This is a genomic window from Bacillus cereus group sp. MYBK245-2, from assembly GCF_051916145.1.
GTDB classification, from domain to species: Bacteria; Bacillota; Bacilli; order Bacillales; family Bacillaceae_G; genus Bacillus_A; species Bacillus_A pacificus.
The window spans coordinates 171936-229606 of sequence record NZ_JBQAGB010000006.1 but is presented as its reverse complement, the minus strand read 5'-3'; the positions used below and the strand labels follow the sequence as shown (position 1 = coordinate 229606).

Genomic DNA, 57671 nt, shown 5'->3' with positions numbered 1-57671 from the left:
GCGACTAATGTACCTTGAGATATGAGTAAAAATCTTTCGCAAATTCTTTCAGCTGTATCTAATACGTGCGTACAAAGTAAAATTCCTGCCCCGCGTTCTTTTTCTTTATATAAATAACTTAAAAACTCTTTCGTAGCTACCGGATCTAAACCGATAAAAGGTTCGTCAATGATATAAAAATCTGGTTCAGTTAAAAATGCTAATATAAGCATCGATTTTTGTTTCATCCCTTTTGAAAACTTTGATAAATACTCATGTTTATGCTTATCCATTCGAAACATATGTAATAACTCTTCAGCTTTCCGTTCCCAGCTTCCGGCTTCGTTCTCGCGAGCAGCCATTAATAATTCAATATGTTCCCAAAGCGTTAAATAATCATAATATGTCGGGTGTTCTGGCACATATGCATACGGATTTTTCTTCTCGCCAAATGATATTTCACCATCCACATTTACAAGTAACCCGAGCATCGTTTTAATCGTTGTACTTTTCCCGGCACCATTTGCGCCAATAAGAGCAACTAATTCGCCTTGCTCAATCGAAAAGGCAATATCATGAATTGTTTTTTCACCTATTTCATATCCAGCAGAACGGATATTTACTTCTAACATACATTCCCCTTCTTTCCATTTCCAATACAAACTAGGAAAAGAATAACATATAACTATCTATATATCATTATAAAATATTTATTTTCATAGCAGGAATAAATATTTTTTAACAGAATACTTAATGTTTGATTACATTTAATTGGAGTGGATAATATGTCTTTTCAAATTCGTGAAGCTACGATAGACGATATAGATGCACTTTGTTCTTTAACAAAAGAATTAAAAGGTTCCTCTATTTCGTATGAAGATATGAACAACCGATTGCAATTCGTACAAATGAGTCCTTTTGATTTTTTATATGTTTATGAGGAAGAAAAAACTATACTTGGATTACTTGGGTTTCGTATACGTGAAAATTTAGAAGATGTAACTCGGTATGGAGAAATTTCAATTATTAGCGTTGATTCTACAATACGACGGAAAGGCGTTGGGCAAGCATTAATGGATTATGCAGAGCAATTAGCAAAGAAGCATAATTGCATTGGCACATGGCTAGTTAGTGGAACAAAAAGAGTAGAAGCTCATCCTTTTTACAAAAAATTAGGATATGAAGTGAATGGATATCGATTTGTAAAACATTTTTAAATTACTTCTTAATAGAAAGGACTATAACTATGACAACTATTAAAGCAATTTTCATTGATCGTGACGGTACAATTGGCGGCGACACTACAATACATTACCCAGGATCATTTACATTATTTCCTTTTACAAAAGCATCACTGCAAAAATTAAAAGCTAATCATATAAAAATTTTCTCTTTCACAAATCAACCAGGTATCGCGGATGGGATAGTGACCATAGCCGATTTCTCACAAGAATTAAAAGGCTTCGGTTTTGATGATATTTACGTATGTCCTCATAAACACGGTGATGGTTGCGAATGTCGTAAACCAAATACAGGCATGCTGCTACAAGCAGCCGAAAAACACGGGCTTGATTTAACACAATGTGCTGTAATTGGTGATCGCTGGACTGATATCGTTGCAGGAGCAAAAGTGAATGCGACAACGATTTTAGTACGAACAGGTGCTGGATACGACGCTTTACATACGTACCGAGACAAGTGGGCACATATTGAACCAAACTACATTGCAGAAAACTTTGAAGATGCGACAAATTGGATTTTAAGTCAACTATAATGCGAATTAAAAGAGACGCCTTCAAAATGAAAGCGCCTCTTTTAATTTAATATTATTTAAAACGTTAATTCGTAATGGAAATAACGATTATCTCTCAAATATCCATTTTCAGCGTATAATCGCTGTGCTGATAAATTATCAATCTCTGTTTGTAATTTTACACCTTTTGCACCATTTTCTAAGGCGAATCCTTTCGCAGCTTCTAATAATTTTTTCCCTGTTCCTGCCCCGCGCTTAGCAGCTTGTACAAATAAATCATTTAAAATCCATAATTCTTTCATCGAAATAGAAGAAAATGATGGATATAATTGTGTAAATCCAATATATTCACCATCTTCAACTGCTACGAAGATAACAGATTCTTTTCTCTCCATTCGATTTCGTAAAAATACTTTTGCTCCTTCTAGATCGGAATCTTGTCTATAAAACATACGATAGTTATTAAAAACCGATGCTAGTCCATCTAAATCTGCAATTGTTGCCTCATATATTCTCATTTTACTCCATTCCCCTTCCAATACCGTTTCATTATATCCGTTGCCCATTTAGGCTGTACAATTTCTTCTTTCGGCATAAACTCTTTCATTATTGGCTTTATATCCAATACAGGGGTGCCATCAATAGCATCTAACCCCTCAACAATAATTGATTTACCTTCTCTTTTGATTACCTTTACAATGGTTGCTCCTATACGATTCGGACGATTTTTTCCACGCTGTGCAAAAATACCTACTTTAGGATAATCATGATTATTTCTAGGATATCTAGCAAAATATTGAATTTGTTCATCAGTTACTTTATGAAAATAAAAAACAACTTCAATATGTGAAAAATCTTCAATCCCTTGTATACTTTCTTCTGTATACATTTCAGTTAAAGTAATATAGGATTTTACTTCTCCCCACTCATCATCTTTTATTTCCTTTCTTTCATTATGTACAAATGCGATTGGTTGAACTGAAAACACACGCATTCCCCCTTCAATGTAACCACTTACATTATAAAATATTTTCTGAATGTTTTCCACATACACGAACTAGATTACATAATATAATTATAATCTATTTTGTAAGGCGAAATGAACTGCTTCAACTGCATGTATATAAGTTGTATCGAATATTGGAACTGATACGTCTTCCTGTTTAACTAATAATCCTATTTCTGTACAACCTAATATGATTCCTTGTGCCCCTTCTTGTACTAACTCTTCTATAACTCTCTTATAATACTCTCTAGATTGTGATACTATTTTTCCTAAACACAATTCCGTATATATTACTTCATTTATCTTATCCCTATCCGTTTTCGATGGAACTGTTACTTTTATATGATTTTCTTCAATACGTGACTTATAGAAATCTTGCTCCATTGTATATTTTGTTCCAAGTAAACCAACAGTTTGAATACCTTTTCTTTTCATTTCTTTCGCAGTTGCATCTGCGATATGTAAGACTGGAATATGAATATTCTCCTTTATTTTCTCAACTACTTTATGCATTGTATTTGTACAAATAATTATAAAATCTGCCCCTGCACTCTGTAACGAATATGCTGCATTCCCTAATACCTCTCCTGCTCCATTCCAATCTCCGTTAGATTGGAACCGTTCAATCTCTTCAAAGTCCACACTATTGATTATACATTTTGCTGAATGTAACCCTCCTAATCTCTTTTTTATTTCTTCATTTATGATTCGATAATATTCAGCAGTTGATTCCCAACTCATACCACCAATTAATCCTATTGTTTTCATAACTACTACACCTACCTCACACTATTTTTATAACCTGATTCAAACATTTTATTATGTATATTATACATAATAAAACAAGACTTTACGTTCAAAATATAAAGTCTTGTTTTAACCTATTTCCAAGGAAATTTTATAAGAATATTCTGAAATTAAAACTCTAATGTTTTTATAGAATCTTCATATCGATAATGAAAACATTCTCGATACAACTGTTTAATTTCATCATAGGATGGTACTCGTGGATTATTTGCTGGACTTCCACTTTCAATTGCATCTGATGCCATTTTAGAAATAGCTTTTTCAAATTCAACCTCACCAATTCCGTATTCTTTTAAATTTGGAATACGAAGATCAAAGCAAAGTTTTTTTATTTCCCCGAGCGTGTAATCGGCTACTTCTTCATCACAATAGGAATACATATCTTTATTTAAACAGCGTCCAATTTCTGCTAGTCTTTTTACTGCACTCACTTTTGTATACTCTAAAACTGTAGGTAATAGTATTGCATTTGATATACCATGTGGTACATGAAATAACGCTCCTACTGGTCTTGACATTCCATGAACTAATGTAACAGATGCGTTTGAAAATGCAATTCCAGCTTGTAAGGAAGCAATCATCATCGCTTCTCTTGCCTCCATATTCTCTCCATCTTCATATGCAATACGTAAATATTTCATAATACTTTCAATAGCGGAAAGAGCGAGTACATCTGTAAGTGATTGTGAAACTTTAGAAATATATGCTTCGACTGCATGACATAATGCATCTATCCCTGTTGCTGCTGTAATATGAGGTGGTACAGAACGTGTTAAAATCGGATCAATAATCGCTACTTGCGGGGTAAAACTCGGATGTTTCATCATCATTTTTACATCTGTTCGTTTATTCGTAATTACTGCTACACTTGTTACTTCTGACCCAGTACCCGAAGTTGTTGGAATTGCAATGAGCGGTAGCGGATCATTGTCTATTTCCATATCCTTTTGGACATAATCTTCTACTTCTCCGCCATTTGTATATAACACCGTAACTGCTTTTGCTACATCAATACAACTTCCACCACCAAGACCGATAATAAAATCACACTTTTCCTCTTTACAAATAGTTAACGCCTCTAACACATGTATATTTGTAGGCTCAGCATTTACTTTATTATATGTAATAACGGTAATACCTTTTGTATTTAATTGTTGTATACAACTCTCAACATATCCTAAATTCTCCATAATTGTATCAGTTACTATAAAAGCTCTTTTTCCAAACTTCTTGGATTGTTCCCCCAGTTTTTCAAGCGAATTTCTTCCATATAATACAGACTTCGGCATACGAAATTCAGCAACTTCTTGCAAGTACTCCACCTCTTCTTTCCCTAATTAATATTTTCGTCTATAAAATATCTATTTAATAAATTCCTGTTAAAGTATAGAACGCGATAACTAAAAATACAGCAAACGTTTTCAAAACTGTAATAGCAAATATATCTTTATAAGATTGTTTATGTGTTAACCCAGTTACTGTAAGAATAGTAATGATAGCTCCGTTATGTGGTAATGTATCCATTCCTCCTGATGCCATTGATACGATACGATGCATTACTTCTAACGGAATATCGAATTGATTAGCTGCTGCAATAAACTTATCACCCATTGCACTTAAAACGATTCCCATTCCTCCTGATGCAGAACCTGTAATGCCAGCTAAAATATTCGTCGTGACTGCTCCGTTCACTAGCGGATTGGTAAACGTGGCAGAAATGCCATCTCTCATAATCGCAAAACCTGGAAGTGCTGCGATAACACCACCGAATCCAAACTCAGCTCCTGTATTCATTGTTGCAAGTAGCGCTCCACCAATACTTGTATTCAATCCAGCTTGGAATCCTGTTACTACTCGTTTCCAATATAATAATAACGTTGTTACTATACCTATGATAAGTGCTAATTCTACTGACCAGATTCCAACTACTGCACTTAATTCTACTTTTCCAAATGCTTTCATACCAATTGCAGAAAAATCAAAACCATTCGGATACCACTTCGGTATCATAATAGTAAAAACTTTATTCATTACACCTACTAAAATAAGTGGTATAAAAGCAATTACTTGCTGCGCTCTTGTAATTTCAATATTTTTAACCAGCTGCATATCTTTTTGTTCTGCTTGTAAAGAAGCTGCCATTTCCGTATTCCCATCGTTAAAACCAAAATATCCTTCTCCAGCTGCTTTCGCCTTCTTACGTCTACTCTCTAAATATAGTAAACCTAACGTAAGTACAAAAATTGCCCCTACAATACCAAGTATCGGCGCAGCATAAATGTCTGTTTTAAAAAACGTTGTAGGTATAACGTTTTGAATTTGTGGTGATCCAGGTAGCGCATCCATCGTAAACGTGACCGCTCCAAGAACGATTGTTCCAGGAATTAAACGTTTTGGAATATTCGCTTGTCGAAACAACTTAGCTGCGAACGGATATACAGCAAACACTACTACATACACACTAACACCACTATACGTTAAAATAGCACCCATTAATACAATCGCTAATATTGTACGTTTTTCACCAACTAACTCTATAATTGTCTTTGCAATTGAGTCCGCAATCCCTGACATTTCTACTACTTTCCCAAATATTGCCCCGAGTAAAAATACAGGAAAATATAGTTTAATAAAACCTACCATTTTCTCCATAAAAATATTCGAAAAGAACGGTAATACAAAACTAGGCTCTGTCAAAAATACCGCAAATAAAGCAAAAATCGGTGCAAATAAAATAACAGAAAAGCCTCTATAAGCTACAAACATAAGTAAACTAAGTGCTAATAATATAATAACTAGCTCCAATTATACCCCTCCTTTAACAGAAAATTCAAACTTTTATTGATAAACTTCTACTACTAATCTTTTGATTCTGACATCCCTCCTCTTATTCATACAAATTTTTCATGCTAAAAATGTCTAATTATACATATTCGATTACATATAAAAAATCCCTTTAAACAAAAACGATTTCATCATCATACGTTATAAAGGGATTATTAGTCTCTATATTTACTTCTTTATCAAACTATTTTCTAAACAAAAATGATGTAGTTCTTTTACATCATTTACGATATGAGTCGCACCAACTTCAGTCAATTCTGTTTCACTACCATAACCGTATAAAACACCAATTGAAGCAATCTCATTATAATTCGCACCGATTATATCGTGCTTTCTATCTCCAATCATAACAATTTCTTCTTTATTAAGTTCTTCATTTGTTTGTAAAATATGAGCAATGATTTCTTCTTTTTTTATTCTTGTACCATCTAAATTACTTCCAATGATACCTTCGAAATAATTTGTTAGTTGAAAATGCTCTATAACTTGTTCAGCAAATATAGTAGGCTTTGAAGTTGCTATAAATAAACGATTTCCAGTATCTTTTAATTGTTTTAAAAGATTTGGAATACCCTCGTAAACATTATTCTCCAACAATCCACGTTGCTTTAAATATTCTCTGAAATAAAAAACAGCTCGTTCAACTTCTCCTTCATTCATATTATATCTCTCTACAAATGATTGCTGGATGGGTGGACCAATAAATGAATCTAACTCGCTTATATGTAATTCTTCAATGCCAACCTTTTTTAATGCATACAATACTGAATTGACAATCCCTTCTTTCGGATCCGTCAATGTTCCATCTAAATCAAATAAATATGTTGTGTACACGTTTCAATCCCTCACTCATTTTACTTTATAAGTAACCTATAACAGCTTTTCCTATTACCTCTTTTATTATAATACTATCATTATCTTTTTTTCTGAAAAATTACTTTTCCTATGTCACATACTTTCAGTTACAAAAAAAGATACATATGGTAAAGTGAAAAAGTTACAATTATTTTAATAGAAACTGGTGAAACAAATGTCAATTACGTTAATTTTTATAATGGCTTTCACAATTATTATCCATGCGGTTGAAACTAGCTCTTATAGTATTCGATTAGCTGGTGTACGTTTAAAAAAGATTGCCGTTGCCTTATCCGTCGTAGGAATGGTACTGCTTATTTCTAGAACATCTAACTTACTACAAGCCTTTTTAATCGGTGGTATTGTCGATGAAGCAAAACTAGATTCTTCTATTGATTTAGAGCATATTATACGTCTCGTTCTATTATCTGCTTCTATCGGTACATTACTTGCAATTATACTGTATCCAACTTTGACAAAACTATTTGGATACGTCATTCAAAATTTTGAAACAGATGGTTCATTCATTCGAATGATGAAGACGAATAACATTCAAAAGTTAAAGTACACAAAAAAATATGTACGGTTTCCAAAGTTAGAAATGATTCATAGACTACGCATTGGTGGTATTCCAAAACGTATTATGCTTATTAATATGTTTGCTACTGCTATTTATACAGCAGGTGTTCTTTCTGCCCTTTACGCTTCTTTTCTAAATCCAGATTATGCAACAAACGCAAGTACAGCTTCTGGTCTTGTAAATGGTTTTGCTACAATTTTATTAACCGTACTACTCGATCCACGCATCGCTCTTTTAACAGAACGTGCTTTACAATCAGAGAATGGTGCTGAGTCTATGAGTAAAATGTACGGTTGGCTAATGATTTCTAGACTTTTCGGTACATTATTAGCACAACTACTATTTGTACCAGGTGCTTACTGGATTTTATGGATTATTGAACTAATACATTAATTTACTAGAAAGGTGAATATATCAATGAATATCCAAACAGAGCAACATATCATTCGCTTAATAGAAAACGACGAATGGATGATGAACGTATTACAATTAGCAAAATCACTTGAGCTACCTGATTGGTGGATTTGCGCCGGGTTTGTTCGTTCTAAAATTTGGGATACTTTACATAACTACGAAATAAGAACAACTACACCAGACGTTGATGTCATTTATTTTGACCCTTTTCGTAAAGATGAGATATACGAACAATTATTAGAAAAGAAACTAATAAATTTGGATGCCTCTATACCTTGGTCAGTAAAAAATCAAGCTCGTATGCATGTAGTGAATAATATGCTACCGTACTCTTCTTCTGTTGATGCTATTTCTAAATTTCCTGAAACAGCAACGGCTTTAGGGGTTACATTAGACGAAAAAAACAATGTTATATTAACAGCTCCGTGCGGTATTGAAGATGTCCTTTCCTTACAAGTGAGACCAACAGCTCATTTTCTTGAATCAAAAGAACGATTACATATATACAAAAACAGAGTTATAAAAAAGAATTGGCAAAGTAAGTGGCCTAGCATTACAATCACATATCCAGAAATTTAGAAAGGATGCTTCTTATTTAGAGAAGCACCCTTTTCTTCATTTCAAAAAATGTATGACTGTTTCTGCAAATCTATCTGCTTCCTCATAATGAGGTGAATGACCGCTCTCTTCAAATACGATATACTTGCCGTTTCGGGCATCTTTATTAAATATTTCAATTTGTTTTTCACACGTTACTACATCATGTTTTCCTACAATTAATAGCATTGGATTTTGTACATCTTTTATTTTTCGTAATAATGAAGTATGAAATGCTCCTTCTAATTTTAATCTATCAAAATGAATCTTGGAGCGATTTGAAAATTCTTCCCACTCTTCATCACTATATAAACTCTCGTCTGTCACATCTTCCTTATAATTGTAAAGTTCCATTCTTTTTTCTTCTAATTCATCACTTATTCTTATATAAGCTTCTAACAACTCTTTTGAACAAGCATCGCTAGATGAATAAGCAAAGCACTCTTTTGCTACTTCTTCTTTTCCATACTTTTTTAATAAATGCCCTGCCTTTTGTAACAAAGCCCTACTTGTTAATGCGAAATCGAAAGTTGGTCCTTCAAATATTATTTTCTCTATTGAACTTGGATATATCGATGCATATAACAATGCTAAATATCCACCGAAAGAATGTCCAATTACAGACCACTTCTCAATTTGTAATACTTTTTTTAATTCCTCACAGTCTTCAATCAAATCATTTAATCCAAAAGCTTCGTCTTCAGTAATTTTTTCTGAGCGACAAACACCTCTTTGATCTATCATAATTACATATAAAGAATCTTTTAAACGTTCCGCTTGATGAAATGAAAAATCATAGCAACTTTCCCCTGGTCCACCATGCAAGTATAGAACTGGCTTATTTTTAGGATTTCCATGTGTTTCAACGTATAGCTTTTTCCCTCTAATATGCATGTATTCCCCTGTTTCTATCAAATTCGCCTTTATGATCATCACCTTCTTTTTTTACTGAATATTATAACATCTGCTGTTAAATAATCCCTATTACATTTAAAAAGACGATAATGATTGCGAGTGGTGCTACAAATCGAAGTAAAAACGCCCAACAAGTAAATACTTTCTTTCCATAATTACCACCTACAAAAAACTCTGCTTCTAATACCTTGTTTTCCATTTTAAATGAAACGAAAATACTAATAAATAGTGCACCAAGTGGCATTAATATATTACTAGATAAGAAGTCTACTGCATCAAAAATATTCTTTCCGAAGATCGTAATATCACTCCATATTCCAAATGATAACGCTGATGGTATACCTACTAAGAAAATGCCGAAACCGATCATCCATGATAATTTCGTTCTCTTTTCTTGTTCCCCATTTGCTAATGCTGAAACAACTGTCTCTAGTAAAGAAAATGCCGATGTTAATGTCGCAAATGTAAATAGTGCAAGGAATACTGTTAAGAAAAACCCACCAAATGGAATTTGACTAAATACAGATGGTAATACGATAAATAGTAATCCAGGCCCTTCTGTTGGTTCCATTCCTAATGAAAATACAGCTGGAAAAATAGCAAGACCCGCAAATAATGAAACAAATAAATTCAACCCAACGATTGTTATTGCTGATTTTGGTAAACTTTCTTTTTTATTTAAATAGGAACTATATGTGACCATTATCGAAATCCCGATACTAATCGCAAAGAATGATTGACCCATTGCGAACAAAATACTTTCTGAAGTAATCTTTGAAAAATCTGGTTGTAAGAAAAACTTCACACCTTTCATTGCATTATCAAGTGTTAATGAACGAATAATAAGAGCGACAAATAAAACGAACAACGCTGGCAACATATATTTACTTGCCTTTTCAATTCCATTTTGTACACCTTTTGATACAACCCAAATCGTAATAAACATAAAAGCAAAATGTCCCATGATCGCCCAAGCCGGATTTCCAATTGTTTCAGTAAATAATGCTCCGTAATTTTGTCCCGGTGTAATTAGTTGTCCAGTAATTCCTCTGAATAAATAAATTAACACCCATCCACCTACAACACTATAAAATGAAAGTAGTATAAAACACGTTCCAACACCAAGGCGTCCAATCCAGTGCCACCCTGTATTTGGTGCAATACTTTTAAATGCGCCAACTGCTTGTTTTTGCGTACTACGTCCAATCATAAATTCAGCTATAAGTAGTGGTAATCCAATTAATACAGTAAATAATATAAAAATTAAAAAGAATGCTCCTCCCCCGCTCTTCCCGGCGATATAAGGAAACTTCCATATTGCGCCAAGTCCTATTGCTGATCCTGCTGCAGCCATTATAAAACCTAATTTCGAAGTCCATTGCTCCGTTTGTTTCATCTTATTTTCCTCCCAATTAAATCTTTTTATATAAATAATTAAATTTTATGAACCTATCCAAATAAACCCTCCATTTCTTTTTCTATAAAATAAAAAATGGCTCAGCATCTCTTTATATAAAGAGACGCTAAGCCATTTACTTAACGCGGTACCACCCTTATTGATTCCATTATGAATCCACCTTAGTAGTAATCGTTTGATTACAAACCTAATATCGAAGGTTAACCGTTAAGATTTACTAAGAATGTGATTCCGTTCCACCTTACTGCTCCTAGGCGAGTTCAGGATGTCATTTGACTATGTCACACCAACCCATAGCTCTCTGTACAAATATACGACCTTACTACTCCTATTCAACACATTGTAATATTTAGAATATATTTTCTTTTGAAATTAATATGAAGTATATCGGTTATATTTGTAACTGTCAAGGGATATATTGATTTTTTTGTCGAAAAGGATTATTTCGGCCCTATTTTATTTTTTACTATCGTTATTTTAGCTGTATATATGATGTTATCTGGAATGCAAAATACATAAAAAAATGAAATAGTTCATATTGATAGCTCACTTTTACTAAGTTTTTTAGCAAAAGAAAGGATCACTATTTCCCCTTTTTAAACCAACTATAAAATAGCATTAAAAAAGAATCTTCGCGATAATCGCGAAGATTCTTTTTATGGTATAAGACGAGTACAATCTCTCGGAAAAGCACTCGCCTCTCGTACGTTTGTTAATTCTAATAGTTTGTATACAACTCTCTCTAATCCAATTCCAAACCCTCCATGTGGTGGACAACCGTATCGGAATGTATTTAAATACGATTGAAATGTATCTGGATATAATCCTTTTTCTTTAAACGAAGCGCGTAACATTTCATAATTATGAATTCGCTGTGCTCCTGAAGTTATTTCTAATCCTTTATATAGTAGGTCAAACGAATCAGTAATAGCTGGATTCTCGTTATTCGGCATCGTATACATCGGTCTCGCTTCTTTCGGATAATGTGTAATGAAAACAAATTCACTCTTATATGTTTCCTGCACATATTTCCCTAGTAGCTTTTCACCTTCTGTATCTAAATCCCCAATTGGCGATTCTTTCCTATACTTACTTTTCAAAATTTCTTGTGCTTGTAACAATGTAATTTTCGGTATTTCTGTAATAACAGGTACTTCTATTTGTAATAGTTGTAGTTCTTTTTTACAGTTTTTTGCTACTTGTTGAAACATATATCGTAAAACATCCGTTTCTAATTGCATCACTTCATGAAAATCATGAATAAAGCCAAGTTCTACGTCTAACGATATATATTCATTCAAATGACGGGAAGAATTATGATGCTCCGCTCTGTAAACAGGTGCAATTTCAAAAACACGTTCTAAGCCTCCAGCTACCATCATCTGTTTATAAAACTGTGGTGATTGTGCTAAATAAGCTTCTTTTTGAAAGTATGGCAGCTTAAAAACATTCGCTCCTCCTTCTGCCCCTTGTGAAACAATTTTCGGAGTAAATATACGTGTGAAATCGTTCTCTATAAGAAATTCACTAAAGCTCTGAACAAGTGTAGATTTCACTTTAAATATCGCCGCGATTCTCTCATGTCTTAATGATAATACCCGCTCATTCAGTAGTTGATCTAAGCCAACTTGCAATTTCTTTTTATTTATTTCAAACGGAAGTGGTTCTGCGCGATTTAATATTTTCACTTCGTGAGCGAGCACTTCAACTCCTAATTCTGTTTTCGAAGTCTCTACTATTTGGCCTACTACTTGAACGACACTTTCCACATCTACCTTATATCCAGCTAACTCATTTTCTAATACACATTGCATAACTCCTGAGCGATCTCTTATTAATAAAAAACTAACATTACCTAGATGACGAATCTTTTTTACCCATCCTTGAAGTAATACAACTTTTCCGCTTTGCTTTGTACATTCTTTTGTGAGTGAACGCTTCATTATTGACTCCATTATTTTTCCCTCCAGTAATTTTATATTTATTTACGTTATTGTTGTTGTCATCGTCATCATCCACGGTCACTCACCTCCCTTAAAAGAATACAAAAATCCGCCCCTATAAATAGGGACGGATTTTTCCGCGGTACCACCCAAATTGTCATAATGACCATCTTAGCCCTGATAACGGTAGGTACCGTTTGCTTTTACTAATTATCACGTTCAAAGCAACACTCACAGGTGTCTTTCCATCATGCGGTATCGCAATCTTCTCAGCAACCGATTGCTCTCTGTAGACCTTTGCATCATGTACTTTTCCTGATCATCACTTTTTATATTTACAGAGTATTCTATCTCTTTAACTTATAAAATGCAAGCACTTTTAAATATATTTTGATTTTTCACATCCAGTTTTGTACAATCTCCTCTAAAGCCATTCCACGTGAACCTTTCAATAAAACAACATCCTTTTTCGTTATTACTTTTAATACTTCCTCTGCTATCTCGTCTTTATTATCAAATGACTGTACTTTTCCTGTATGATAGTTCTTTCTTGCTTCTTCCGCTACGATTTCAGATAACGCTCCATACGTAAATACATATTGGATGCTCTCTTCATTTAACATTTTACCAATTTCTCTATGATATGTTTTAGCTTCCTTCCCTAACTCTAACATATCCCCAATTACGATTATTTTTTTCTCATAGGCATTTAATTTCTGTAACGTTTCAATTGCAGCCTTCATTGAGGAGGGACTTGCATTCCATGCATCGTTAATAATTGTAAAACCTGTTTTAGCGGTTAAAAACTGAAAGCGCATTTGTGTAATATTTATTTGCTGCAATGCTTCTTGTATTTTTTCTATAGGGACTTTGTAAAATTGCCCTACAGCAATTCCGACAATCGCATTTAAAATATTATGTTTTCCATGTAAGGGAACATCGTACTGTATTTTTGTATTATTTAATTTAAAATGAACACCATATTCATCTAATTGTACGTTCGTTGGAAACAAATCATTTGTATACTTTCCACCAAATGACTTACTTTCTATACCTAGCATATTAATATTTTGAGAAAGTAATGGCTCGTCGCCATTATATAGGAACAGTCCATCGTCATTTAATCCGTCTATAATTTCAAATTTAGCCTTTGCAATCTCTTCTCTTGATCCAAGCGTCTCTAGATGTGACTGTCCAATCATTGTAATAATCGCTACATCTGGCTGTGCTATTCGTGATAAATTTCGAATTTGTCCTTTTTCACTCATTCCCATTTCAAGTATTAAAAACTCTGTATCTCGTTTCATCTCTAAAATTGTTAACGGCAAACCGATTTGACTATTAAAATTACCTTTTGTTTTATGCACTCGATAAGTTGAACTTAAAATACCTCCTATTATATCTTTTACCGTAGTCTTGCCATTACTACCTGTAATTCCAATTACTTTTACATTTATCTCTCTTCTATAAAATTGTGCCAATTGTTGCAAAGCAAACAAAGTGTCATCTACAAATATAATTGGAATCCCTTTTGGCGGAGTACCGTAAGACTTTTTCCATAAGGAAGCGACAGCTCCATTATCCATTGCTTCTTTCACATACTTATGCCCATCTTTCACCCTAATGATTGGAACAAATAAATTTCCTTCTTTCATGTTTTTGGAATCTATACAGACACCATGTATTTCTAAATGATGAAACGATTCGTATAACCCTTCTCCATCTATTACCTCTTCAAGTTTTTTCAAATTCATTCGAATCAAAGTATTAATCACCTTCCATTTAATTACATATTTTCCGTTTTATTTACGCATATTAATAAAAATTTTATAGTGAGGTGTTAATATGAAAAAAGCGATTAGTTTCTTTCTTCTTTTGTTATGCCTAATTGTAGTGAATGAAACGTACGCATACTCACCAAAATCTTTACCTATCTCTCAAAACTCTGATCAATGGCAAGTGAATATTGCTGAACCGAAAAAAGTAAACAAAAAAAAGCTTCAAGCTAAAAAAGATGAATTCCAAACTTATCAATTTTCAGTAAAAAATGTTGGAAACAGTGAAGTATATAACGTACAAGTCGAAGTATTCCGTAACGAACCAAAAACAAAAACGAAATATGAACTCTTTTCTCTAAAGGAAAGTCGTTTAGCAAGTGGAAAAACTGGATTTGAACATGTTAATTTTCCAGTTGCTACAAAAGCGGATGAAGTTGATGTAATTATTACTTGGCAAGAACACCCTTTCCGCTCCATGAGAAATGGTCAAAAAGTAGAGTCTAGAAAATTTAAAGAGCATTTTGTTTTTAAAGACGAAAAAAACAAATGAAATGCGAATAAATTCACATTATCATTCGTATAGCTTACTTTACTAGTACCAGTTCTTAAGCAAATTAAAAAGTCGTGGCTTATACATGCCACGACTTTTTATATTAATTCGTACTAATTCCTCTCGCTGCCCAAATACGATCAATATCCGCAGCATGTTGTCCGCCATATAAAAGAGCATCCGCTTGTTTAATCGCTTTTGCTCCATCACTGAATTTAGAGTTTGGTGTTAATGACCAGTGCGATTGTAAAATAATTTTCGTTGCTACATCACGACCAAATGCTTGCGCCATTTCATATTGGCCTTGTGCCCAAATTTCTCCATCATCATGTACTTCATTCGTAATATCTTTCGGATACACTTTATTATTATCTAATCGGCGTAAGCACGTTGGATCTGAACTAGAATAAGCAGTCGCATCCCATTCTCCAACACATGCTTTTCCGTACCCTGTAGTTGATACTGCATCTTCATACGTAGCACCTAAGAAGTCTCCAAATCCTTCTCCCATCGCTCCGCCTTCTGCCGAACTACCAAAACCAGGAACTTGATTATCTTGAATCGAATGTCCATATTCATGTGCGATAATACCCGCATCTTCTGCATCATCTACTCCGCCAGTACCAAATGTTAAAGCTTTCGTTGTCGGAGAATAAAATGAGTTGTCCGCCGTCGTTCCATTTACATTCACTTTAATAGAGCGATTATTAATATTTTTAAAACCTAAACTTTGAATGTAACGTTGCAAAGTATCGATATGATAATACGACATGACATCTTCAAAGCTATCATTTGCGCGTGTATAGTTAAATTGTAAATTTGTAGATTTCGTTTTTGCTTTTGAAGAAATCGTTACATACTCTCCAATTAAAAATCCTGTCCCATCTAAACCTTTTAACGTAACAGTCTTTAATTGGTTCGTTAATGCTGTTGAATCTGCATCATTGTTATCTTTTAACCCTACTTTACTACCGCTAGATACGACTGGGTTAGGTAAAAATACTTTTCCTGATCCTTCTGCTTTACGGTTTATATCAACCTTTTTAATTAACTTTCCATTTTCTGCATCAACAAATGTTTCCCATGCACCAAATGGATTATTAGAATGGACTACAACTTTATATACTGGACGAGCAATTCCCTCTTCAATAATATATCCAAATTCTTTCTCTGTAGGAGCCCATAAGTTTTGTTCACTTGCTTCTCCAACATACGCCATTGATTTTTGTATTGCATCTTTTTCACTAATTTTTGTCGTAGCTTCCTTCACACCTTTAACAGATTGATAATCAGAAACAGCAAGTACTCCTTTTCCCTCACCGTTAAGAGTAACTGTAATTTGTTTTGAAAATACAGGCGCACCATTCACAACTTGTTGGAACCTAACATATGAAGCTACTGACGTTTCTGTTGTAGAAATATATTGCAAGTCTGAAAGGTCTGCTTTTAATCCATACTGCGCAGCATTTTCTTTTAAATATTCAGTTGCTTTTTTCTGCGGCGAATAAGCTTCTAGCTTTACTTGCTGTTGTTTTTCCAATGCCGAAACTGTAGTAATCGTCCCCATTACTAACGGCACAGTCATTGCCATTGCCACCATTTTTTTATTAAACATAGAACCACTCCCCCTAATAAAGTAGCTCAACCTTATCCCATTACCACTAGGCAATCATTCCCCATAAAATGGGGGGAATAAAAATTGAATCTACGAGTAATTCTCTATGAACAATTCTATTACCTTTCCATTCAGGTGGCGTGAAATTTTCTCAATATTTATGTGTAAAGCGAAAACAATACTTTAGAAAGAAATTTTCTTGAGGTCCTATCGAATCGATTATGAAAAAATTAGCCGGATAAATATCTATCATACAAAAAAGGAAGTTGGAATGATTCCAACTTCCTTTTCTTTACTTAGTCGCGCTTAATTTAATACGAACTTTCGTCTCACCTAAAGATAGTTCATCATCTTCATTCGTTAAGTGACCAAATGTAAATTGTTTAACGAGTAAGTTTTCTTCCAACAACTCTTTATGATTCGTTAACGTTTGCTGTAGTTCTTCCTCTGTATCAAGAATTACATCTACTCGTAAATTAACAGGTAAATTCAACTGCTTACGATATTCTTGAACGGCGCGAATGAATTCACGTGCTACTCCTTCTTGTAGCAATTCTTCCGTTACATTCGTATCTAACATTACTGTATATTGTCCGTTAGTTGTATTAGAGAATCCAGATTTCGCAACTTTCTCTACTAATACATCTTCAGTCGTTACAACTATTTCTTCTCCTGATGCACCTTCGTAAACCGCTCTTTCTGTAGAAACAAAGTTTTGTACCTCGTCTTGTGGTAATTGTTTTAGCCAACCATTTACTGCATTCACATTTTTACCGAACTTCGGCCCAGCCGTTTTAAAGTTCAACTTTAATTGATAGGACGTGTATTTCGTTTCATCGAGTTCAACATGGAACGCTTTTACATTTAACTCATCCATGACGATATCACGATAAAATTCCCAATCCATATCATTTTCATTATGCTCAAGTAATACAAGTTCCGCTAACGGCTGTTTTACTTTTAAAGAATGTTGATTACGGTTACTTCTTCCAAGTTCAACAACTTGTAAAACTGCATCCATCTCCGCTTCTAATTTCGGTTGAAGTAGTGATTCATTTACAATTGGATAATCCTCTAAATGAACGCTACTTCCAGTTAAATTTAAATGAATATCTTCAGCGACAAACGGTGTAAATGGTGCAATTAATTTACTAATTGTCACAAGTACTTCATGAAGTGTCTCATACGCAGCTGCTTTTTCAGCATTCATACCAGACTCCCAGAAACGATTACGCGATCGCCTTACGTACCAATTACTTACTTCATCTACAAGCGTCGCGATTTCACGAGCTGCATTCGTAAATTGATAATCATCAAGTGCAGTTCTCACTTTTTTCGTTGTACTATGCAATCTTGATAATACCCATTCATCCAATTTCGTTCGCTTTACGTCATATGTTTCATCTGGATTATACTCATCTAAATTTGCATATAAAACGTAGAAGCTATACACATTGACTAATGTATCTACAAACTTAGATTTCGCTTCCAATACTGTTCTTTCAGAAAAACGCTTCGCATTCCACGGAGCACTGTCAACGAGAAGTGCCCATCTTAAAGCATCTGCACCAAACTGATTTACTAAATCAACTGGATCTAGTGCATTCCCTTTACTTTTAGACATTTTCTGTCCTTCTTCATCTAATACATGCCCTAGTGATAGCACTCGTTTATACGGTACTTTTCCAGTATATAGTGCCGATACTGCTAATAAACTATAAAACCAGCCGCGTGTTTGATCAATGCCTTCTGCAATTACATCTGCTGGAAACTGTTCTTCAAATAACTCTTTATTTTCAAATGGATAATGATATTGCGCAAATGGCATCGAACCACTATCAAACCAAACATCAATTACTTCTGGTGTACGATTCATCGCACCTCCGCATTTTTCGCAGCTAACTTGCACTTCATCTACATACGGCTTATGCAATTCTAAATCTTCAGGTGTTTCTTTCGTACTATGCTTTCTTAAATCAGCAATGCTTTTCGGTGCGAATTGATGATCGCAACTTTCACATTCCCATACGTTTAATGGTGTTCCCCAATATCTATTTCGGCTAATATTCCAGTCCACCATATTTTCTAAAAACTTACCAAAGCGTCCATGTTTCATATGGTCTGGATACCAAGTAACAGTATCGTTATTTTGTAAAAATGTATCCTTAATTGCAGTTGTTCGGATTAACCAACTCTCTCCTGCATAATAAAGAAGTGGTGAATCACAGCGCCAGCAATGCGGGTAGCTATGTTCATACTTTTCTTTATGGTATAGTAAGCCCTCCTTCGCTAAATAACGAACGATATCTACGTCACTATCTTTAACAAATTTACCTTTCAAAAATGGTACTGCCTCTGTATACTCACCTTTCTCATCTACAACATGCAAGAATGACAATCCTTCACTTTGAACGACTCTATAATCGTCTTCCCCGTATGCCGGTGCGATATGAACGAGTCCTGTACCACTATCTGCCGTGACAAAATCGGCTGCGATAACGTGGTAACCATTTGTAACTTCCTTCATTGGAAATGGTGGCATATAAGATGTATTTACTAATTCTTCGCCTTTATGGACAGATAATACTTCATAGTCTTCTTTTAATACATCTTGTACACGTTCTTTCGCAACAATGTATACATGACCTTCTTGTTTCGCTTTCACGTATTCCATATTTGGATGTACAGCGAGCGCAACATTGGCTGGAAGTGTCCAAGGTGTTGTCGTCCAGCCTAGGAAATATTCATTTTCACTATCTTTCACTTTAAATTTAACTGTTGCACTTAAATCTTTTACTGTTTTATACCCTTGTGCAACTTCATGTGAACTTAGTGAAGTTTGACAGCTTGGGCAGTATGGTGAAACTCTATGTCCTTTATACAATAAACCTTTTTCATGAATCGTCCCTAAAATATGCCATACACTTTCGATATATGGATTCTCTAACGTAACGTATGGATCATCCATATCTACCCAGTAACCGATGCTTTCAGTGAATTCACGCCACTGCTTCTCATATGTGAATACACTCTCTTTACACTTTTTAATAAATGGTTCAATTCCATACTCTTCGATTTCATGTTTACCAGAAATACCAAGTTGTTTCTCAACACCTAATTCTACAGGTAAACCGTGTGTATCCCATCCCGCTTTTCTTAGCACTTTATAACCAGACATCGTTTTATATCTTGCTACTACATCTTTAATTGTTCGTCCAAGCGCATGACCTACATGCGGTAATCCATTCGCCGTTGGTGGTCCTTCATAAAAAACAAACGATTGTGCGCCTTCTCGATTCTGAATTGATTGCTCGAAAATACTTTGCTCGTTCCACTGCTTACGAATACGTGTTTCTCTCCCTACAGCTGACTCTTTTACATCTACTTTCTTCATCTACAATCACTCCTTTTTATGTTTTAAAGCACACAAAAAACCCGTCCCTATGAAGTAGGGACGGGTTTAACCGCGTTACCACCCTAATTCTATTAGCTCTTCGCTAATAGCACTTAGCAACGTACTATCATACGTGTTCTTTGTAACGGTAGACATCCGTCCGGGCTTACTTACTTTCAGCCTCGGCTCCTCGGAGATGATTTTCAAATAACGTCTGCACACCGGCTTTCAGCAACATACCGGCTCTCTGTGGAACAGTACACTATTTTACTCTTTCTCGTCTTCAGATTTGTATACTTTGTTAAAAGCTATTTTATGCCATTGGATAATAAATTGTCAACTAATTCAAAATATATTTTCATTTATACCCTTTTTCGTGATTGTTATACAATTACTTTTCAAATTCTCGCAATGCTGCTAAATTTTCATCATCCTCGATAAGTTCAGCGAAAAATCCCGACTCATCCTCACGAAGTACAATTTCAAGCTCTTCCTTCGCCTCTTCATTTCTGTTTAACTGCGCTAAATAACAAGCACGATCATATCTTGCTAACAAATCACTCGCATCCATTGTTAATACTTCATTTGTTATTTTTTCTGCCTTTATCGTTTGGCCGGCACCATGATAAGAAGATGCTAAAGAAAGAAGAATTGCTGTTTCATTCGGATGATGTATAGAAGCATTTTCTAATACGTGAATTGCCTCTTCAAACCGTTCTTGACTTTGATATATTTCTCCTAAAGCAAGAAACGCTCTACTTACAAACGGTGTTTGCTCCGTTAATTGTAAAGTAATCTTCTCTGCTTTTCTTTCTTCTCCCATTTTAAAGAATACTTGTGCTTGTAAAAGAAGCGTATCATAATCATCTGGTAACTCTCGAACCATTTGCTTCGTTAATTCTGCAGCATCCCGTAACCTATCTTCTTCCTCACACTCTATGAAAAGATTTACAAGTTGCTTGGCTACATCGTAATCCCATTTACTTTCTAATGATGTTTGCAATACATCTATCGCCTCTTTATACATCACCACATTCTCGTAAAATAGTGCAAATCGCTGCGCTGCCATACTATTTTTTTGATTTAACTTTAATGAGATTTCATATAAATCAATGATTGTAGTAATAATCGAAATTTCTTTCGCACGGTTTTTCATGCGATAAAAAGCTCTTGTAATTATGGATTTCTTCGGCTGTTCATTTTGTTGACGTTCAATCCATCTTTCTGTAACCGCAGATGCAGCATACATAAACGCCATACTTCTGTCTGCCTTTTTTACTTTTAATATATGAAGAAAATCTCGTATGTTAGACCATTTCTTATGTTGTTCTATCGCTTTTACATATACATCAAATATACGTTCATTATTCACATCTTTTTGTATCACTTTCATCGCAATTTCAATTGCCTTTGCATTTCTATTTTTCACTAATACTTTTGCATAATGATATAAAACTTCTGTATGCTCGCCATCTAATCGTAGTGCCTCTTCAATCTGTGCTTGTTCTTTATCTATTTCATCCATCGCTCCATACACATATGCAATCGCATCTAATCGCCATATTTCAGGTACTTCGTCCGCTAATTGTTCTAGTTCAGCCAGCAATTCTTCCTGAAGATTCATTTCTACTGAAAGCTGTGCCAAATATTCCATATTAATATGCAACGGCTCTTCTTTCATCGCCTGAACCATATGACTTTGTTCTTTAGAACGATTTTCTTCTTTTTCGTATATTTCTGCAAGCTGTAAATGTACACCAATGAAATTCCCATCAAGCTCTAAACATCTTTCATACGCTTGTTTTGCTTCCGTTAATTGTCCTAATGCCATAAGTGTTTCACCAATTCGGTAATACGGTAATGCCGTTTCTTTTTGTTCTATCGCCTTATTATATCTTTTCATCGCCTGGCCGTACTGTCCAATCGACTCATATAAAATACCTGTATAACAGCCATATTCACTTACGTCATTTCTTTCTTTTTGTAACGTTCTTAAGAATGCTATTCCTCGTTGTACAAATACCGTTCCTTTCATTCGATTCACATATTCATCTAACGCACTTGCTACATTATATTCGCTCTGCTTTATACCACTCTCTAACTTAGACAATGCTACTTTAAATCCTTCTTCACTTCCACCAAGTTCAACCTCAGCATCCCATAAAACCATTCCAGCGTTCATAAGGAAATCTTGGCTCTTTTCAATTTGTTTTTCGATACTGAGAATATATTCTTTTGCTTCCTTATATTGTTCTCTTGCCATATAAACTTGCGTAAGTCCGAAGTGAGAATATACATCATCATGATTTTCTTCTAAAGCACGAGTATACGATGTTTCCGCTTCTTCCAGACTATCCTTTTGAAAATGGTAGTCACCGAGTTTTACGTATAGAGATGCCTTATCATCACAATTCTCAATACCTTTTAATAAAACTTCTTTCGTACTTTCTTCATCCTTCAAATCAGATTCGTATATTTCTGCAAGTTTCGTATAAATGTATGGTGCATTACTATCCAAATGAATTGCTATTTTAAGCCCTTTTATCGCTAAATATAATTTCCCTAAATGATGCGCACATCTCGCTCGCTCATACCATACATGTGCTTCATTTTTATATTCTTTTAACAAATCATTAAAGATTTCATACGCTTCTTCATATCTTTCTAAATCTATTAATATTAACCCGTGATTCGTTAAAGTAAATCGTTCAGGGCTACGTTCCAAGGCGACTTGAGAAAACTGCAACGCCTTTTCAGATTGATCGATATACATATATGATAAAGCGAGAAAACTCCAAGCAATCGGCTGATCCGCGTCTAATTGTAACGAGGAACGAAAACTTGAAATCGCTTCTAAATAACTTTCCTGCTCAAAAGCATACCTTCCGTTTATGAAATGATATAAGGCACGATTATTTTTCTTCTCAACACTCGCAAGCATGTGTCCAGCTTTTTCTAACTCTTCAAGGCGAATAAAGCACTGTGCACCATGTAATTTAACAAAATCTGAGTTAGGAAATTTCTCCATTAACTTTTCTATACAATATAAAATAAATTCTTTATCTACTTCAACATCTAAATGCTTAACCGTATATAACCACGTATTCGGATTATCACTCGTCCCTTTTAAAAACTGTACTAAGTCATGAATCCCCTCTTTATCTTGTTCATCCAAATGATCTGTTAAAGAAAAAATAGATTTAAAATAATGATGTTCTTCTTCATTTAAAGATGATAGTAGTTCCTTTTTTTCTTTCGGAACAAACGTAATCGCTAAGCAGCCTGTATAACGATATTTTTCTTGCAACTTACTATATTCCACAATAACTGGTTCGATAAAATTCGGATCTTGAACATAAAAAGCTTGTAACATATCATCGTATCCAGCTAGCACTTGCACATGTGACGCATGCTCAATATCTATACTTAATAAAACGGGAATCCCCTGATCTAACAGTCTCTTATAATTTTCTACATTCCCTTTAAAATAACGATATTCATAACCTAATTCTTCTAAATAAGAAACAGTATCTGAAAACTTCGATCCCGTCATATCAAAAATAAACTCTGCTATCTCATCTTGTGTACGTTTGTCTCCCCATAACTGCAACATCATTTCTAAACTTGTCGGTACACAATAATTATCCTTTTGTACAATTGGAACGATTGGTAAGTGAACCTTTTTGCCATCTGGATTTTTTTCTAAATTATGATATAAAGACTCTTTTAAACTTTTTTCTTCTTTTAATAACTGTTGTAAATCTACAATTTTATTCATTTTGTAAAGCGCTTCTGCACGTAAATGTACAAAGTAAGTTTTATACGCATGATAAGGAAGCTGCTTATTTATGTTATCAATTACCACTAACATTTCTTCATACTTCCCTAAATCTAATAAATATTTCACCTTTTCAAAATGAAAATATGGTACTTGCGGGAACTTTACAATCGCATCATCAATTAGCTGTAATGCACGTTTTTGTTCTCCCTTATTCGCATATAACTGTGATAATAAATAGGTAGATAACTCTTCACAATCTTTATGCTGCATACCAGCTATAAATTGTTCTTCTGCTTTCTCCCATTCACCTGTATGCATATACACGTAGCCCCATTTATCAAATACTGCACGTGCACTGTACTCCTCTGCCTTTTGCATATAAAAAAGAGCTTCTTCATTTCGTTTCATTTCCAACAAACATCGTACTAATGTAAAATATGTTTTCGCTAAAAGATCAACGTCTATCTCTTCTTTGTTTACCTCTTCTAATGAGTCTTTTAACAACTGTTCTACTTCAAGTATTTTCCGCTCATCAATTAACTCATCACAATATAAAGAGAGCGTTCTCATATTTGGGAATTTTTTATAGGCATAGCGAATGAGGAATGAACTGTATTGGTGCATAAGCCCTTCATCAGTAAGACGTATTAATATATCAAACTCCTTATGTGAAGGAATATTAGCAAGCCACTTTTTCACATAAGATAAAGTATTCGTTTCTTTTATATATGAAATTTCATTATTTATTCCCTGTAATCCATCTATAAATCTCTTGTCTTTCAAACAAGCATCTAACTGCTCAAAATCTAGCATGTATTCACCTCAAATTTATATTTAAACTGCTACTTGCTTAGATTTTACACATCATATTGTAGGTATTCAACTAAAATCTCCTATAATGGATAGTATTATTTAATATTATTCGAATTTATAACAAAATATAGTAAAAATGATTGTTTTTCTCTGTATTTTGTTTGATTAACTGGAATAACGTAACATATGGATCTTATTTTTATATAGTTGAAATCAGTACATGAAATTATATCAGCGATTCTTTCGTTTTATCGGCGATTTTCAAATTATATCAGCGATTATATGTCGAATATCGACTTACCGACATTAAGCGACATTTTTCATCGTATTGCTCCTTTAACATTCTATTTCACCAAATGTAATTTTCATATTCGGAGCATATACTAAAGAGGAATGTAGATGAAACGCTCTAAAAAACTTGAGTTCAGCTTCATATTGAGCTAACGCATCATCATATGTTAATCCTCTGTCTATTAAACGTTCTACAAATTGTTGCTTATCACCGGGATTACCAGCAATCCCTTCTTCTTTTAATGATTGATACAAATCGTTTTTATCATTATGATGCATATTAGAATCTAAAAAGTTCACTTTATCACTTACTCTACATTGAATATTTTTTACGCCTAGTTCACTTAAAAACATTGGTATTTTCATACCAATATTTCCATCTTTTCCGCTTCTCTGCATGTCACTTTCAAATAAATTCTGCAAAGCTCCTAGCCTAATAATTTCCGATTGATTCTCTCCATTTAAAAAGTATGAAGACATATTTGATATCCCATGTGGTTCAAAACAGATTATTTTTCCGCCCTTTTTAATTGAATGTATCATTTTTTCTAGCATCGTTTTTGGTGAACTCATATGTAACAAAAAGGCATGACAGATTGCTATATCGTATTTATCGTTTAATTCTATTTCTGTAGCATCCCCCTCCATAAATTCTGACTCATATGGAAGTAAACGAAATAACGCTCTCGCTTCAGCTAATAAAGTTTCTCCACTATCAATGCCGGTATACTTTGATCCTTTTGGAAGTAATGGCATTAATACTAAGCCTAAATAACCATATCCACAACCGTAATCAACGATATGTACAGGCTTAGTAATCTTCCAAACTGTATTTACTAAAAAGCTTACATAATCGTCGTTGTAATATAAATCTCTCGTGTTTTTTAAATATGTTAGTTTATTGTTCCAATCATACGTTTCCAACATCTAACGCCTCCTTTTATATACAAAACTAAAGTTCTCTATAGAATAGTCGTATTCCTACACTTTTCTTAAAATTTCAAAGCAAAAAGCTAGTGTATTATTAAAAATACACTAGCTTTTTATTTGGAAGAAAAATTTAACAAGTACAATCACAATCAAAACAATCCGTACAGTCTAAATCGTCACAATCTGCTTTCCTATTTCTTTTGTTTCTTTTAAGATAATAATACAGTAGCCCAAACAATAGTATACAAATAACAAAAGCTATTATTGCTTCTGTATACTTATTTTGAGTCATAAAACCAATTCCACTTCCGCCTGAAATAAAAATTAGAATTAAATAAATCCAGAACATCTATGTAAATACCTCCATTACTATATATCTTAAGATAATATCCATATAACACCAGAGGAAATGAATAATCCCATACCATTACCGCTTAATACACCAGTAGTTATTCTTAGCAAATTTGAGCTACTTCTCCATTTCCACTTTTGGGTGAACCCATCGATAAGTAACGGAATTTGGGCGAAAAATGATAGTATGATTGCGAAAAGAAATGAAGGTGTCATATAAAAATAAATTGGAAACATTAAAATACCAATAAGCATGCCTGTACAACGCGCACATAAAGGTATGTACTTTTGTAGTTTAAAAAAACTCCTATCTAATCTTCTATGACAAGGAATTTGTAAAATAAAAGTTCGAATCAATATGAATCACCCTCTCTAAAAAGATTTTAATTGATTTTGCAAAAAAAATATATATCCAATAAAAAAACAAACCAGGTTTATACTAGACCCAGTTTGTCAGTTTACTACTATGTTACATCTCCTCAGGTGCCTCCACCCCAAGTAAACGTAATCCTTCTTTTAATACAATCGTCACAGCATAAACCAATGCGAGTCTGCTGTCTTTTTCTTTACTCTCTTCTAATATACGAACATTACCATAATATTTATTGAATGATTGTGCTACATCTAATATATATTTCGAAATAATCGATGGCTCATTTTTATTGAAAGCTGCTTCAATTATTTGCGGGAATTTATTTAGGAATTTTACGACACTCCAGCTATGATCGTCTTTTAAAGCAAATGTACATGTTTCAAATTCTACACTTTCTTTTCTTAAAATAGAGCAAGCACGTGCATGTGTGTACTGTACGTACGGTCCTGTTTCTCCTTCAAATTTCAGCATATTTTCTAATGAAAATTCGATATTGTGCATACGCTCATTTTTTAAATCGTGGAAGATAACTGCGCCAACACCGACTTGCTTCGCTAATTCTTCTTTTTGTTTTAAGTTTGGATTTTTCTCTTCAATATTTTGTTTTGCAAGTTCGATTGCTTCCTCAAGTACTTCTTCGAGTAAAATAACTCTTCCTTTACGTGTCGACATTTTCTTACCATCTTTTAAAATGAACCCAAACGGTACATGTTCCATGCCGTCAACCCAAGTGTAACCCAGCTTTTTTAATACAGTGAAAAATTGATTGAAGTGTAAACTTTGTTCTGGGCCAACTACATATAGCGCTTTATCAAAACTAAATGTGTTTTGACGATATAGTGCTGCTGTTAAGTCACGCGTTGCATAAATCGTCGCACCATCTGATTTTCTAATTAAGCAAGGCGGCATTCCCTCTTCTTCTAAATTAACGACTAATGCACCTTCTGACTCTTCAAGTAAATCATGTTCCTCTAAAATCCCAATAAAGTCTTCCATTAAATTATTATAAAAAGCTTCTCCTTGAAAATTAGTAAATTCAACACCGAGAAGTTCATAAATACGAGAAAATTCTTTTAAAGATTCGTGGCGGAACCAATTCCAAAGCTCAACAGCTTCTTCATCACCTTCTTCTAATTTCTTAAACCAAGCGCGTCCTTCTTCTTCTAATTCTTCGTTGTCTTTTACCTCTTCATGGAATTGAACATATAACTTAAATAGTTCACGGATTGGATCCTCTTTCACTACTGCTTCATTGCCCCATTTTTTATAAGCGGTAATTAACTTTCCAAACTGTGTTCCCCAGTCTCCAATATAATTAATCCCTACAACTTCATAGCCACATTTTTCAGCGATATGTTTCAGTGAATTTCCAATCATTGTAGAACGTAAATGCCCCATTGAAAAAGGTTTCGCAATATTAGGAGACGAATAATCGATAACTACAGTCTTTTCACATCCAAAATGATTTTGACCGTACTCTTCTTTCTCCGCTAAAATCGTTTTTAATACTTCATCACTTACTGTTTCACGATTAAAAAAGACATTTACGTAAGGACCAACAGCCTCTACTTTCGCAAAAAACGGATCACTTAATTTCTCTGCAACTTCCTTTGCGATAATAGCTGGTGATTTTTTATATTGCTTCGCAAGTGAAAAACATGGAAATGCAACATCTCCGAATTCATCTTGTTTCGGTGTTTCAATTAAATCTAAAATTTGCTTTTGCGTTAATTCATTCGTAAAAATATTAGATAAACTTTCTGCAAACTGCTTTTTATAATCCATGCTACAACCTCCTTCATTTTTAAAATACAAAAAACTCGTCTCTAAAAAAGAGACGAGTTTGAACCCGTGGTACCACCCTTGTTGTTCATTACGAACCACTTTCCCGTTTATAACGAGGACAGGGGGCCTCGGCTTACTCTACTATTCGTTCAAGAAGCATCTCCGAAGTGCGCTTCATCTTTTTCTTCCGCACTAGGCTCACACCATCCCTAGCTCGCTTTCCTTCTAAAAAAGACTACTCTCTTCATCACAGACAGTATATTTAATTAATTATTGCTTATTATACATCTTTTCAAACAATTAGCAAGGGTCAATTACACCAAAGTGAAACTTAGCACTTTTTCTTTTGTATACGTAAAAATTATGTTTTTCAAATCTAGAACTACGGAAATGGTCTTTCAGAACGACACGCTTTCTAGCCACACGCTTCGCTTCCGCAATTGTTTCATCAGTAATATCATGATACAAAGCGAAGTGTTTTAATCCTTTTATTCCATCTGATTCTATAACAGTTTCTTCAAACATCGGATCAAGATATACGACATCATAACTATTATCTTCACATTGTTTTAAAAATGCGTAATGCTCAGTTTGCTTTACATCAATTCGTTGCATTGCTTTATCAATTTCAGAAACGGATGAAGACCATGTTTTCAAACCATTTTCCATAATATAAGCCATATACTCATTGCCTTCAAGTCCGGTTACTTTTCCGCTTTCACCAACAATATAGCTAGCCACAATACTATCTGATGCCATACCGAGCGTACAATCTAATACTGTCATTCCGCTTTCTAATTTAGCAGCTTGTACGAACGGATCGTGTTCTCCGCGCATTAATCTCTTCACACGAAACATCGCTGAGTTTGGATGAAAGAAAAACGACTCCTCTGTTCCTTTTGGATAAATGGCTAATCGATTTTTGCCTACGACAAGTACATCTTGTTCATACTGCTCATGCAGTTTATGTACTGGTATATCATTACGTTTAACGAATGAACGATTTAATTCTGCGGCTACCTGCTTTGCATAATCTATCATTTCTTTATTCGTTCTTCCTGCTGTTGTTACTATCATTGTTTCACCTCTATATAAAGAAAAGAGGGAGATTTACTCTCCCCCTTCTTTAGCAATTCTTTTCGAAAGCTTGCTCTAAGTTCGTAATAATTTCGTCCATAGTTGCACCTTCAATTTCATGACGGTGAATGAAGTGAACAACTTCTTTTCCTTTTAATAATGCCATAGATGGTGAAGATGGAGGAATTTCTCCGAAGTATTCACGCATTTTTGCAGTAGCATCTTTATCTTGACCTGCGAATACAGTTACAAGATGATCAGGTTGTTTTTCAGCACGAACAACTGCTTGACCTGCTGATGGACGTGCTAAACCAGCTGCACAACCACAAACAGAGTTTACAACTACTAAAGTTGTACCTGTTGTGTTTTCCATAAATTCTGTTACAGCTTCTTCTGTAGTTAACTCTTCAAACCCAGAACGCACTAATTCTTGACGCATTGGGATTACCATTTGGCGCATGTATTCTTCATAAGCATTTGACATCTTGCAATCTCTCCTTCAACTTTCATTCCAAATTCATCATATCACGCTCTATTAATAGGTGCAAAAGAAAGATAACGATGATTTCATTTTTTTGTAGGGATTTCACAAACCCCACCGCGGCAATGTCCAACTGGGACAAGTTTTCTATTGTTAGCGATATAATCATATACGTTACTTCCAAATCCAAGTACGATAGATAGCTTTATAAAAGGCACCGCAAACCAATAAGATGGAATGGACTTTGCTAATACATGTATGCTATGAATGCCGTCATACCACTTATTATTTTTAAAAATATACAATCTTTGTTCCATCTTACTTTGTAGTTCTTGAGAAAGTTCATACTTCTCAACTACATCTTCATCTCGAAATGAAACAAATTTCACCTTACCCTTTTTATCTAATTTCTTCGTACGTTCTGCAACCGCCGTACACATCGGACACCAACTATCATAGAAAACAATCATACATTATTCCCCTTTACGAGACTCCGTCATTTGTTTCCATACGGAACCTTTTGCTTCTTCTCCGCCTTCAATACGCTCTAACGCTAGACGTGCTTGCATTGCTACTTCAAACTCTGGATCATCTTGCGCTGCTTTTAATGCTGGAATTGCACTTTCATCTCCAAGTTCAAATAAGAACATCGCTGCACGCCAGCGTACTAATTTACTTGGATCTTTCAGAGATTTAATCATAACGAACATCGCCGCCGGATCACCTACATCTGATAAACAATCTCCTGCAGTACGACGAACACTTACAGAGCGATCTAATAAGGCTTTATATAATAACGGTAATACTTCATCACCTTTTACCATACCTAAATATGCTGTTGCTAAACGGCGAATCGAAACTTTTTCATCATCTAACGCCATCTTCAACACTGGAATATCTTCTTCAGTAGGATCCATTTGTTCTAAAGCTGCAAAACGTTTTTTCCAGTCAGCATCTTTCATCATCTCTTCTGTTACTTTATATGGCTCACGCTTTTGAATCGTTACTTCAACAGCACCTGCCTGATTTAATAATTCTTTGACCGTTTCATTTATACGTTCTTCCGGATAAGCAGCAACAATCTCTTCTACTACTTCTTTCCCGATTTCTTCAAAATTACCGTAACGTGTACTTTGTTCCACCCATTTACGTTCTTTTACAACGTTTGGTGCAGACATTTGAACTTTCATAATTGATTCTTTAAAACGGTCAGGTAAACCAACACGTTCTTCCGTCGTTCCATCTGTTAACTTTACTTGCATTGGGATAGTAAAGAACATTTGAACAAATACTTTCACTTCTCCAAAATGAGCAAGTTGTTGTTCTTCACTTTCTTCTACTACTTCTTCGCCAAAAACAGCACGAACTTGCTGTAATAAAACTTTCCAGTCATACTTTGCATTTCGCTCCACTGCTAAAAAGTCGGCTACATGATATACACCTTTAATACCTTCAATTTTCAAAATTTCTTGCACTTGCATTGGCGCTTGTTCTTTATTTTCATTTGTATAATTATTACGTGCTCCTGATGGTAATACTTCATTCAAAATAACTTTCATTGTATTTGGACTTGGCGTCGGTTCAATTGCTTTAATCTTCACGTAAAAAACTCTCCTTTATTGCATGTTCTTAGCTGTATTGTAACATGTTATCACTCTATACTCCTACTCGGATGCTTAATTTTACTATTTACTTTTCTACATTGCTGGGAAGTTTCATTCATTCTATTTTCACCTAATCATTCCATAACTATAGTTAAAAGTATAATTGACAATTACATAAAAAGGGATTAACCTTAACTCATAAAATGACCAAGGTCATTTTATGAACAAAGTCATTCAAAGGTGGAGTGATAACAAATGAACAATGTCATAATTATTGGTGGCGGTATTGCTGGACTTTGCGCAGCAATTTCCTTACAAAAAATAGGAATAGAAGTAAAAGTATATGATAAAAACACTGAGCCTACTGTTGCTGGTACGGGTATTATCATTGCTCCGAATGCAATGCAAGCACTTGAGCCATACGGAATTTCTGAGAAAATCAAAAAATTCGGCAACGAAAGTGACGGTTTTAACCTTGTATCCGAAAAAGGAACTGTTTTCAATAAATTGATTATCCCATCTTGTTATCCAAAAATGTACTCTATTCATAGAAAAGATTTACATCAATTGCTACTTTCTGAACTACAAGAAGATACTGTCGAATGGAGAAAAGAATGTGTAAAAATAGAATGAAATGAGGAAGACGCCTTAAAAATAGTATTTCAAGATGGTAGTGAAGCATTTGGCAATATACTGATTTCTGCCGATGGTATTCATTCTGTCGTTCGAAAACAAGTAACACAAAGGGATAATTATCGTTATGCAGGATATACGTGTTGGCGTGGCATAACTCCTACTAATAATCTTTCTTTAACAAATGATTTTATTGAAACTTGGGGAACGAACGGTAGATTTGGTATCGTCCCTCTTCCCAACAACGAAGTATACTGGTATGCGCTCATAAACGCGAAAGCTAGAGATCCAAAATACAAAGCTTACACAACAGAAGATTTATATAATCATTTCAAATCTTACCACAATCCCATACCATCTATTTTGCATAATGCATCGGACGTTCATATGATTCATCGCGATATTGTAGACATTATGCCAATGAATCAGTTTTTTGAAAAACGCATCGTTTTTATTGGGGATGCTGCCCATGCACTTACTCCGAATTTAGGCCAAGGTGCTTGCCAAGCAATTGAAGATGCGATTATTTTGGCTGAATGCATCAAAAATAATGCCCATTATCGTCAAGCATTTATAGAATACGAACAAAAAAGACGAGATAGAATTGAAAAAATCTCAAACACTGCGTGGACAGTTGGAAAAATGGCGCAAATAGAAAGTAAACCTTTAACTATAGTAAGAAATGAAGTAATGAAACGTATTCCAAAATGGATTTCTGAAAGGCAAGCACATGAACTATATAACTTTCATTTATAATAATAATAAGAAACAGCATTCTCTATCCTTCTTTCAATTACATTAAACTTAATCATGAAGTAAGATTTTATTTGAGATTATCTATTAAACAGATATAATTGTTTGTGTTAGGAGTAGATTATATGCTGAGAGAAACGAGAAAAAAAGAATTAAAAGAACTTATATTCCTAAAAGCAGTACAACTCTTCCAAGAACGCGGGTACGAAAATGTAACGGTTCAAGATATTACTACTGCATGCGGGATTGCAAAAGGAACTTTCTTCAATTACTTTCCGAAAAAAGAAAACATATTATTATTTTTAGGTGATTCTCAAATTGAACTATGGAATGAAAGTTTAAAAACATATGCAAATGTAGAACATCCAAAAGAAAGAATTAAACTTGTTCTAGGAGACTTACTAGACCGTTTTACTGGACATGGTGATTTAATGAAGCATGCCGTCTTTGAGATTATAAAGTCTAATTACTTAGTAGAAAATGAAGTAAAAAGTATACAGCAGCTACAAAAAGGTTTGTCTTCAATTATTACAGAGGCGAAAGAGACAGGAAAATTAAACAGTCAATGGGATATACATATTATCACTTCTACTATTATGAGTACTTATTTTTATACATTAATGTCCCATTCACTATTACATGCTAATGAAATAAACGCGAAAAATACACTCAACCAACAATTAGATGTTGTTTGGGAAGGGATCAATCAAAAGTGATAGAGGGCTATATTACTAAGCCCTCTTCTTACGATGCGCCCTCCCTCCTTCTCTCCAAAAATGTAATGCTCTCAATCACAACTTCCGTTATATATATTCTCTTTCCTTGATTATCCTCGTAATTCCTCGTATGAATACGTCCAGTAATTCCAACAAGTGAACCTTTCGTACAATATTCAGTTACATTCTCAGCTGACCTTCTCCATACGACGCAATTAATAAAATCTACTTGCTGCTCACCTAAGCTATTTCGAAAACCTCTATTCACCGCAACACATACTCGTGCATACGCGACGCCTTGCTTTGTGTAGTATAATTCTGGCTCCTTTGTCAATCTACCGATTAATACAACTCGATTCATCATAAGTTATACCACCTCTCATATTTTTCTTCATTGTAAAGAAAAATATATGAAGGGTAAAAAGCTTAAAATAATATACTTTATAATAAAAAATATATTTTTATACCTTATAAAAACTAAAAAGAAACCTTACATACTTTAAACATGTAAGGTTTCAAAAAATTATACTTCACTGCATGAAATGTAATATCCTCCGCGGGCCATCTTTACTTCCGCACGATATAATACTTCTTCTAAGTAGAAAGTTATCGGTTTTACTTTACTCTCAAATTTCAGTTGTTCATTACATTCAGCTGCATAACTTTCAATAGCTGAAGTAATAACTTCTCCCGATGGATACGTTAAAGCATCATCTAGTTCTATGAAAAAACTTTTAGAAAATAGTTTTTTCATAATCCCTTTCTTCTCTTTCATCATATTCCATCCCCTTCAATTTAAGGTTACCAACATCCATATTATACCACATCATCAATATATCTTTGAAAATAAAAAATCCTGCATTTTTCACGCAGGATTTTTTTATTAGTCATTTTTCGTAAAGTAAGAAACGAAACGAAGAATTTCTAAGTATAACCATACTAATGTAAGCATTAGTCCCATTGCAGTGTACCACTCCATATATTTCGGAGCTTGACTACGTACACCATTTTCGATTAAATCGAAATCTAGTAATAAGTTTAATGCAGCAACTACGATAACAACTGCACTAATAATAATACCGATCGTACCACCTTGGTGAATGTACGGAACAGTTACACCAAACATGTTTAGTAGAAATACGACTAAATACATAACCATAATTCCAAGTGTTGCTGCCATCACGCCTGTACGAAATTTATCCGTTACTTTTACTACGCGTGTTGCATATAACACTAACATCGCAAATAGAATTGAGATTGTTAGTAATACAGCATTTAAAACGATAGAATCGCCAAACTTCATTGTATAAACAGCTGAAATACTACCTAATACAACCCCTTCTACCGCCGCATAGATTGGTGCACCAAAAGGTGAAATACGCGGGAAGAACATAGACGCAAATGCGATGATTGCCGCAACGATTAAAGCGCCAATTAATACTGGCATCTTCATCGTACCCTCTATCATCTGTATGTATGAATAGACAGACGTTGCAAGTAGCAAGATAAGCATAATAAACGTTTTGCCTACTGTTCCGCCAATAGTCATCGCAGAAGCACTTGCTCCTTCTTTACGGAATGCCTCTTTTTTCAACATTGGATTAGATGTTCTCATTTTTTCCCTCCTAAAATAGGTTCTACCAATAGTGTAAAGTTTTTCTCTTTACTTTTCAATATATGCAGCTTGTTTTTATTTTAATCCTTCAACAATGTCGGATAGTTCACTCCATCTTTCCATCGTTTTTTCTAACTCTTCTTCTGTTTTTTGCTGTGCTTCAGACAATTCTTGCGCTTTCGTAAAATCAGAACCAACATTCGCAAGCTCTTCTCCAATTGATTCTAGCTTTTCTTCAAGTTCCGCAATTGTATCTTCAATTGTTTCCCATTCGCGCTGCTCGTTATATGAAAGTTTACGCTTACGTTGTTGTTTCGGTGCTTCTTCTACTACTTTTTTCTCTTTCTGTACTTCCGCTTTCTCAATAAGTTCTCTCGTTTTTTCTATTTCTAAGTAATCCGTATAACTACCTAGAAATTCGCGCACTTCTCCTTCTCCCGTAAAGATGAACAATTCATCTACTACTTTATCTAAGAAGTAACGGTCATGCGATACAGTTAAAACGACACCTGGGAAATCTTCTAAATAATCTTCCAACACCGTTAATGTTTGTGTATCTAGATCATTCGTAGGCTCATCTAGTAATAGTACGTTCGGTTCTCCCATTAATATACGTAATAAGTATAAACGTCTTCTTTCACCGCCAGATAATTTGCCAAGAGGTGTACCATGTGAATGCGGCGGGAATAAGAAACGTTCTAACATTTGAGACGCACCAATTACTTTTCCATCTGTCGTATGAATAACTTCCGCAATTTCTTTAATGTATTCAATCATACGTTGATTTAAATTCATTTCTTCATTTTCTTGCGTATAGTAAGCAATTTTTACTGTTTGTCCAACTTCAATTTCACCACTATCAGGAGATATTTTACCTGCAAGCATATTTAATAGTGAAGATTTCCCGCTTCCATTCGCTCCAATAATTCCGATACGATCGCCTGGTTTCACGATATGATTGAAGTTGTTTAATACTGTTTTATCGCCAAATTTTTTCGTTACATCTTTTAACTCAAGTACTTTTTTCCCAAGGCGACTACCGCTAAGCGCAATATCAACTGACTGTTTTGCAGCTGGACCTTCTTGACCTTTTAACTCTTCAAATCGTTGAATACGTGCCTTTTGCTTTGTCGAACGAGCTTTTGCACCACGGCGAATCCACGCTAGTTCACGGCGATATAAGTTTTGACGTTTTGATTCTTGCGCAAGTTCTTGTTCTTCCCGAAGTGCTTTCGCTTCTAAAAACGTACTGTAATTTCCTTCATAACTATACAATTTTCCATTATCTAATTCGAAAATACGATTCGTCACACGATCTAAGAAATAACGATCATGGGTTACAAGTAATACCGCACCTGTGTACCTTGCTAAATATTCCTCTAACCACTCAACTGTCTCATGGTCAAGATGGTTCGTAGGCTCATCTAAAATTAATAGATCCGGTGTTTCAATAAAACACTGCGCCATCGCAATACGTTTTTTCTGTCCACCAGATAAATTTCCAACAATTGCTGTGAAATCAGTAATTCCTAATTTCGTTAATAACGATTTTGCATTCGCATTTGCTTCCCACGCACTCATCGCATCCATACGTTGTTGCACTGCAAATAATTGTTCCTGTACCTTTTCATTACTTGGATCTTTTTCGATATGTAATAGCGCCTTTTCATAATCACGAAGAAGACGAATTAAAGGTGTATCACCATGGAAGACTTGCTCTAATACTGTTAATTGTTCATCAAACTCTGGTTGCTGTGATAAATAACTAATTGTATATCCACGTGAATGAGTCATATCACCTGTATCAGGAATTTCTGCCCCTGCAATAATTTTTAATAAAGTTGATTTACCAGTACCGTTTACACCGATAATTCCGGCACGTTGTCCTTCTGCAATACTAAATGATAATCCATCAAATAACGGTTTTTCTCCATATGATTTTGATAAGTTTTCCACAGTTAACATTTTCATATTTGTGCATTCCACTCTTTCATAAATTGTTCAATAAACTGTTCCATATAACGATGACGAACTTCCGCCTCTTGTTTTGCTGCATTCGTATTCATTAAGCCTTTTAGTTTTAAAAGTTTTTCATAAAAATGATTTAAAGATGGGTCATTATTTTTTCTATATTCATCTTTCGTCATCACTTCACGAGGAGGAATAGTTGGATCATACATTAATCTCCCTTTCGCCCCGCCATACGCAAATGTGCGAGCTATTCCAATTGCACCAAGAGCGTCTAAGCGATCTGCATCTTGAACAATCTTCCCTTCAATTGACTCCACTTTACCGCCATGACCACCTTTATAAGACATATTGGCGATAATATGAAGAACATGCTTACTTTCCTCTTCTTCAACATGTAACTCTTCTAACCAATCAGAAACTTTTTTCATTCCTGCTTCTTCACTTTCATTTAACTTCTCATCTGCCACATCGTGAAGTAATGCTGCCATTTCAATTATAAAACGATTTCCTCCTTCTTGCTCGAATAAAGAAATCGCCAGTTTATGTACGCGCTCAATATGATACCAATCATGCCCACTCGCATCTTTTTCTAAAATATGTTTTACAAAAGTAATTGTTTTTTCTATCTTTTCTTGTTTTGTCATTTTATCTTCACCCAGTTACTTATTGTAACACGCCCGCATTTTTTCATCACATATTTTCTTGTCCGCCCATACACTAGGTGGTAGGCATCATCATGAAGGAGGAATAAATATGTTCTATAATAATCAACCGCCTTACCCACAACAACCATTTTACCCTCAGGCGCAGGAACAAGAACAAAGATATACAGAACAATATGAAGAACAAGAGCAACAATATGAACAAAATCCATATGCAGCGCCACAAACTCAAGAACAACAATTTCAGCAAAATCCATATGACACACGTCCAAGTTACGAATATCCTCAAAATCCATATGCAGTACCACAAACTCAAGAGCAACAATTTCAACAAAATCCATATGTAGCACCGCAAACTCAAGAACAACAATTTCAACAAAATCCATATGTAGCAACACAAACTCAAGAACAACAGTTTCAACAAAACCCATACCCAACTCAGCCACAACAACCTCAATATCAACAACAAATGTATCAACCAAACTACGACGCACGTGTCTCACCACCTAAACCACCAACAGTAGATATTACACAACCACAAATTTTACCACCTGGACCAACATTAGATATTACACAGCCACAAATCTTACCACCTGGACCAATTACAGAACCAACGCAACAACAAATTCAACAAGTTGTCGGTACACAGTTCTTACCTTTAAAGAAACCTGTACTAGATTTCGTAAAACCTTGGGTAGATTACGGTTTAAATGAAGCAAAACATACATCACACAAACACGCTTTAACAGAAGTTGCTGCCATTATGTTTTTAGTTGGGAAAGGATTCAATCCGACGATTGCACATTATATTGTGGAATCTTGGGAGAAGAATGAGCAGTTTTAGAGGTTTTTATTCTTACAAAACTATAAAAGTGTCACAAATGCCTGGTTTATAGCATTTGTGACACTTTTTTGTTTGTTATGTTAAATGTCATTTCAATAGTGAATTACTGCAGTTACCTTTTCTTCCTAGGACCTATAATTAATTTAATCGCCGTTCTTTCTTGTTCATTAATCGTAACCTCTTGAAATGCTGGAACGAAGGCTAAATCGATACCACTTGGAGCAACAAATCCTCTTGCGATTGCTATTGCTTTAATCGCTTGATTTAAAGAACCAGCCCCAATCGCTTGAATTTCTACATTGCCACTTGTTCTTAGTACACCTGCTATTGCACCTGCAACTGCATTTGGGCTTGATTTTGAAGATACCTTTAATATATTTTCCATGTAAGTTGCTCCTTCTATAATTTAATCGTTCTTTCGTTACGGTTTAAAATATTTCAACGTATCTTTTACTATTATTCACACCAAAAGCAAACAATGCTACATATGTACATTCATTCGATACTTTTCGTCTTCTTCCTGCCCATCTACATAAATAAAAAGCGATAACTAAAGACTCTAATATACCAACATTCAAATCATAGAAATTCACTACTCGATAACATTAGTGCAACTGAAGATAATAATGTTTCCTTTTCAGGTGAAATTAATATAATAATCATTTCTCCTATACTTCAATCTATTAAGAACCTCGGCTCATTTTTCTAGCAATTCATTAACCTCCTTCAAAAAATTCACAAATAATATCCTAATACTATATTTCATTATTTGAGCACGTTATCTTCCAAATCTATTATCTTTTCTTCTATATAGTACAAGCATACAAACAAATTTCCTCCCATTTACATAAACTACTATGTGTCTTAAATCTATTAATAATAGGAGGTAATAGATTGAATCCTCACTTTCATTCTTCAAAATCGTTTAAAAGATGTTCCTGCCCCTGTCCCCCCAGCTCACACAAACCATCCGGTCCAGCTTATGGGGCTTTTTGGCAAACTGAATTTATAACTGTTTCTTTTGGCGATCCTTTTCCATTTAATCACTTCGGCCCTATAGCAGGAGGAGTTTCCTTACTAAATCCTACTACTATACAATTTAGTCAAGCTGGTGATTATAGAGTTTCTTTCATTTCAACTATTAACACTACTTTAAATCCTGTATTTCCACATATTCCAGTCATGACTATATTCTTAAATAACAATCCCCTTGCTAATAGCCAAGGAGATTTCGCAATTCAAATGACTAATTCAGCAAATAACGAATGTCTTCAACTCGTTGGTGAAACAATTGTTACGGTACCAGAAAATTCTACCATTCAACTTAGAAATAACAGCGGTTTTAATAAGCAAAAAATTGTAACTTGTGATAATGGTATAAATTCACTTGAATTAACTGTAACAAAATTAAGTAAATAAAAAGCCGCCTTAGATTAAGATGCTAGCTCAGCATCTTTTTTTAATAACTAATCCTCTTCTTCAATTTCTAGTCTCTCTTATAGAACATAAACGCCCACTGATTATTATCCCGCAAATAGCGGGATAATAATCAAAAAAGTGCAGAAATCTTTCTAACACAAGATTTCTACACTTTTATATTAATATCTATTCGTCCTTACTTCTCCACATAAACCGACTTAACAATTGTACGATTATAAGGCAGTCCTTCTTTATTCATCCCTTTTATATCCATCGTAACGTTATATACTCCTGGTTGCTTTATGTCCTTCAAAGCACCAGTAAATATATTGTTATTAACATTTTGCAATTCATTAAATTCAGAGACTAGTTTCCCTTCTTCATTCACAACTCTTACTGTTATGGAAAGATCCCCTTTCATTTTAGGTGCTACAGGTGATTTTTTCAGTTTATACTCAGGTTTATTTACTTTAACTTTGGTAGGCATTTGAAGAACAAATGGTGCGTCATTCTTGTAATCGCTTATAACTAGATATGCATCTTTCGACTGCTTCGCCATCATTTTAACTTTCCATTCTCCTACATCCATTTTATCAAATTTAAATGTTCTAATTGTTGCACCACCAAAGAAAGATTCTTCTTCACCAGTAGTTATAACGCTATCCTTATTTGTATACATTTTTCCTTTTGGTGATATCATTTGTACTTCTACATTAGACGAAGCAGTTAATATAGAAACGATTCCTTCTGACTTTTTATCAACTGTAACAGTTTGCTCTATCCACTGATTTTGTGGCAATTCTCCGCCTAAAATGTTTTGGTTTGAAGTTGTATTTAATTGTTCTATGTTTTCATTTGAACTAGTGCTGGATGCTACTAAAGCTGGTACGGCTACATTTGATGTACGTAAATATGGTTCAATTCGTGAGAACACAGCAGATCCTTTTCGTATATTATCATGATCAAATCTGGAATCTGTAAATAAATGAGTTCCATACGGCAACTTAGCACTCCACTCATTTACTAGTCCATCATTTGAACCGTATGATGACAAATATAATCCGCCCATGGATAACGCCGAGAATACAGGGCCCCAACTAGTTCCCGTAACTGTATAATAACGGTTTAATTTAGCTGCTGGATTATTATCAATCGTTGAACGAAATTTTGCCATTTCGCCCATTTGTAATGAGTACGTACCATCATCTTTTTGACCTAATATAGAGGCAAGCCATCCCGCCCACCAACTATATGATAAATCAGCTAAGTTTGATCCATGATGTGGTGTCGCAAGCGTAATAACATTTCCGACAAATCGATTTGCACCATATCCTACTAATGCAGCCTGTGTATCGATACCGCCTTTACTATGTGCTACAATATTAACTTTTTTACCAAAATGATTATATATTTCTTCTAATTTTTGTGCTAACAATTTTCCGTTGTCCCACTGACTAGCTGATCCTTTTCCAGCAGCATCATATAATTGTATAAATACTGTTTGATAGCCTGCTTTCAAAGCATAGTCATACATATCATTTATATCGTGATACACTGTCTTTCCATACCAACTATCAGCATTCCCATTCCTTCCTTGTACAAAAAGAATTGGAGGTTTATTCTCATCATAATTTGCAGGTTTTTGCCCTAAAAACCAATCTCCAGGTGTAAAGACTTCTTGATCTGGAAAGCCTGTTTTAAGCTCTTTTACAACTTCTGCTCGTACATTTGTGCTAATCATTGGAACCATGATAAAAAATACAATTAGTAAGGCAACACATCTTCTCATCAATCGCATGTTACTCCCCCCACTTTTTTTGAAAGAAGGTGCTCTTTGTAATTTTTTATCTTCTTTCTTAATACTAGATAATCTTTTTACTTAAACAAAATCTTGTCCCTATTCTCAAGAGATTACTAGTACCCCTTCTTCCTTAACACACGTTATTCTCTTTGTTTCTATCTCTTCCTTTTGAGAGAACACTATAAAAAAGTTTCTCAATAATTGTTAACCGTACTAAATCCAAATATCTCTTAATCATCATTGTCTATATAAAGTATACAAATCTTGAAAAAACTTTAGAAAAATAACACTTTATTACTACCTAGTTATAAAAAAAGAGGAATGAAGATATGTACTTTTATTTAATTTAATACAAAACAAACGAATAGAAGCTTATGCTGTAAGACTTTCCTACGCCGAAAGATTAAACTGAAATTTCTAAATAGATAATAAGGTTTTCAGAAACATATATTATGATAATTTTCGCAGACTTGAATTAAACTTTTAGAAGTACTAACCTAGCGGTGAGCAGAAGAAAATTCTGTAAAAAGAAAGGAGAATGCTTTATGTTGACCAATTTACAAAAGGAGTTTTTTAAACGACTAAAAATTCCTGTAAAAGAAGTAACATTTGATGATTTAAATGAAATCCTCTTAAAGATGGGCTTGATTCTTCCCTATGAAAATCTCGATATTATGGCTGGTACGATTAAAGATATCTCAAAAAAGAACTTAGTAGAAAAATTACTTATTCAAAAACGAGGCGGTCTTTGTTATGAATTAAACTCCTTATTGTATTACTTTTTAATGGATTGTGGGTTTCAAGTATATAAAGTAGCTGGTACTGTTTATGATCTTTACGATAATAAATGGAAACCCGATGATGGTCATGTCATTATCATATTAAATCATAATAATAAAGATTATGTTATAGACGCGGGTTTTGCATCTCATCTACCTTTACATCCAGTCCCCTTTACCGGAGAAGTCATCTCTTCTCAAACGGGAGAATATCGAATTCGCAAACAAATGACCCGAAAAGGTACACACATTTTAGAAATGAGAAAAGGAGCTAACGGGGAATCTACAAATTTCTTGCAATCTGAACCTTCAGATGAATGGAAAATAGGCTATGCCTTTACTTTAGATTCAATAGATGAGAAAAAGGTGAATAACATTCAAAAAGTGATTGTGGAACATAAAGAATCTCCTTTTAATAAAGGGGCTATTACTTGTAAATTAACTGATTATGGGCACGTATCATTAACAAATAAAAATTATACAGAAACCTTTAAAGGCATCAAAAATAAACGACCAATAGAATCAAAAGATTATGCTCGCATTCTTCATGAATCTTTCGGAATAACACAAGAAAAATATGTAGGAAAAACACTAGAAAGAGGCTAGTTGACTAGAATTATTTCATAATAAAGCAGATTCCATATTTAGAATCTGCTTTATTTTATATTTTGTTATAAAGGAATTTATTTTTGCTGGTACCCTTTAATTTTCAATGATATACTCATCATCATATTTATCATATTGGAGGCCTGATCCTATTTTTGATTCCGTAACTTGATCTCTTAAAAACGGTGCAGCTTCCATTTTGCTAGTTGCAATTTCAATTCCATATTTTTTCGTTAAATGGGCTAATTCTATTAAAAACCACTCTCTTCGTAATGTGACTGGAATATCAAATGTTCTTCTTTTCATATATAATAGCACCTCTTTAATTTTCATAACTTAAAAAACATTATAGTATATGCATGTCCATTCTAAATGTGCTATTACTAAAATAACATTTTAGTTTACATAAAATAATTATGTATTAGTAGAAAGAGGCTTGTCCTCCTCTTTCTACTGTAGAGATTTAAATTAAGAACATCTTGGTACACCTAAAGCTAAGAATAAACCTGCTACTCCCGCAGTAATCGGTACTTTTAACGTAATTACATCGTCTACCTTCGTTACTAAAAAGTAAGCATTACCTTCTTGTAATATACAAGTCACCAACAATTGGAATTCCATTCAAATCCCCTCCTTTCAATCGATATATTATACTTTATGGATTTTATTCAAAAATGTAATAGGAAATACATCCATTTTCCCCTATATTCAAATAAATGTTTATCAGTCTATTAAAACTACTAATTTTATATAAATCGTGTAATACCCCATAAATTCCTATATAATTAGCAATGAAAATCTTACAAATGGAGGTATAAAAATGGCGATTTTGAGTAATATTGGTGCAGCTTTATTTTTAATTGCTTTTATTCTTTTAATCTTATGTATTATTTCATTTTTCAAGAAAAATGGAAAAGCAACACAGTATGGTCGTCCTACTGTTATTCTTTTTATGATTTCGATTATATTGATGGTAACTGGCTCAACAAATTCAGAACATCCAGTCATCGAATTTTTTACTATTTTAAGTTTCATTTTATTTATTTTCTTCCTTGTACTAGCAATCTTATCTGTAATTAAAAAGACAGGTGTAGCAAAAAAACAATTTATTATCACTGCTATTTTATTTGTTATTTTTGGTGCGTTATCAAGCATTTCAAACCCTACTTCTGAAAAAACGACAGCAACTAGTAAAAAAGTTGCTTCTAACAATGCAGAAGAAAAAGAGAGCGAGAAGAAAAAAGAACTAGAAAAGAAAGAAGCGGACGAAAAAACTCAAAAACAAGAAGATGAGAAGCATTAAGCTGATGAACAAACTCGTAAGCAAGAGGATGAAAAACGTCAAGCCGAGGAACAAGCTCGTAAGCAAGAAGATGAAAAACGTCTCGCTGATGAGCAAGCTCGTAAACAACAAGAAGAACAAAAGCGCCAAGCTGATGAGCAAGCTCGTAAACAACAAGAAGAGCAAAAACGCCTCGCTGATGAGCAAGCTCGTAAACAACAAGAAGAGCAAAAACGCCAAGCTGATGAACAAGCTCGCAAACAACAAGAAGAGCAAAAACGCCAAGCTGATGAACAAGCTCGCAAACAACAAGAAGAGCAAAAACGCCAAGCTGATGAACAAGCTCGTAAACAACAAGAGGAACAGAAAAAAGCACAGCAAACTCAAACACAACCTGCTTCAGGAAATACTAGTAGTGCATATTACAAAAATTGTGCTGCAGTTAGAGCTGCTGGGAAAGCTCCCCTATATAAAGGACAACCAGGTTATGCCTCACATCTTGATCGTGATGGCGATGGAGTTGCATGTGAAAAATAGTAGTAAAAAAGAAGCTTCTAGTAAGCTTCTTTTTTACTACTACGTATAGTTATTATTCTTCCATTCTTGTAAGCCATATATCAATTCAAATTAGCATCTTATTTTTTTAATGCTTGTAATATTAATCATTAACTGGAGCAATACTCCAATTTATTATTTCAAGATTTTTCACCTCTATTTTTCCTTTGACAAGAACATGTGGAATTAAGTGAAACATCCCAAATCTTCTACCCTTTTCATATTCCTCCCTGTAATATTCTTTGGTGCAGGTATTTAATTGCTTTAATTCTCTATATTCATTAAAGTTGATGATTTCTATTTCGCATTCTTTTAATTCTCTATTTGGTCCACCCCAATTATGCTTTGAGTACTTGTATATTGCCATACACTGACCCTTCAATGCGCTAATAGGAACTTTATAAAACAGTTTATTTGTATGAAGGTTTATTCCTATTTCCAGTAATACTTTATAAATCTCATAAGGATGCAATGGTAAAAAATGCACAACATCATTCCATAAACATTCTAGTTTTGGTATTTTACGTGTTAATAATTTCTCCCTGTGAGGATGATCTTTATATTTTTGTATATACTCACCGTATAAATTTGGATATACACTTTTCAATTCATTTAATGGGATTAAATATTCTCCTTTTAGTTTTTCTGGTACCATATGATAAACATATTCCATAAAAACCTCCTATAAAAGATATACTTCCTATCCCAAAATTCTTCGCCATCTTTTCTATAATGTCCTCTGTTGAAGAATAATCCTATTATTCTCAAATCAGACACATAATAAGTGATTTCAATCACCACGTTGTTTTTTCATTTATCGCTATTCTTAATTTAGATATTACATTTAAACTTTATGGAGGCATTCATATGGAACATATATTTACTGAAACTTCTATTGTTGGTGAGATTGTTACACAATTTCCGAAGGCTAGTGATCTTTTTAAATCATATAAAATAGATTTTTGTTGTGGCGGTAATAAGCCACTTATTGATGCAATTCATGAAAGAAAATAATATTTTATTTCCGCGTGCCATTAAAAAGGCATAAATAAAAGCATGACATGAGTAGCAATGCGCATGTCCTACTTTTATTCACGCTTCATCATCCTCTCAATCCAAATAACTACATTTCCTATTCGCTTCTCTTTTCACATTAAACTACAAATCATTATTTACCATATTGCCCTAAGTTACGGAAACAATTATACTAGATGTAATCAGAGTAAATAATCTGAATATTCTTAGAATTAAAGATGAAATCTTTACTGCCCTCAATTAGATGGATACATTCTATTTTCCACTAAATAGATTAGAAAACGATAATAACACATTAGGAGGATTACGATGCACCAGCTTGATTCATTACATCCCATTATAGAAAAAATAATTAACAATATTGAAAAGTTAATGGTCGGAAAGCGAAAAGAAACACTATTAGCTTTAACAGCTCTCTTAGCTGAAGGTCATGTACTATTAGAAGATGTTCCTGGCGTTGGGAAAACGATGTTAGTACGTGCTCTTTCTAAATCTATTGATGCTGATTACAAACGTATTCAATTTACACCTGATTTACTTCCATCAGATGTAACAGGTGTTTCTATTTACAATCCGAAAGAGCTCCAATTTGAGTTCAAGCCTGGACCAATCATGGGGAATTTTATACTTGCTGATGAAATTAATCGTACATCTCCCAAAACACAATCCGCCTTACTTGAAAGTATGGAAGAAGGCAATATTACAATTGATGGTATGACAAGACCGTTACCCAAGCCATTCTTTGTAATGGCTACACAAAATCCTGTTGAATATGAGGGAACATATCCTTTACCAGAAGCACAGCTCGATCGTTTCTTGTTGAAACTAAAAATGGGATATCCTACACAAGAAGAAGAATTTGAAATTTTAAACCGGATGGAAAAAACACCCCCCCTCTCCCATTTACAAGCTATTACTACAATAGAAGAATTACTTTATTTGCAACAAAGCGTCCGGGAAATAAGCATGGACAAAGCCATTAAGCATTACATTGTAAAGCTTGTTAGTCAAACTCGGTCTTATAGTTCTATACAACTAGGTGCAAGTCCGCGTGGCTCGATTGCTTTAATGAAAGCTTCACAAGCTTATGCATTTATCCATGGCAGAAATTATGTTATTCCAGACGATGTTAAATTTTTAGCTCCTTACGTGTTGGCTCACAGACTCATTTTAAAAATGGAAGCAAAATTTGAAGGAATAACAGGAGAACAAGTTATCGCAAAAATCGTTGCACGAACTACCGTGCCTACCCAAAGGAAGATGAACCTTTGATGAAAAGGATTCTACGAGTACTCTATCATTTTACTAAGTTATCATTCATTCCGTTATGCCTAGTCTTAACATTTTTATACGCTATGCTTCAAGGAGGATTTGTAAGTTGGTTTTTGTTTTACAGTACAATTCCTATTGGCCTTTATTCACTATTACTCCCCTTCTATGCTTTGCGGAACGCTGAAGTAATACGAATAACAAATCAAGACGAATATGCAGCAGGAGAACCTTTTTTAAGCACCATTACAATAAAAAGAAGATTTCCTTTTCCATTACTTTACTTAATTATAGAAGATGAATTACCATCACAATTTACAAAGTGTAAACAAACGAAGATGAATAAAGTAATACTTTTTCCAGGATTGAAGCGAAATATTTCGTTTCAATATGCAATCGACACAATCCCTAGAGGAGAGCATACTTTTTCAAGCGTACGTGTCAAAACTGGCGATTTATTCGGTATGATGGAGAAAGAAGTAATTTTTTCAGTTCCAGATACATTTTTAGTCTACCCTCAGTATGTAGATATAACATATCGACAAATGGAAAATCATTTCGAACAAGGAGCACTTTCAGCAAATATAAATTTAGTAAAAGACTCTACCATTTCTGTCGGTGTGAGAGACTATAAACCTGGTGACCGCTTTTCATGGATTGATTGGAAAGCAACTGCACGAACAAACAACATTATGACAAAAGAGTTTGAACAACAGCGCAGCCATAATATTATGATATTCATGGACAGAACCCCATCCCCTCTATTCGAATCAGTCGTCACATTTACTGCCTCTATTGTCAGATCTGTTTTGAAGCAAAATTCACCGGCGTCATTCGTATCTGTCGGAAAAGAACGAACCTTTTTCCCTTTAGACAATGGAGATAGTCAGTTACATCAAATCTTTTGTCATTTAGCGAAAGTACAAGCGGACAGTGTATTCCCGCTCTCCCAAAGTGTAGAAATGGAATTAAGAAAAGTTTATGAACCCGTAACGATTATACTCGTGACAAGTGATCTTTCTCCCGATATTCAAAAGGCAGCTGACTATGCTGCTATAAAAAATAGAAAATTAATGGTGTTTGTCGTAAAAGAAAAAGCAAATCAACTATCACATCGAGAACTTAGTATTCTAGAAACTCTACAAAAACGAAAAATATTTGTAAATGTGGTTTATGGAAACCAGTATACAAACGTGTTTTTTGAGGTGAGCAAATGATAACATTACAGACAAAAAAACAATGGGATATGACTAGATTTTTCATGCATGCATGCGCATTTCTACTTTTACTAGAATGGCTAAGGCCCCTCATCGGTATTACAAACGTAGGTAGATTAGATATTTTTGTAATATTTATAGGGATTTGCTTCACTCTCTCTTTTTTTCAAACAAAGTGGCAGATTCCAATAAAAGTCTTCACGATTTTATTCACCATTCATTTCTTATACTATAAAAATGCTTTTTTAAATCCATCTTGGTTAACAAAATTTTTTAATGATATTTCTCAAAATTCCTCTCTGTTATTTCAAGGGAATTTGCTAGATATTTCTCCAGTTTTTCCAACACTTTTATTTTTTTTATCATTTTGGTTTTTGAGTGCTTTCATCTCCTTTTGGATGATTCATAAAAAACGTGGGTTGTTATTTCTTATATTGACTATTATTTATATCACCGTTTTTCATAACTTACATGTATACAATGCAAACTACGCTATTATTCGTACTGTTGTCATCGGCTTTTTTATGCTTAGTCTTCTTCGCATAGAACGAATAAAAGAGAGTGAACACTTACAAAATTATGCTAGAGAAATCTCCAAATTACTTAGACCTCTTACATTATTTATTGTATTGTCAGCAACCATCGCATACTTTGCTCCAAAATTTGGCCCTCAATGGCCAAACCCAATGGATTTTTTACAATTCAACACATCCGAAGCAAGTAAAAAACAAGAAGTTTCTAAAATTGGATATGGTTTAGATGACTCGCGATTAGGTGGTCCTTTTAAAGCAGATCCTACAATTGTTTTTACAGCAGCAACACAAAACAAACAATATTGGAGAGTCGAAACGAAAGATTTTTATACCGGAAAAGGCTGGGAAGTTTCTGAAAATCAAAAGAAGGTTTCTTTTAAAAATAAAAATGACGTCGTGAGTTGGTACGAACAAAATACAAAAACGGAGACAACAAAGGCAACAATCACCATGCAAAAAAGTTATCCTCACCTTACCTATCCAGCAGGGTTAATATCAGTTGAGGCTTCTTCAGATGTATCATACAGCGTTGACCCATTTTCTGAAAAAATCTATACGATGGATGGAGATTCTTCTACTACTTTACATTCATATAAAGTAACGTATGAGGTCCCGGAGTTTTCCATAGAAAACTTAAAAGCTGTAAAAACGAATGAAGGTCAAGAATCAAATCCTTATTTCATGACAAAGTACACGCAACTTCCAGAAGCATTACCGCAGCGAGTAAGAGACTTAGCTAGTAGTCTAACAAAGGATAAAGACACCCGATACGATAAAGTATTAGCTATTGAAAACTATTTCACCGACCATTCTTTTGTATATGAAACAACGAATGTCTCATTCCCTGCCCAAAACCAAGATTATGTAGATCAATTTCTTTTCGATACAAAAAGCGGCTACTGTAATAATTTCTCGACATCTATGATCGTGTTACTTCGTTCTGCTGGAATTCCCGCTCGCTGGGTAAAAGGTTATACAGAAGGAACTCTTGATAATACGCTGGTGGGTGCTGAAGGTGAGGATGTTTATAAAATCGCGAACGATAACGCACACTCTTGGGTCGAAGTATATTTCCCTGGTTACGGATGGATTCCATTCGAACCGACAAAAGGATTTACGAATCCCTATAATTTTATAAATAATACTCCTGCTCCTACTTTACAAAATAGCGAAGAAACTAATTCTCAAAACGCGCAAATGCACCAAAGAAACAATGAAGCAAAGCTTAAAAATTTAATAGAAGATACTGAAGAAACTCCTACTAACAAAATTACAAATGCTAAAAATAAATTTTCTTGGTGGTACGTATTCCTTTCTACAATACCAATTAGTATCATCGGCTACACTCTCTTCGCTACTAGAATGAAATGGATTACATTTTTTATCATTCTTTACTATAAATATCGAAAAGATGATGCTATTTATAGTAAAGCTTACAGTGCACTTTTGAAACAGTTTGCGAGAACTGGTATACGCCGAGAGGAAAGTCAAACATTCCGAGAATATGCTCTCCATATCGATACACTTTACAACTCGAATGATATGCAACAACTTACTTTCAGTTATGAGAGTGCTATATATCAAAAAGGACAAGCTGCAACAGAATGGAAAAAATCCGTACACTTATGGGAAGTGCTTATGAAAAAAGCAGCTTCTCCGCCTAAATCAAATGACTTCCATTCAGCGATTTAATGTTGACAATGTGAATGTAAATAAAATGCCTCAAAGAACAAAATAGTTCTTTGAGGCATTTTTTAATAAAGTGAAACTCCTAGTTATTCCCCAAGTACCTTCTCAATCTCAACCTCTAAATCAACCGGCTTCGTTTGCGGCGCAAAACGCGCTACTACTTTCCCGTCTTTTCCAATTAAAAACTTAGTAAAGTTCCATTTCACTGCTTTCATACCTAGTAAACCTGGTGCTTGTTCTGTCATGTATGTATACAGAGGATGAGCTTTATCACCTTTCACATCAATCTTTGCAAACATCGGGAAGTTTACACCGTAGTTTAATTCACAAAAGCTTGTAATGTCTGCTTCTGTACCTGGTTCTTGTCCTCCGAATTGGTTACAAGGGAAACCGAGTATTTCTAGCCCTTGTTCTTTATATTTATCATATACTTCTTGTAATCCTTTATATTGCGGTGTAAAACCACATTTGCTAGCTACATTTACAATAAGAAGCGCTTTTCCTTCGTAATCTTTTAACGATTTATCTTCTCCTGTAATTGTTTTAGCTGAAAAATCATAAACTGTCATTGTTTATGCCCCTCTCTTCACTATCATTCTATGTTTATACTATACTACATTCGTGAATATACAGCTCTTATTACGTACTTACAACCAGAAATGATAGCGCTTTACTTTTGTTCGAAAATTCGACACAAACTACTAGACTTTTAAGATGTAAAGTTTTACAATTAAATTGTGAACAAAATGTGACAGTTTATATTCTATTATTATAGAAAAGGATGGTGTTCGATATGAAAACTGCACAACATGAAACGATTTCAAATCGCGAGTTTTATTTCGTACTATATATGATGTTATTGTATGTGATTGGCTGGGTAATCGATGTAAATGGTTTATTTTTAAGCTCCTACTTTAATTTAGCAGGAGAAATTATGCTTCCATTAGTTGGCGGCATTGTTGGGCTGTTCGTTATGTCTATCAATAAACAACAAAAGCAATAATTACAATACAAAAAGGCAGAAAACGAGGCTTTCGTTTTCTGCCTTTTTGTATTTTTAACGTATAATAGTTACATACCGTATATAAGGAGTGATAAAGATGAAAAAAGTAGAGCAATTATCTTCTCACCTATATCTTATTGATGATTTCGATTTACAACATAATGAACGAACTGGTACGTACGTTTTATTAGGTGACGATATTACTTTAATTGAAACTTGTGCAGCCCCTTCTCTTCCGTATATTTTAGATGGCTTACAACAATTACATATTGACTTAAACGATGTAAAAAACATTATCGTTACACACGTTCATTTAGATCACGCCGGTGCAGCTGGTTTAATGATGAAACAGTGTCCAAATGCTACTTTATATGTACATTCTCGTGGTGCTCGTCATATGATTGATCCAACAAAACTCATTTTAGGCGCAAAAGCTGTGTACAAAGAAGATTTCGATAAACTTTTCGATCCCATTCTTCCTATAGAAGAAGAACGTGTTCGTATTGTACAAAATGGTGATACGTTAAAAATTGCAGAAGACCGTACACTTACATTTTACGATACACCAGGACATGCGAAGCACCATATTAGCATTCACGATTCATTAACAAATGGTATTTTCACTGGCGATACAATTGGAATTTATTATAGAGAACTCGCAGACCTTGGTGTAGAACTATATTTACCATCAACATCGCCTTCACAATTTCAACCAGATGCGATGATTGCTTCTAAAAATCATATTCAAAGTATGAATGTAGATACAATTTATTTCGGCCATTACGGTGCATCATCCAATGTTACAGAAGTATATAACCAACTGGAACATTGGCTACCTATTTTCGTTCATACTGGTAAAGAGGTCTTTGAACAGTATAATGATTTCGATGAAGCGACTAAAGCTTTACAAACTGTATTAATGGATAAGATCTCTTCTCATCTTACAAAATTAAACGTTCCATCAGATCATTCCGTTTATAATATTTTACATCTAGATATAGAAATTAGCGCAATGGGCATTATTGATTATTTCACGAAGCAAGAAAAAGCAAACTCCACTATTAACTAACAGTAAAAGAAGAGATATACAACAGTTGTTATTGTATATCTCTTCTTTTTTTGAATATATTTTGAGTAAAGGGTGGTGGAATATAATGCAAAAAGTGATGCTATACCTCTGCTTCACATTATTTATCGTCTTATTATTATTTGTCGGAGTGAAAATTCAATTTTATTTAGATACAGATGCCCAGGCGAACTTTAACGTTTATCCAAGATTATTCTACTTTACACTCTTCCCTCTTATCGTTGGCATTTTATTACGATTCCTCCAATCTATTAATCGCGAAACGAGTAAACAAAACTGGCGCTTTCAACCGGATAAATTTATTGCTATTACGTTGCCTATGCTATTCATTTCCTTTTCTCCAGCCCTACTCTTTTCACCAGTTGGTTCGTACTTACCTTATTTAGCTAATATTATTCTTATAAATACATCTTTTGTTACGATAATTAGTTTAATAGCTGGTTATTCACTGTTAGATTGTTTTATAAAAAAAGACATTGCAAATATGAAAAAATATAATTGATAACCAATACTTAAATGTCATTGGTTTCGGCGGTTTATTTATAAATGCAATATTACTTGTAAAAGTCGCTATCCACGAGAAAAGGAAATTTATGTTAAACTAAAGAAAATTAAGTACTAAGTCAAATTATATTTCAATCAAGGGAGAATTATTATGTATAGATTTTTGGGATTCTCGTGTCTAATGTTTCTCGCAAGTATATGTTCTTTCTTTATTTTAAGAGGACCTAATGCAAATTTAACTTTAATTATTACGATTCTAGCTATACTTTCATTACTCGGTATTATTTTTGCAATCGCATCAAAAAATTGGTTATGCGGAATAGTTGGTACAGTATTAAATGGACTAATACTAGTAGTTGTATATTTCCTATTGCTAGCAAAAGGCATAGGTGGTTAATATATTTACGTTTCAATAAGAAAAGCTCAGGGCTTAGACTCTGAGCTTTTTTACTTATCTCACCTTTTCAGCTACATACTCCATAAACTGCTCCGCATTAATAAATCTTTCTTTGTATGCCTCAGGTACTTCTTCTACTTTCATCCCACCAGTTGATTTTGTCTTTACTTGTACGATTTCATATATCATTAAAGCTTCTACATAACGGTCAAACTCTTCTTGTGTTAATACTTCTTTACTAGATTTATGACCATTTAATTTGTCAAAGTATGGTTGAAGGCTCATACTTAAATTTTTCATTTCTTCTCTTTTTCCTGGTGATAATTGATCATAATTAATATTACCGTTCGAATCTCCGTACGTAAGCTTTGCATTTGTTAATTTTTTTAGTTCTTTTGTAAACTCTTCATATTCTTTCGCACCCATTTCATCTTTCGCTTCTGATAACTTTGCACTAAAACGCATGTACGCCTCTAATGTCATCGTTCCAGCATGTTTTTTTACATTCTCAAAAGATCCGTATATACCATCTGCCATAATAGATTGATACGCAAAACCAGTCGTCGGGATTAAAAAAGCTGCTGCAAGCACTCCTGCAATAAGATGTTTCTTTCTCTTACGTCCTCCTTGATTCATTTTAATTTGAACGATTACTTTTTCTTTTAACTCCGGCGGGGCAACAATCCCCTTCGCTTCTTCTCGTATAGATTCTCTAACTCTACAATCTAAACTCATTTCACATTCCCTACCTCTCCTAAAAAGATTTCTTCTACTTGCTCTTTTTGACGTAGTTTTTTTAATGCCGCGTGAATTCTAGATTTCACAGTACCAATTGGAATATGTAATATTTGTGCTACTTCTTCTTGTGAATAATCGTGTAAGTATCTTAAGATAATAACTTGTTTCAATTTATACGGTAATTTATGAATAAGTTCGATTAGTTTTTGGTTTGATATTTTACTTATTACATCGTTAGAAAAATCAATTTGTACTGGTTTTCTTTGCTCTTCTGCTTTTTTTATAATTCGTAGTCGCATCCACCTCTTTCTTCTATAAGAGTGAATTTGTTTAATCGCAAGTCCAATTAGCCAAGGACGAAATGGCTTCTCGCTATCATACTTACGAAGCGATTCATATAGTTGTATGTATATTTCTTGAACGACATCATCTACATCCGTTTTATCTTCAATCAAAAAATGTGCTGTTTTATATACTTCTTGAATCGTTTTATCATACAATTCGCTATACGCTTCTTTATTTCCCGATAAAGTTAATTGGATTAAATCTGTATACACTGTTTCATCCTTCATATACCATCCCTCCTTTGTCTTACACTATATATTGGAAAGTAATCCATATTTCGTTCGATTTTTTCAAAAGTTTTTTTATATAGATTAATATAATGATTCAATATGTTCATAAGCTCCACTTATAATCACACATAACTATTATATAATTTTCCAATTTCTAATGAAGACTTAAAATGATTTATATAGTCAAATTTAGGAGGATATATAATGAAAGCTATCATTGTAACGTCGTTCGGTGGTCCTGAAGTGATGAAATATACAGATGTGGATATTCCAGCTATTTCAAAAGATCAAGTTTTAATTCGTGTTGTTGCTACAAGTGTTAATTTTGCTGACATTAAATCACGTTATGGCAAAAAAGGAAATAAATCACTACCTTTTATTCCAGGGATAGATGCCGCTGGTATTGTAGAACGTGTCGGTTCTCATGTGAAAAATATTTATCCTGGACAGCGTGTCATTGCATTTCCTCAAAATGGATCATACGCTGAATATGTTGTTGCAAATGAAAATCTTACTTTCGTATTACCTGATGAAATTAATTTCCAAACTGCAGCTGCTTGTCCAATCGTATCTTTTACAAGCTATAATTTACTCGCAAAGGTAGCAAGGCTTCAACAAGGCGAATCAGTACTCATTCATGCGGCTGCTGGCGGAATTGGTACTACAGCTATTCAACTTGCAAAACTATTAGGGGCTGGAAAAGTTATCGGTACTGTCGGAAGTGAAGCAAAAAAAGAAATTGCTTTATATGCCGGAGCTGATTATGTTATTTGTCATCAAGATGAAGATTTTGTAGAGAAAGTCAATGAGCTGACAAATAGAGAAGGCGTAAATATCATTTTAGACTCTATTTCTGGATCTGTTTCGGAAAGAAGTTTAAAATGTCTTGCTTATTACGGTCGCCTCGTTCATTTCGGTAATGCTAGTGGTGAAATTGGCAATTTCCATACGAAAGATTTACATGCAAGTTGCCGTTCTATACTCGGTTTTAGCTTTGGAACTACACGAAAAAAACGTCCTGAACTACTCCAAGAAACTGCAAATGAAGTATTCCGTTATTTGCGTGACGGGCGTTTGCAAATCAATGCTACAAAATCTTTTCCACTCCAAGATGCAGGGAAAGCACATGAATGGGTCGAAAGTAGAAAAAGTACAGGGAAAGTAATACTAACTGTTCAGTCATCTTCCTGAAATGAATACTTGAAACCGAGGTGTCATTCATGGGATCACGAATTATGCATGCTATTATTGCTAACAGGATTGCCGAGAAATTATGTATTCAAGATAAAACTTCTTTCATACTTGGAGGTGTAGCCCCTGATGCAGTTCATTCAGCAGAAGAAAAAGGAACTTCACATTTTTACGCAGGCACGACGAAAAACTATACGCGAAGGATAGATTTCAATTCTTTTTTTCAAAAATATAAAGTTCATATGAATTCCCCTTTTCTCTTAGGCTATTACACCCATCTCATTGCCGATGATAATTGGCTAAGTGGCTTTTTTCTACCTTGGCTAAAAAATAGAATAGAAAATGATGAAACGATCGCACCTATGTACTATAACGATTTTAAATTGTTAAATGCAAAATTGCTTCATCATTACGATAAAGAACAACAGCTCTTCTCTCTTCTCAATCAAGAGGCTCACATTGTCGATATTGAAGAGGTTTCTAAAGAAAACGTTTTTTCTTTTCGAAAGTATCTTTTTGAAGATATGTTGTATCCGGAGCAAAATTTGCATGAAGACTTACAAGTATTTACGTTTAATCAAATCGTTGGTTATATTGAGACAGCTATTGAAAAAGGCGTATTTTATATTAATCAATTCTCTAATGAAAAATCCACTTCAAACATGTAATCCCCCTCAATATATTTGATGGGGATTTTCACATAGTAATATTATTATTTGTTCTTTTCCATAACCGCAAAATAATTCCCTTCACTATCAGCAAAGTTAAATACTTTACCAGAAGGCATAGTTACCATTTCGCCAACAGTAACATTTTTATTTTTTAAATCTGCATATAATTGATCAAGATTTTCTGAGAAGAACA

Annotated in this window: 54 protein-coding genes, 3 pseudogenes and 4 other annotated features (2 of these 61 cut by a window edge); of the genes and pseudogenes, 21 read left to right on the top strand and 36 right to left on the bottom strand. The window is 34.1% G+C overall.

The genetic code is table 11. The features are described 5' to 3' along the window. On the bottom strand, positions 1-611 hold the 5' portion of the coding sequence (locus ACTFRN_RS13255) for an ABC transporter ATP-binding protein (protein ID WP_000895244.1). 100 nt of this gene lie to the left of the window's left edge; the window shows 611 of its 711 coding nt (coding positions 1-611); it begins with the start codon at positions 609-611; its stop codon lies off the left edge, out of view. 153 nt (positions 612-764) lie between these two features. Between ACTFRN_RS13255 and ACTFRN_RS13250 the strand changes: the two genes are divergently transcribed. Together ACTFRN_RS13250 and ACTFRN_RS13245 are read left to right on the top strand one after the other, a co-directional pair. Continuing rightward, on the top strand, positions 765-1196 hold the full coding sequence (locus tag ACTFRN_RS13250; RefSeq protein WP_000009784.1) for a GNAT family N-acetyltransferase: 432 nt from the start codon (positions 765-767) through the stop codon (positions 1194-1196). Between the two features lie 29 nt (positions 1197-1225). Continuing rightward, positions 1226-1753 carry an HAD-IIIA family hydrolase gene (locus tag ACTFRN_RS13245; RefSeq protein WP_000207510.1) on the top strand — a complete coding sequence of 176 codons (528 nt, stop codon included), beginning with the start codon at positions 1226-1228 and terminating at the stop codon, positions 1751-1753. 56 nt (positions 1754-1809) lie between these two features. Here ACTFRN_RS13245 and ACTFRN_RS13240 read toward each other — a convergent pair whose 3' ends face one another. From ACTFRN_RS13240 to ACTFRN_RS13215, 6 genes are all read right to left on the bottom strand, one after another. Then, a complete protein-coding gene (locus ACTFRN_RS13240; protein ID WP_001223874.1) occupies positions 1810-2250 on the bottom strand; it encodes a GNAT family N-acetyltransferase in 441 nt (146 codons plus the stop codon). Continuing rightward, the gene (locus ACTFRN_RS13235) at positions 2247-2720 is read right to left on the bottom strand and encodes an SAM-dependent methyltransferase (RefSeq protein ID WP_000493234.1); all 474 of its coding nucleotides are present in this window, start codon (positions 2718-2720) and stop codon (positions 2247-2249) included. Before ACTFRN_RS13235 ends, ACTFRN_RS13240 begins: the two co-directional genes overlap by 4 nt. 87 nt (positions 2721-2807) lie before the next feature. Continuing rightward, positions 2808-3506, bottom strand: coding sequence for an aspartate/glutamate racemase family protein (locus ACTFRN_RS13230; protein WP_000848545.1), 699 nt, complete (start codon positions 3504-3506; stop codon positions 2808-2810). Positions 3507-3655: 149 nt separating this feature from the next. Next, positions 3656-4858, bottom strand: a complete 1203-nt coding sequence (eutG, locus tag ACTFRN_RS13225; protein WP_088106653.1) for an alcohol dehydrogenase EutG — start codon at positions 4856-4858, stop codon at positions 3656-3658. A 52-nt stretch (positions 4859-4910) separates the two neighbouring features. Next, a complete protein-coding gene (locus tag ACTFRN_RS13220; protein WP_000424303.1) occupies positions 4911-6350 on the bottom strand; it encodes a GntP family permease in 1440 nt (479 codons plus the stop codon). A 207-nt stretch (positions 6351-6557) separates the two neighbouring features. After that, on the bottom strand, positions 6558-7223 hold the full coding sequence (locus ACTFRN_RS13215; RefSeq protein WP_000288831.1) for an HAD family hydrolase: 666 nt from the start codon (positions 7221-7223) through the stop codon (positions 6558-6560). Positions 7224-7419: 196 nt separating this feature from the next. Between ACTFRN_RS13215 and ACTFRN_RS13210 the strand changes: the two genes are divergently transcribed. Both ACTFRN_RS13210 and ACTFRN_RS13205 read left to right on the top strand, forming a co-directional pair. Further along, on the top strand, positions 7420-8217 hold the full coding sequence (locus tag ACTFRN_RS13210) for a lipid II flippase Amj family protein (protein WP_000028910.1): 798 nt from the start codon (positions 7420-7422) through the stop codon (positions 8215-8217). Positions 8218-8241: 24 nt separating this feature from the next. Then, positions 8242-8817, top strand: a complete 576-nt coding sequence (locus tag ACTFRN_RS13205) for a nucleotidyltransferase family protein (RefSeq protein WP_001025801.1) — start codon at positions 8242-8244, stop codon at positions 8815-8817. 36 nt (positions 8818-8853) lie between these two features. Here the strand turns inward: ACTFRN_RS13205 and ACTFRN_RS13200 are convergent, their stop codons facing one another. The 4 genes from ACTFRN_RS13200 to ACTFRN_RS13185 all read right to left on the bottom strand — a co-directional run bounded on the left by ACTFRN_RS13200 (position 8854) and on the right by ACTFRN_RS13185 (position 14873). Next, positions 8854-9768 carry an alpha/beta fold hydrolase gene (locus ACTFRN_RS13200; RefSeq protein WP_074568035.1) on the bottom strand — a complete coding sequence of 305 codons (915 nt, stop codon included), beginning with the start codon at positions 9766-9768 and terminating at the stop codon, positions 8854-8856. 37 nt (positions 9769-9805) lie between these two features. Further along, positions 9806-11146: a sodium-dependent transporter gene (locus ACTFRN_RS13195; protein ID WP_014893785.1), complete on the bottom strand. Its 1341-nt coding sequence runs from the start codon at positions 11144-11146 to the stop codon at positions 9806-9808. Between the two features lie 117 nt (positions 11147-11263). Continuing rightward, positions 11264-11512: a binding site (T-box leader), on the bottom strand. 311 nt (positions 11513-11823) lie between these two features. Next, the gene (gene aspS / locus ACTFRN_RS13190) at positions 11824-13122 is read right to left on the bottom strand and encodes an aspartate--tRNA(Asn) ligase (protein WP_074568036.1); all 1299 of its coding nucleotides are present in this window, start codon (positions 13120-13122) and stop codon (positions 11824-11826) included. Between the two features lie 108 nt (positions 13123-13230). Continuing rightward, positions 13231-13442, bottom strand: a binding site (T-box leader). A 66-nt stretch (positions 13443-13508) separates the two neighbouring features. Further along, entirely contained in the window at positions 13509-14873 is a 1365-nt protein-coding gene (locus tag ACTFRN_RS13185) for a UDP-N-acetylmuramoyl-tripeptide--D-alanyl-D-alanine ligase (protein ID WP_000620654.1), read from the bottom strand. Positions 14874-14955: 82 nt separating this feature from the next. On the opposite strand from ACTFRN_RS13185, the gene ACTFRN_RS13180 reads away from it, so the two are divergent. Continuing rightward, positions 14956-15438, top strand: a complete 483-nt coding sequence (locus ACTFRN_RS13180; RefSeq protein WP_000709327.1) for a hypothetical protein — start codon at positions 14956-14958, stop codon at positions 15436-15438. Positions 15439-15541: 103 nt separating this feature from the next. On the opposite strand, the gene ACTFRN_RS13175 is transcribed toward ACTFRN_RS13180, so the two are convergent. The 11 genes from ACTFRN_RS13175 to ACTFRN_RS13125 all read right to left on the bottom strand — a co-directional run bounded on the left by ACTFRN_RS13175 (position 15542) and on the right by ACTFRN_RS13125 (position 31930). Beyond that, positions 15542-17053: a M36 family metallopeptidase gene (locus ACTFRN_RS13175; RefSeq protein ID WP_000482289.1), complete on the bottom strand. Its 1512-nt coding sequence runs from the start codon at positions 17051-17053 to the stop codon at positions 15542-15544. A gap of 292 nt (positions 17054-17345) precedes the next feature. After that, positions 17346-20447 (bottom strand): isoleucine--tRNA ligase, encoded by a 3102-nt coding sequence (gene ileS / locus ACTFRN_RS13170; protein ID WP_000754932.1) that lies wholly within the window; start codon positions 20445-20447, stop codon positions 17346-17348. A 53-nt stretch (positions 20448-20500) separates the two neighbouring features. Continuing rightward, positions 20501-20740: a binding site (T-box leader), on the bottom strand. Between the two features lie 98 nt (positions 20741-20838). Then, the gene (locus ACTFRN_RS13165) at positions 20839-25041 is read right to left on the bottom strand and encodes a bacteriocin-processing peptidase family protein (protein ID WP_049112916.1); all 4203 of its coding nucleotides are present in this window, start codon (positions 25039-25041) and stop codon (positions 20839-20841) included. A 336-nt stretch (positions 25042-25377) separates the two neighbouring features. Further along, positions 25378-26256 carry a class I SAM-dependent methyltransferase gene (locus ACTFRN_RS13160; RefSeq protein WP_140383366.1) on the bottom strand — a complete coding sequence of 293 codons (879 nt, stop codon included), beginning with the start codon at positions 26254-26256 and terminating at the stop codon, positions 25378-25380. A 136-nt stretch (positions 26257-26392) separates the two neighbouring features. Further along, positions 26393-26611 carry a hypothetical protein gene (locus ACTFRN_RS13155; RefSeq protein ID WP_014893788.1) on the bottom strand — a complete coding sequence of 73 codons (219 nt, stop codon included), beginning with the start codon at positions 26609-26611 and terminating at the stop codon, positions 26393-26395. A gap of 29 nt (positions 26612-26640) precedes the next feature. After that, complete coding sequence (locus ACTFRN_RS13150) at positions 26641-26970, bottom strand: DUF2085 domain-containing protein (RefSeq protein WP_000621473.1); 330 nt, start codon at positions 26968-26970, stop codon at positions 26641-26643. Positions 26971-27082: 112 nt separating this feature from the next. Then, positions 27083-28771 carry an arginine--tRNA ligase gene (gene argS / locus ACTFRN_RS13145; protein WP_074568038.1) on the bottom strand — a complete coding sequence of 563 codons (1689 nt, stop codon included), beginning with the start codon at positions 28769-28771 and terminating at the stop codon, positions 27083-27085. A gap of 45 nt (positions 28772-28816) precedes the next feature. Beyond that, positions 28817-29031: a binding site (T-box leader), on the bottom strand. 40 nt (positions 29032-29071) lie between these two features. Next, complete coding sequence (locus ACTFRN_RS13140) at positions 29072-29848, bottom strand: class I SAM-dependent methyltransferase (protein WP_014893789.1); 777 nt, start codon at positions 29846-29848, stop codon at positions 29072-29074. Between the two features lie 49 nt (positions 29849-29897). Next, on the bottom strand, positions 29898-30332 hold the full coding sequence (locus tag ACTFRN_RS13135) for a BrxA/BrxB family bacilliredoxin (protein ID WP_000063712.1): 435 nt from the start codon (positions 30330-30332) through the stop codon (positions 29898-29900). A gap of 83 nt (positions 30333-30415) precedes the next feature. Further along, on the bottom strand, positions 30416-30799 hold the full coding sequence (locus tag ACTFRN_RS13130) for a thiol-disulfide oxidoreductase DCC family protein (protein WP_014893790.1): 384 nt from the start codon (positions 30797-30799) through the stop codon (positions 30416-30418). 3 nt (positions 30800-30802) lie between these two features. After that, a complete protein-coding gene (locus ACTFRN_RS13125) occupies positions 30803-31930 on the bottom strand; it encodes a conserved virulence factor C family protein (protein ID WP_000692569.1) in 1128 nt (375 codons plus the stop codon). Between the two features lie 258 nt (positions 31931-32188). Here ACTFRN_RS13125 and ACTFRN_RS13120 point away from each other — a divergent pair. Both ACTFRN_RS13120 and ACTFRN_RS13115 read left to right on the top strand, forming a co-directional pair. Further along, positions 32189-33322, top strand: a pseudogene (locus ACTFRN_RS13120) (FAD-dependent monooxygenase). A 122-nt stretch (positions 33323-33444) separates the two neighbouring features. Continuing rightward, the gene (locus ACTFRN_RS13115) at positions 33445-34035 is read left to right on the top strand and encodes a TetR/AcrR family transcriptional regulator (RefSeq protein WP_000943165.1); all 591 of its coding nucleotides are present in this window, start codon (positions 33445-33447) and stop codon (positions 34033-34035) included. A gap of 28 nt (positions 34036-34063) precedes the next feature. Here the strand turns inward: ACTFRN_RS13115 and ACTFRN_RS13110 are convergent, their stop codons facing one another. The 5 genes from ACTFRN_RS13110 to ACTFRN_RS13090 all read right to left on the bottom strand — a co-directional run bounded on the left by ACTFRN_RS13110 (position 34064) and on the right by ACTFRN_RS13090 (position 38265). Further along, on the bottom strand, positions 34064-34399 hold the full coding sequence (locus ACTFRN_RS13110; RefSeq protein WP_000982033.1) for a single-stranded DNA-binding protein: 336 nt from the start codon (positions 34397-34399) through the stop codon (positions 34064-34066). Positions 34400-34558: 159 nt separating this feature from the next. Beyond that, the gene (locus ACTFRN_RS13105) at positions 34559-34813 is read right to left on the bottom strand and encodes a DUF4318 domain-containing protein (RefSeq protein WP_000975124.1); all 255 of its coding nucleotides are present in this window, start codon (positions 34811-34813) and stop codon (positions 34559-34561) included. A 105-nt stretch (positions 34814-34918) separates the two neighbouring features. Next, entirely contained in the window at positions 34919-35650 is a 732-nt protein-coding gene (locus ACTFRN_RS13100) for a Bax inhibitor-1/YccA family protein (protein ID WP_001260642.1), read from the bottom strand. Positions 35651-35725: 75 nt separating this feature from the next. Then, a complete protein-coding gene (locus ACTFRN_RS13095) occupies positions 35726-37621 on the bottom strand; it encodes an ABC-F family ATP-binding cassette domain-containing protein (protein WP_074568382.1) in 1896 nt (631 codons plus the stop codon). Continuing rightward, positions 37618-38265, bottom strand: a complete 648-nt coding sequence (locus ACTFRN_RS13090) for an HD domain-containing protein (protein ID WP_000165935.1) — start codon at positions 38263-38265, stop codon at positions 37618-37620. The genes ACTFRN_RS13095 and ACTFRN_RS13090 overlap by 4 nt, the downstream gene beginning before the upstream one ends. A gap of 109 nt (positions 38266-38374) precedes the next feature. Here ACTFRN_RS13090 and ACTFRN_RS13085 point away from each other — a divergent pair, with 109 nt between their 5' ends. Continuing rightward, a complete protein-coding gene (locus tag ACTFRN_RS13085) occupies positions 38375-39127 on the top strand; it encodes a hypothetical protein (protein ID WP_000499662.1) in 753 nt (250 codons plus the stop codon). Between the two features lie 112 nt (positions 39128-39239). Here ACTFRN_RS13085 and spoVS read toward each other — a convergent pair whose 3' ends face one another. Further along, positions 39240-39512: a stage V sporulation protein SpoVS gene (spoVS, locus tag ACTFRN_RS13080; RefSeq protein WP_074568381.1), complete on the bottom strand. Its 273-nt coding sequence runs from the start codon at positions 39510-39512 to the stop codon at positions 39240-39242. Positions 39513-40021: 509 nt separating this feature from the next. Between spoVS and ACTFRN_RS13075 the strand changes: the two genes are divergently transcribed. Beyond that, a complete protein-coding gene (locus ACTFRN_RS13075) occupies positions 40022-40546 on the top strand; it encodes a hypothetical protein (RefSeq protein WP_001068075.1) in 525 nt (174 codons plus the stop codon). A 196-nt stretch (positions 40547-40742) separates the two neighbouring features. Here ACTFRN_RS13075 and ACTFRN_RS13070 read toward each other — a convergent pair whose 3' ends face one another. Further along, positions 40743-42344 carry an esterase/lipase family protein gene (locus ACTFRN_RS13070; RefSeq protein WP_074568380.1) on the bottom strand — a complete coding sequence of 534 codons (1602 nt, stop codon included), beginning with the start codon at positions 42342-42344 and terminating at the stop codon, positions 40743-40745. A 548-nt stretch (positions 42345-42892) separates the two neighbouring features. Between ACTFRN_RS13070 and ACTFRN_RS13065 the strand changes: the two genes are divergently transcribed. Then, a complete protein-coding gene (locus tag ACTFRN_RS13065) occupies positions 42893-43732 on the top strand; it encodes an arylamine N-acetyltransferase family protein (RefSeq protein WP_074568379.1) in 840 nt (279 codons plus the stop codon). A gap of 96 nt (positions 43733-43828) precedes the next feature. Here the strand turns inward: ACTFRN_RS13065 and ACTFRN_RS13060 are convergent, their stop codons facing one another. Together ACTFRN_RS13060 and exsG are read right to left on the bottom strand one after the other, a co-directional pair. Further along, positions 43829-44038, bottom strand: a complete 210-nt coding sequence (locus tag ACTFRN_RS13060; protein ID WP_000830253.1) for a hypothetical protein — start codon at positions 44036-44038, stop codon at positions 43829-43831. Positions 44039-44200: 162 nt separating this feature from the next. Continuing rightward, positions 44201-44353, bottom strand: a complete 153-nt coding sequence (exsG, locus tag ACTFRN_RS13055) for an exosporium protein ExsG (RefSeq protein WP_000395679.1) — start codon at positions 44351-44353, stop codon at positions 44201-44203. A gap of 199 nt (positions 44354-44552) precedes the next feature. On the opposite strand from exsG, the pseudogene ACTFRN_RS13050 reads away from it, so the two are divergent. After that, positions 44553-45551, top strand: a pseudogene (locus ACTFRN_RS13050) (excalibur calcium-binding domain-containing protein). A 121-nt stretch (positions 45552-45672) separates the two neighbouring features. Here the strand turns inward: ACTFRN_RS13050 and ACTFRN_RS13045 are convergent. Beyond that, entirely contained in the window at positions 45673-46242 is a 570-nt protein-coding gene (locus ACTFRN_RS13045) for a group-specific protein (RefSeq protein ID WP_074567856.1), read from the bottom strand. Between the two features lie 194 nt (positions 46243-46436). Here ACTFRN_RS13045 and ACTFRN_RS13040 point away from each other — a divergent pair. The 4 genes and pseudogenes from ACTFRN_RS13040 to ACTFRN_RS13025 all read left to right on the top strand — a co-directional run. Continuing rightward, positions 46437-46577 (top strand): annotated as a pseudogene (locus ACTFRN_RS13040) (DUF542 domain-containing protein); the annotation flags it as partial. A 336-nt stretch (positions 46578-46913) separates the two neighbouring features. Then, positions 46914-47876: an AAA family ATPase gene (locus ACTFRN_RS13035; RefSeq protein ID WP_088106651.1), complete on the top strand. Its 963-nt coding sequence runs from the start codon at positions 46914-46916 to the stop codon at positions 47874-47876. After that, entirely contained in the window at positions 47876-49090 is a 1215-nt protein-coding gene (locus ACTFRN_RS13030; protein ID WP_000821921.1) for a DUF58 domain-containing protein, read from the top strand. Before ACTFRN_RS13035 ends, ACTFRN_RS13030 begins: the two co-directional genes overlap by 1 nt. After that, complete coding sequence (locus ACTFRN_RS13025) at positions 49087-51315, top strand: transglutaminase TgpA family protein (RefSeq protein WP_074567855.1); 2229 nt, start codon at positions 49087-49089, stop codon at positions 51313-51315. Before ACTFRN_RS13030 ends, ACTFRN_RS13025 begins: the two co-directional genes overlap by 4 nt. 83 nt (positions 51316-51398) lie before the next feature. Here the strand turns inward: ACTFRN_RS13025 and bsaA are convergent, their stop codons facing one another. Beyond that, on the bottom strand, positions 51399-51881 hold the full coding sequence (gene bsaA / locus ACTFRN_RS13020; protein ID WP_000219428.1) for a glutathione peroxidase: 483 nt from the start codon (positions 51879-51881) through the stop codon (positions 51399-51401). 224 nt (positions 51882-52105) lie between these two features. On the opposite strand from bsaA, the gene ACTFRN_RS13015 reads away from it, so the two are divergent. From ACTFRN_RS13015 to ACTFRN_RS13000, 4 genes are all read left to right on the top strand, one after another. After that, on the top strand, positions 52106-52315 hold the full coding sequence (locus ACTFRN_RS13015; protein WP_000844977.1) for a DUF3925 family protein: 210 nt from the start codon (positions 52106-52108) through the stop codon (positions 52313-52315). Between the two features lie 97 nt (positions 52316-52412). After that, the gene (locus ACTFRN_RS13010) at positions 52413-53384 is read left to right on the top strand and encodes an MBL fold metallo-hydrolase (protein ID WP_000754979.1); all 972 of its coding nucleotides are present in this window, start codon (positions 52413-52415) and stop codon (positions 53382-53384) included. A gap of 85 nt (positions 53385-53469) precedes the next feature. After that, entirely contained in the window at positions 53470-53904 is a 435-nt protein-coding gene (locus ACTFRN_RS13005) for a hypothetical protein (protein ID WP_001174525.1), read from the top strand. 153 nt (positions 53905-54057) lie between these two features. Next, complete coding sequence (locus ACTFRN_RS13000; protein ID WP_000285550.1) at positions 54058-54303, top strand: hypothetical protein; 246 nt, start codon at positions 54058-54060, stop codon at positions 54301-54303. Between the two features lie 54 nt (positions 54304-54357). Here ACTFRN_RS13000 and ACTFRN_RS12995 read toward each other — a convergent pair whose 3' ends face one another. Both ACTFRN_RS12995 and ACTFRN_RS12990 read right to left on the bottom strand, forming a co-directional pair. Then, positions 54358-55038 carry a DUF3600 domain-containing protein gene (locus tag ACTFRN_RS12995; RefSeq protein ID WP_014893796.1) on the bottom strand — a complete coding sequence of 227 codons (681 nt, stop codon included), beginning with the start codon at positions 55036-55038 and terminating at the stop codon, positions 54358-54360. Beyond that, the gene (locus ACTFRN_RS12990; protein ID WP_000651116.1) at positions 55035-55613 is read right to left on the bottom strand and encodes a sigma-70 family RNA polymerase sigma factor; all 579 of its coding nucleotides are present in this window, start codon (positions 55611-55613) and stop codon (positions 55035-55037) included. Before ACTFRN_RS12990 ends, ACTFRN_RS12995 begins: the two co-directional genes overlap by 4 nt. A gap of 207 nt (positions 55614-55820) precedes the next feature. On the opposite strand from ACTFRN_RS12990, the gene ACTFRN_RS12985 reads away from it, so the two are divergent. Both ACTFRN_RS12985 and ACTFRN_RS12980 read left to right on the top strand, forming a co-directional pair. After that, complete coding sequence (locus tag ACTFRN_RS12985; RefSeq protein WP_049113294.1) at positions 55821-56807, top strand: quinone oxidoreductase family protein; 987 nt, start codon at positions 55821-55823, stop codon at positions 56805-56807. A gap of 29 nt (positions 56808-56836) precedes the next feature. After that, the gene (locus ACTFRN_RS12980) at positions 56837-57475 is read left to right on the top strand and encodes a zinc dependent phospholipase C family protein (protein ID WP_000535603.1); all 639 of its coding nucleotides are present in this window, start codon (positions 56837-56839) and stop codon (positions 57473-57475) included. A gap of 44 nt (positions 57476-57519) precedes the next feature. Here the strand turns inward: ACTFRN_RS12980 and ACTFRN_RS12975 are convergent, their stop codons facing one another. Further along, on the bottom strand, positions 57520-57671 hold the final stretch of the coding sequence (locus ACTFRN_RS12975) for a VOC family protein (protein ID WP_000581469.1). 232 nt of this gene lie beyond the right edge of the window; the window shows 152 of its 384 coding nt (coding positions 233-384); the start codon falls outside the window, past its right edge; the stop codon is at positions 57520-57522.

Excerpts from the sequence above, each read along its gene's own strand:
- ACTFRN_RS13195 (WP_014893785.1), bottom strand. The coding sequence starts at position 11,146 with ATGAAACAAACGGAGCAATGGACTTCGAAATTAGGTTTTATAATGGCT.
- ACTFRN_RS13175 (WP_000482289.1), bottom strand. The coding sequence starts at position 17,053 with ATGTTTAATAAAAAAATGGTGGCAATGGCAATGACTGTGCCGTTAGTA.
- ACTFRN_RS13240 (WP_001223874.1), bottom strand. The coding sequence starts at position 2,250 with ATGAGAATATATGAGGCAACAATTGCAGATTTAGATGGACTAGCATCG.
- argS (WP_074568038.1), bottom strand. The coding sequence starts at position 28,771 with ATGGATTATAAAAAGCAGTTTGCAGAAAGTTTATCTAATATTTTTACG.
- ACTFRN_RS13015 (WP_000844977.1), top strand. The coding sequence starts at position 52,106 with ATGAAAACTGCACAACATGAAACGATTTCAAATCGCGAGTTTTATTTC.
- ACTFRN_RS13165 (WP_049112916.1), bottom strand. The coding sequence starts at position 25,041 with ATGCTAGATTTTGAGCAGTTAGATGCTTGTTTGAAAGACAAGAGATTT.
- ACTFRN_RS13140 (WP_014893789.1), bottom strand. The coding sequence starts at position 29,848 with ATGATAGTAACAACAGCAGGAAGAACGAATAAAGAAATGATAGATTAT.
- ACTFRN_RS13090 (WP_000165935.1), bottom strand. The coding sequence starts at position 38,265 with ATGACAAAACAAGAAAAGATAGAAAAAACAATTACTTTTGTAAAACAT.
- ACTFRN_RS13070 (WP_074568380.1), bottom strand. The coding sequence starts at position 42,344 with ATGCGATTGATGAGAAGATGTGTTGCCTTACTAATTGTATTTTTTATC.
- ACTFRN_RS13035 (WP_088106651.1), top strand. The coding sequence starts at position 46,914 with ATGCACCAGCTTGATTCATTACATCCCATTATAGAAAAAATAATTAAC.
- ACTFRN_RS13135 (WP_000063712.1), bottom strand. The coding sequence starts at position 30,332 with ATGTCAAATGCTTATGAAGAATACATGCGCCAAATGGTAATCCCAATG.
- spoVS (WP_074568381.1), bottom strand. The coding sequence starts at position 39,512 with ATGGAAAATATATTAAAGGTATCTTCAAAATCAAGCCCAAATGCAGTT.
- ACTFRN_RS13155 (WP_014893788.1), bottom strand. The coding sequence starts at position 26,611 with ATGTTCTGGATTTATTTAATTCTAATTTTTATTTCAGGCGGAAGTGGA.
- ACTFRN_RS13250 (WP_000009784.1), top strand. The coding sequence starts at position 765 with ATGTCTTTTCAAATTCGTGAAGCTACGATAGACGATATAGATGCACTT.
- ACTFRN_RS13025 (WP_074567855.1), top strand. The coding sequence starts at position 49,087 with ATGATAACATTACAGACAAAAAAACAATGGGATATGACTAGATTTTTC.
- ileS (WP_000754932.1), bottom strand. The coding sequence starts at position 20,447 with ATGAAGAAAGTAGATGTAAAAGAGTCAGCTGTAGGGAGAGAAACACGT.
- aspS (WP_074568036.1), bottom strand. The coding sequence starts at position 13,122 with ATGGAGTCAATAATGAAGCGTTCACTCACAAAAGAATGTACAAAGCAA.
- ACTFRN_RS13110 (WP_000982033.1), bottom strand. The coding sequence starts at position 34,399 with ATGATGAATCGAGTTGTATTAATCGGTAGATTGACAAAGGAGCCAGAA.
- ACTFRN_RS13180 (WP_000709327.1), top strand. The coding sequence starts at position 14,956 with ATGAAAAAAGCGATTAGTTTCTTTCTTCTTTTGTTATGCCTAATTGTA.
- ACTFRN_RS13230 (WP_000848545.1), bottom strand. The coding sequence starts at position 3,506 with ATGAAAACAATAGGATTAATTGGTGGTATGAGTTGGGAATCAACTGCT.
- ACTFRN_RS13205 (WP_001025801.1), top strand. The coding sequence starts at position 8,242 with ATGAATATCCAAACAGAGCAACATATCATTCGCTTAATAGAAAACGAC.
- ACTFRN_RS13030 (WP_000821921.1), top strand. The coding sequence starts at position 47,876 with ATGAAAAGGATTCTACGAGTACTCTATCATTTTACTAAGTTATCATTC.
- ACTFRN_RS13200 (WP_074568035.1), bottom strand. The coding sequence starts at position 9,768 with ATGATCATAAAGGCGAATTTGATAGAAACAGGGGAATACATGCATATT.
- ACTFRN_RS13010 (WP_000754979.1), top strand. The coding sequence starts at position 52,413 with ATGAAAAAAGTAGAGCAATTATCTTCTCACCTATATCTTATTGATGAT.
- ACTFRN_RS13095 (WP_074568382.1), bottom strand. The coding sequence starts at position 37,621 with ATGAAAATGTTAACTGTGGAAAACTTATCAAAATCATATGGAGAAAAA.
- ACTFRN_RS13130 (WP_014893790.1), bottom strand. The coding sequence starts at position 30,799 with ATGATTGTTTTCTATGATAGTTGGTGTCCGATGTGTACGGCGGTTGCA.
- exsG (WP_000395679.1), bottom strand. The coding sequence starts at position 44,353 with ATGGAATTCCAATTGTTGGTGACTTGTATATTACAAGAAGGTAATGCT.
- ACTFRN_RS12980 (WP_000535603.1), top strand. The coding sequence starts at position 56,837 with ATGGGATCACGAATTATGCATGCTATTATTGCTAACAGGATTGCCGAG.
- ACTFRN_RS13065 (WP_074568379.1), top strand. The coding sequence starts at position 42,893 with ATGTTGACCAATTTACAAAAGGAGTTTTTTAAACGACTAAAAATTCCT.
- ACTFRN_RS12985 (WP_049113294.1), top strand. The coding sequence starts at position 55,821 with ATGAAAGCTATCATTGTAACGTCGTTCGGTGGTCCTGAAGTGATGAAA.
- ACTFRN_RS13005 (WP_001174525.1), top strand. The coding sequence starts at position 53,470 with ATGCAAAAAGTGATGCTATACCTCTGCTTCACATTATTTATCGTCTTA.
- ACTFRN_RS13085 (WP_000499662.1), top strand. The coding sequence starts at position 38,375 with ATGTTCTATAATAATCAACCGCCTTACCCACAACAACCATTTTACCCT.
- ACTFRN_RS13115 (WP_000943165.1), top strand. The coding sequence starts at position 33,445 with ATGCTGAGAGAAACGAGAAAAAAAGAATTAAAAGAACTTATATTCCTA.
- ACTFRN_RS13105 (WP_000975124.1), bottom strand. The coding sequence starts at position 34,813 with ATGATGAAAGAGAAGAAAGGGATTATGAAAAAACTATTTTCTAAAAGT.
- ACTFRN_RS12995 (WP_014893796.1), bottom strand. The coding sequence starts at position 55,038 with ATGAGTTTAGATTGTAGAGTTAGAGAATCTATACGAGAAGAAGCGAAG.
- ACTFRN_RS13060 (WP_000830253.1), bottom strand. The coding sequence starts at position 44,038 with ATGAAAAGAAGAACATTTGATATTCCAGTCACATTACGAAGAGAGTGG.
- ACTFRN_RS13000 (WP_000285550.1), top strand. The coding sequence starts at position 54,058 with ATGTATAGATTTTTGGGATTCTCGTGTCTAATGTTTCTCGCAAGTATA.
- ACTFRN_RS13210 (WP_000028910.1), top strand. The coding sequence starts at position 7,420 with ATGTCAATTACGTTAATTTTTATAATGGCTTTCACAATTATTATCCAT.
- ACTFRN_RS13245 (WP_000207510.1), top strand. The coding sequence starts at position 1,226 with ATGACAACTATTAAAGCAATTTTCATTGATCGTGACGGTACAATTGGC.
- ACTFRN_RS13100 (WP_001260642.1), bottom strand. The coding sequence starts at position 35,650 with ATGAGAACATCTAATCCAATGTTGAAAAAAGAGGCATTCCGTAAAGAA.
- bsaA (WP_000219428.1), bottom strand. The coding sequence starts at position 51,881 with ATGACAGTTTATGATTTTTCAGCTAAAACAATTACAGGAGAAGATAAA.
- ACTFRN_RS12990 (WP_000651116.1), bottom strand. The coding sequence starts at position 55,613 with ATGAAGGATGAAACAGTGTATACAGATTTAATCCAATTAACTTTATCG.
- ACTFRN_RS13045 (WP_074567856.1), bottom strand. The coding sequence starts at position 46,242 with ATGGAATATGTTTATCATATGGTACCAGAAAAACTAAAAGGAGAATAT.